At 32.5% G+C, this 57671-nt stretch carries 53 protein-coding genes (2 of these 53 cut by a window edge); 22 read left to right on the top strand and 31 right to left on the bottom strand.

Annotated elements, in window-relative coordinates; all coding sequences use genetic code 11:
* The 3 genes in view from IEV77_RS16880 to IEV77_RS16870 are tightly spaced (at most 3 nt apart) and all read right to left on the bottom strand, a layout consistent with a single transcriptional unit that may run on beyond the window.
* Positions 1-1429, bottom strand: the 5' portion of a protein-coding gene (locus IEV77_RS16880) for a peptidylprolyl isomerase (protein WP_188466961.1). Its footprint begins 17 nt before the window's first position; the window shows 1429 of its 1446 coding nt (coding positions 1-1429); the start codon lies at positions 1427-1429; its stop codon lies off the left edge, out of view.
* On the bottom strand, positions 1392-2252 hold the full coding sequence (locus IEV77_RS16875) for a peptidyl-prolyl cis-trans isomerase (protein WP_188466959.1): 861 nt from the start codon (positions 2250-2252) through the stop codon (positions 1392-1394). The genes IEV77_RS16880 and IEV77_RS16875 overlap by 38 nt, the downstream gene beginning before the upstream one ends.
* Before the next feature lie 3 nt (positions 2253-2255).
* Positions 2256-4205 (bottom strand): peptidylprolyl isomerase, encoded by a 1950-nt coding sequence (locus IEV77_RS16870; protein ID WP_188466957.1) that lies wholly within the window; start codon positions 4203-4205, stop codon positions 2256-2258.
* A 159-nt stretch (positions 4206-4364) separates the two neighbouring features.
* Here IEV77_RS16870 and IEV77_RS16865 point away from each other — a divergent pair, with 159 nt between their 5' ends.
* Positions 4365-4820, top strand: coding sequence for an SRPBCC family protein (locus tag IEV77_RS16865; RefSeq protein WP_188466955.1), 456 nt, complete (start codon positions 4365-4367; stop codon positions 4818-4820).
* Positions 4813-5073 (top strand): hypothetical protein, encoded by a 261-nt coding sequence (locus IEV77_RS16860; RefSeq protein WP_188466953.1) that lies wholly within the window; start codon positions 4813-4815, stop codon positions 5071-5073. Before IEV77_RS16865 ends, IEV77_RS16860 begins: the two co-directional genes overlap by 8 nt.
* 119 nt (positions 5074-5192) lie before the next feature.
* Here IEV77_RS16860 and IEV77_RS16855 read toward each other — a convergent pair whose 3' ends face one another.
* From IEV77_RS16855 to IEV77_RS16845, 3 genes are all read right to left on the bottom strand, one after another.
* Positions 5193-6830 carry an ABC-F family ATP-binding cassette domain-containing protein gene (locus IEV77_RS16855; protein WP_188466951.1) on the bottom strand — a complete coding sequence of 546 codons (1638 nt, stop codon included), beginning with the start codon at positions 6828-6830 and terminating at the stop codon, positions 5193-5195.
* Positions 6831-6994: 164 nt separating this feature from the next.
* Positions 6995-8452 (bottom strand): cardiolipin synthase, encoded by a 1458-nt coding sequence (cls, locus tag IEV77_RS16850; RefSeq protein ID WP_188466949.1) that lies wholly within the window; start codon positions 8450-8452, stop codon positions 6995-6997.
* A 17-nt stretch (positions 8453-8469) separates the two neighbouring features.
* Positions 8470-10044: a serine hydrolase gene (locus IEV77_RS16845; protein ID WP_188466947.1), complete on the bottom strand. Its 1575-nt coding sequence runs from the start codon at positions 10042-10044 to the stop codon at positions 8470-8472.
* A 421-nt stretch (positions 10045-10465) separates the two neighbouring features.
* Here IEV77_RS16845 and IEV77_RS16840 point away from each other — a divergent pair, with 421 nt between their 5' ends.
* A complete protein-coding gene (locus IEV77_RS16840) occupies positions 10466-15787 on the top strand; it encodes a DUF8693 domain-containing protein (RefSeq protein WP_188466945.1) in 5322 nt (1773 codons plus the stop codon).
* Between the two features lie 153 nt (positions 15788-15940).
* On the opposite strand, the gene hisS is transcribed toward IEV77_RS16840, so the two are convergent.
* From hisS to rpsF, 6 genes are all read right to left on the bottom strand, one after another.
* Entirely contained in the window at positions 15941-17311 is a 1371-nt protein-coding gene (hisS, locus tag IEV77_RS16835; RefSeq protein WP_188467108.1) for a histidine--tRNA ligase, read from the bottom strand.
* Between the two features lie 264 nt (positions 17312-17575).
* Positions 17576-18043, bottom strand: a complete 468-nt coding sequence (locus IEV77_RS16830) for a DUF6495 family protein (RefSeq protein ID WP_188466943.1) — start codon at positions 18041-18043, stop codon at positions 17576-17578.
* 28 nt (positions 18044-18071) lie between these two features.
* Positions 18072-18956, bottom strand: coding sequence for a glycerophosphodiester phosphodiesterase family protein (locus tag IEV77_RS16825; protein ID WP_188466942.1), 885 nt, complete (start codon positions 18954-18956; stop codon positions 18072-18074).
* 86 nt (positions 18957-19042) lie between these two features.
* Positions 19043-19504 (bottom strand): 50S ribosomal protein L9, encoded by a 462-nt coding sequence (gene rplI / locus IEV77_RS16820; protein ID WP_188466940.1) that lies wholly within the window; start codon positions 19502-19504, stop codon positions 19043-19045.
* A gap of 13 nt (positions 19505-19517) precedes the next feature.
* The gene (rpsR, locus tag IEV77_RS16815; protein WP_188467106.1) at positions 19518-19817 is read right to left on the bottom strand and encodes a 30S ribosomal protein S18; all 300 of its coding nucleotides are present in this window, start codon (positions 19815-19817) and stop codon (positions 19518-19520) included.
* On the bottom strand, positions 19817-20155 hold the full coding sequence (rpsF, locus tag IEV77_RS16810; RefSeq protein ID WP_188466938.1) for a 30S ribosomal protein S6: 339 nt from the start codon (positions 20153-20155) through the stop codon (positions 19817-19819). The genes rpsR and rpsF overlap by 1 nt, the downstream gene beginning before the upstream one ends.
* 199 nt (positions 20156-20354) lie before the next feature.
* On the opposite strand from rpsF, the gene IEV77_RS16805 reads away from it, so the two are divergent.
* Positions 20355-21053: a LytR/AlgR family response regulator transcription factor gene (locus tag IEV77_RS16805; RefSeq protein WP_188466936.1), complete on the top strand. Its 699-nt coding sequence runs from the start codon at positions 20355-20357 to the stop codon at positions 21051-21053.
* Between the two features lie 60 nt (positions 21054-21113).
* Here IEV77_RS16805 and priA read toward each other — a convergent pair whose 3' ends face one another.
* From priA to nadC, 4 genes are read right to left on the bottom strand one after another with little or no spacing between them, the layout of a single operon-like run.
* Positions 21114-23564 (bottom strand): replication restart helicase PriA, encoded by a 2451-nt coding sequence (gene priA / locus IEV77_RS16800; RefSeq protein ID WP_188466934.1) that lies wholly within the window; start codon positions 23562-23564, stop codon positions 21114-21116.
* Between the two features lie 31 nt (positions 23565-23595).
* Positions 23596-24018 (bottom strand): DUF2147 domain-containing protein, encoded by a 423-nt coding sequence (locus IEV77_RS16795; protein WP_188466932.1) that lies wholly within the window; start codon positions 24016-24018, stop codon positions 23596-23598.
* Entirely contained in the window at positions 24011-24952 is a 942-nt protein-coding gene (locus tag IEV77_RS16790; RefSeq protein ID WP_188466930.1) for a YihY/virulence factor BrkB family protein, read from the bottom strand. The genes IEV77_RS16795 and IEV77_RS16790 overlap by 8 nt, the downstream gene beginning before the upstream one ends.
* Positions 24953-25006: 54 nt before the next feature.
* Positions 25007-25864 (bottom strand): carboxylating nicotinate-nucleotide diphosphorylase, encoded by an 858-nt coding sequence (gene nadC, locus IEV77_RS16785; RefSeq protein WP_188466928.1) that lies wholly within the window; start codon positions 25862-25864, stop codon positions 25007-25009.
* Between the two features lie 193 nt (positions 25865-26057).
* Here nadC and rlmH point away from each other — a divergent pair, with 193 nt between their 5' ends.
* The gene (rlmH, locus tag IEV77_RS16780) at positions 26058-26531 is read left to right on the top strand and encodes a 23S rRNA (pseudouridine(1915)-N(3))-methyltransferase RlmH (RefSeq protein WP_188466926.1); all 474 of its coding nucleotides are present in this window, start codon (positions 26058-26060) and stop codon (positions 26529-26531) included.
* A gap of 97 nt (positions 26532-26628) precedes the next feature.
* Here rlmH and hpf read toward each other — a convergent pair whose 3' ends face one another.
* Positions 26629-26928 (bottom strand): ribosome hibernation-promoting factor, HPF/YfiA family, encoded by a 300-nt coding sequence (hpf, locus tag IEV77_RS16775; RefSeq protein WP_188466924.1) that lies wholly within the window; start codon positions 26926-26928, stop codon positions 26629-26631.
* A gap of 467 nt (positions 26929-27395) precedes the next feature.
* Positions 27396-27785 (bottom strand): winged helix-turn-helix transcriptional regulator, encoded by a 390-nt coding sequence (locus IEV77_RS16770; protein ID WP_188466922.1) that lies wholly within the window; start codon positions 27783-27785, stop codon positions 27396-27398.
* 316 nt (positions 27786-28101) lie between these two features.
* On the opposite strand from IEV77_RS16770, the gene IEV77_RS17530 reads away from it, so the two are divergent.
* From IEV77_RS17530 to IEV77_RS16750, 5 genes are read left to right on the top strand one after another with little or no spacing between them, the layout of a single operon-like run.
* Positions 28102-28332: a hypothetical protein gene (locus IEV77_RS17530; protein ID WP_229736710.1), complete on the top strand. Its 231-nt coding sequence runs from the start codon at positions 28102-28104 to the stop codon at positions 28330-28332.
* Positions 28329-28673: a carboxymuconolactone decarboxylase family protein gene (locus IEV77_RS17525; protein ID WP_229736709.1), complete on the top strand. Its 345-nt coding sequence runs from the start codon at positions 28329-28331 to the stop codon at positions 28671-28673. Before IEV77_RS17530 ends, IEV77_RS17525 begins: the two co-directional genes overlap by 4 nt.
* A 16-nt stretch (positions 28674-28689) precedes the next feature.
* Complete coding sequence (locus tag IEV77_RS16760; RefSeq protein ID WP_188466920.1) at positions 28690-29334, top strand: DsbA family oxidoreductase; 645 nt, start codon at positions 28690-28692, stop codon at positions 29332-29334.
* A 14-nt stretch (positions 29335-29348) separates the two neighbouring features.
* Positions 29349-30314, top strand: coding sequence for an alpha/beta hydrolase (locus tag IEV77_RS16755; RefSeq protein ID WP_229736708.1), 966 nt, complete (start codon positions 29349-29351; stop codon positions 30312-30314).
* The gene (locus IEV77_RS16750) at positions 30311-30952 is read left to right on the top strand and encodes an MBL fold metallo-hydrolase (RefSeq protein WP_188466918.1); all 642 of its coding nucleotides are present in this window, start codon (positions 30311-30313) and stop codon (positions 30950-30952) included. Before IEV77_RS16755 ends, IEV77_RS16750 begins: the two co-directional genes overlap by 4 nt.
* A 212-nt stretch (positions 30953-31164) precedes the next feature.
* On the opposite strand, the gene IEV77_RS16745 is transcribed toward IEV77_RS16750, so the two are convergent.
* Positions 31165-32133: an IS110 family RNA-guided transposase gene (locus tag IEV77_RS16745; RefSeq protein ID WP_188466916.1), complete on the bottom strand. Its 969-nt coding sequence runs from the start codon at positions 32131-32133 to the stop codon at positions 31165-31167.
* A gap of 398 nt (positions 32134-32531) precedes the next feature.
* A complete protein-coding gene (locus IEV77_RS16740; RefSeq protein ID WP_188466914.1) occupies positions 32532-34079 on the bottom strand; it encodes a tetratricopeptide repeat protein in 1548 nt (515 codons plus the stop codon).
* Positions 34080-34484: 405 nt separating this feature from the next.
* Between IEV77_RS16740 and IEV77_RS16735 the strand changes: the two genes are divergently transcribed.
* A complete protein-coding gene (locus tag IEV77_RS16735; RefSeq protein WP_188466912.1) occupies positions 34485-35774 on the top strand; it encodes a DEAD/DEAH box helicase in 1290 nt (429 codons plus the stop codon).
* Positions 35775-35780: 6 nt separating this feature from the next.
* Entirely contained in the window at positions 35781-36020 is a 240-nt protein-coding gene (locus tag IEV77_RS16730) for a VF530 family protein (RefSeq protein ID WP_188466910.1), read from the top strand.
* On the opposite strand, the gene IEV77_RS16725 is transcribed toward IEV77_RS16730, so the two are convergent.
* Positions 36004-37002 carry a DUF4421 family protein gene (locus IEV77_RS16725; protein ID WP_188466908.1) on the bottom strand — a complete coding sequence of 333 codons (999 nt, stop codon included), beginning with the start codon at positions 37000-37002 and terminating at the stop codon, positions 36004-36006. The genes IEV77_RS16730 and IEV77_RS16725 overlap by 17 nt on opposite strands.
* Before the next feature lie 110 nt (positions 37003-37112).
* Between IEV77_RS16725 and IEV77_RS16720 the strand changes: the two genes are divergently transcribed.
* From IEV77_RS16720 to IEV77_RS16695, 6 genes are all read left to right on the top strand, one after another.
* Entirely contained in the window at positions 37113-37688 is a 576-nt protein-coding gene (locus tag IEV77_RS16720) for a non-canonical purine NTP diphosphatase (RefSeq protein WP_188466906.1), read from the top strand.
* A gap of 550 nt (positions 37689-38238) precedes the next feature.
* On the top strand, positions 38239-39168 hold the full coding sequence (locus IEV77_RS16715; RefSeq protein WP_188466904.1) for an alpha/beta hydrolase: 930 nt from the start codon (positions 38239-38241) through the stop codon (positions 39166-39168).
* Complete coding sequence (locus IEV77_RS16710) at positions 39168-39641, top strand: RNA polymerase sigma factor (protein WP_188467102.1); 474 nt, start codon at positions 39168-39170, stop codon at positions 39639-39641. Before IEV77_RS16715 ends, IEV77_RS16710 begins: the two co-directional genes overlap by 1 nt.
* Positions 39631-40221, top strand: a complete 591-nt coding sequence (locus IEV77_RS16705) for a hypothetical protein (RefSeq protein ID WP_188466902.1) — start codon at positions 39631-39633, stop codon at positions 40219-40221. The genes IEV77_RS16710 and IEV77_RS16705 overlap by 11 nt, the downstream gene beginning before the upstream one ends.
* A 284-nt stretch (positions 40222-40505) precedes the next feature.
* Positions 40506-42353 (top strand): DEAD/DEAH box helicase, encoded by a 1848-nt coding sequence (locus IEV77_RS16700; RefSeq protein ID WP_188466900.1) that lies wholly within the window; start codon positions 40506-40508, stop codon positions 42351-42353.
* 104 nt (positions 42354-42457) lie between these two features.
* Positions 42458-43237 (top strand): carboxypeptidase-like regulatory domain-containing protein, encoded by a 780-nt coding sequence (locus IEV77_RS16695; RefSeq protein WP_188466898.1) that lies wholly within the window; start codon positions 42458-42460, stop codon positions 43235-43237.
* Positions 43238-43351: 114 nt separating this feature from the next.
* Here IEV77_RS16695 and IEV77_RS16690 read toward each other — a convergent pair whose 3' ends face one another.
* A complete protein-coding gene (locus IEV77_RS16690; RefSeq protein ID WP_188466896.1) occupies positions 43352-44008 on the bottom strand; it encodes a TrmH family RNA methyltransferase in 657 nt (218 codons plus the stop codon).
* Positions 44009-44069: 61 nt separating this feature from the next.
* Positions 44070-45266, bottom strand: a complete 1197-nt coding sequence (locus IEV77_RS16685; RefSeq protein WP_188466894.1) for a hypothetical protein — start codon at positions 45264-45266, stop codon at positions 44070-44072.
* A gap of 109 nt (positions 45267-45375) precedes the next feature.
* On the opposite strand from IEV77_RS16685, the gene IEV77_RS16680 reads away from it, so the two are divergent.
* Positions 45376-46059 carry an SIR2 family NAD-dependent protein deacylase gene (locus tag IEV77_RS16680; RefSeq protein WP_188466892.1) on the top strand — a complete coding sequence of 228 codons (684 nt, stop codon included), beginning with the start codon at positions 45376-45378 and terminating at the stop codon, positions 46057-46059.
* A gap of 6 nt (positions 46060-46065) precedes the next feature.
* On the opposite strand, the gene IEV77_RS16675 is transcribed toward IEV77_RS16680, so the two are convergent.
* The 5 genes from IEV77_RS16675 to IEV77_RS16655 all read right to left on the bottom strand — a co-directional run bounded on the left by IEV77_RS16675 (position 46066) and on the right by IEV77_RS16655 (position 50566).
* Positions 46066-46716: a sterol desaturase family protein gene (locus IEV77_RS16675; protein ID WP_188466890.1), complete on the bottom strand. Its 651-nt coding sequence runs from the start codon at positions 46714-46716 to the stop codon at positions 46066-46068.
* Between the two features lie 59 nt (positions 46717-46775).
* Positions 46776-48248, bottom strand: a complete 1473-nt coding sequence (gene guaB / locus IEV77_RS16670; RefSeq protein ID WP_188466888.1) for an IMP dehydrogenase — start codon at positions 48246-48248, stop codon at positions 46776-46778.
* A 71-nt stretch (positions 48249-48319) separates the two neighbouring features.
* On the bottom strand, positions 48320-49024 hold the full coding sequence (locus IEV77_RS16665) for an Insecticidal toxin complex protein (protein ID WP_188466886.1): 705 nt from the start codon (positions 49022-49024) through the stop codon (positions 48320-48322).
* 21 nt (positions 49025-49045) lie between these two features.
* Entirely contained in the window at positions 49046-49909 is an 864-nt protein-coding gene (locus IEV77_RS16660) for a hydroxymethylglutaryl-CoA lyase (protein ID WP_188466884.1), read from the bottom strand.
* A 30-nt stretch (positions 49910-49939) separates the two neighbouring features.
* Positions 49940-50566 carry a LysE family translocator gene (locus tag IEV77_RS16655; RefSeq protein ID WP_188467100.1) on the bottom strand — a complete coding sequence of 209 codons (627 nt, stop codon included), beginning with the start codon at positions 50564-50566 and terminating at the stop codon, positions 49940-49942.
* A 116-nt stretch (positions 50567-50682) separates the two neighbouring features.
* Between IEV77_RS16655 and IEV77_RS16650 the strand changes: the two genes are divergently transcribed.
* Positions 50683-52584 (top strand): T9SS type A sorting domain-containing protein, encoded by a 1902-nt coding sequence (locus tag IEV77_RS16650; protein ID WP_188466882.1) that lies wholly within the window; start codon positions 50683-50685, stop codon positions 52582-52584.
* Positions 52585-52636: 52 nt separating this feature from the next.
* Here the strand turns inward: IEV77_RS16650 and IEV77_RS16645 are convergent, their stop codons facing one another.
* Together IEV77_RS16645 and IEV77_RS16640 are read right to left on the bottom strand one after the other, a co-directional pair.
* Entirely contained in the window at positions 52637-53668 is a 1032-nt protein-coding gene (locus IEV77_RS16645; RefSeq protein WP_188466880.1) for a quinone-dependent dihydroorotate dehydrogenase, read from the bottom strand.
* 61 nt (positions 53669-53729) lie between these two features.
* A complete protein-coding gene (locus tag IEV77_RS16640; RefSeq protein ID WP_188466878.1) occupies positions 53730-54401 on the bottom strand; it encodes an ion channel in 672 nt (223 codons plus the stop codon).
* Positions 54402-54751: 350 nt separating this feature from the next.
* On the opposite strand from IEV77_RS16640, the gene pepT reads away from it, so the two are divergent.
* On the top strand, positions 54752-55990 hold the full coding sequence (gene pepT, locus IEV77_RS16635) for a peptidase T (RefSeq protein ID WP_188466876.1): 1239 nt from the start codon (positions 54752-54754) through the stop codon (positions 55988-55990).
* Positions 55991-56018: 28 nt separating this feature from the next.
* A complete protein-coding gene (locus IEV77_RS16630) occupies positions 56019-56576 on the top strand; it encodes a hypothetical protein (protein ID WP_188466874.1) in 558 nt (185 codons plus the stop codon).
* 70 nt (positions 56577-56646) lie between these two features.
* Here IEV77_RS16630 and IEV77_RS16625 read toward each other — a convergent pair whose 3' ends face one another.
* Positions 56647-57671, bottom strand: partial view of a TonB-dependent receptor gene (locus IEV77_RS16625; protein WP_188466873.1) — the end only. The gene runs 1354 nt beyond the window's last position; the window shows 1025 of its 2379 coding nt (coding positions 1355-2379); its start codon lies off the right edge, out of view — the gene reads right to left on this strand; it ends in the stop codon at positions 56647-56649.

The following is a 57671-nucleotide window of genomic DNA, read 5'->3' as shown; positions in this document are numbered from 1 at the left end:
TGCTAGAATACTCACAATCTCTATGTTCCCCATTAACTTTAATATAGGTTTCCATAATTTTTTCGTCTTGCCAATCTTCAATGATTTTAAATTTCTTTTCATTTAAAGCCAACTCCTTTATTTTCAAGTAATCTTTAGAATAATCTGCTACGTGCTCATCTACACGATCGCTAACTTTCATGATTTTGAATTTAACGTTTCCTGTTCTACCTCTTTCAGTAAGTACCAAACTTATTTCATCGTCTTTTAAACCCTCAATTTGTCCATAAAGTTCTGGATCCATTCTGGTTAATTCGAAATTATAATCTTGTGTTGCAGGGTTAATGAAATGCCCCCCTTCGCTTCTAGTTTCCTTTTCGTCGCTAGACTCTCTTGCTGCATCTTCAAAGGTTATATCTCCAGCTACAATACTTTCTCTAATCTTATCAATCTCCGCTTTTGATTCAGTAACGGCATCTTGCGATACTTCTGGGATTAATAATATGTGACGCACATCGTATTCTTGTCCTCTAATTTTTTCTAAGTAAATAATATGATAACCAAACTCAGATTTGAAAGGTTCTGAAATTTCACCTTCTTGCATGGCAAAGGCAACATCTCTAAATTCCTTTACCATTCTAGGTTTTTTTCTGTATAAGGTATATAGTCCACCAGTTTTAATAGACTCTTTATCGTCTGTATATAATACTACTTTTGAACGAAAACTTGCTCCATTATCTAAAACATCTGCTCTAAATTGATTTAATTGATCAATTACTTTTTGAATATTTTCAGCTGATGCTTCTGGCTCAATAACAATTTGTGATACTTTTAATTCGGTTCCAAAAGTTGGTCTTTCGTCCACAGGGATTTTATTAAAAAACTGTCTTACCTCTTCTGGAGTTACTTCAACATCACTAATAATTTTCTGCTGCATTTCGCTAGCTAGCTTATTGCTTTTATTGATTTCGAACATTTCTGCTTTAAAGCTCTTTTCATCTTCTTTATTATAAAAAGCTATTAGTTCTTCCATAGTCTTTCCAGATTGCTCCAAAAATTGGTTCAATTGGTAATCGACTGATGCATGAATTTCGGCATCAGAAACAATAACACTATCCTGAATAGCATGATGTGCATATAATTTATCTTCCAGTAATTTACCAAACAATTGACATCTAGTAACACCTTCCATAGAAGCACCTTGTGCTTTAAGCTGAAGAATGGTATTGTCTATATCTGAATCAAGAATGATATAATCTCCAACAACTGCGGCAACTCCATCAATTTTTCTGGAATTTGAAGTATCCACGGCAACCGTTTTTACTTCTACTACTTCGTCTTCAATAATAATTTGTGCGGAAACAACTTCTGTTACTAAGCAGGTGAAACAGATAAGTAGGTACTGATTTAATTTAATTATAGATTTCAAATTTTTTATTTTTAATTGCATCTTGTTTAATATCCTTTTCTAATTCTCTAATGAGCTCCAATTTTCGTTTGTTTATGACAATTTTGTCTATGGTAGGCTTCACATATTCTAATGGCGCCGTGCTACTTCTAAGTAGAACATCGTTAATAAGCACCAAATATAATCCTAATGAATCTTTGAGTTGTATAAAATTAGATTTTTTTAACAATTCATTTCGATTTTCATTTGTAATAGGTGGTATTTTATCAATAACCTGATTTACTTTAACCCAAACGGAATCATTCAATGAAAAAGTCTTAAATTGAATTGAAATAGAATCGAGTTCCTTTTTATCTGCTTCGTTAAAACGTTTGAATTTGGTTTCCAGACCATTTAAATCCAACCTGTTTTCGTCTACATTAACATAGCGAAGTTTTATTAGATCTTCATTTAGAACAAAAACCTGCTTATAATCGTTATAATAGGATTCCACTTCGGCCAAACTAACAACGGTATCAATATTTTTTGCAACAAGAGCTTCTAAATAGGCTTTGGAATATAAATCGCTTTTGTACTCCATAACCAGCTTATTAAAGGACTCCTGTTTGGTTTCAGTTAAATTTCGCTTGGCACCATCCACTAATAATTGTTGTGTAGCCCAATGGTTTATATAATTGTTAACCACCATAGCACTATCTTGGCTAGACATACCTTCTTTGATTAGGCTTTGAATATCCTCTTCGTATAAATAAGTGTCATTGACTCTGGCAACGGCTTTTCTATCGTCTGTTTCTTTAAAAAAATCGCAAGAAACAAACAACCATAAAAAAGATAAAAGGTATATTATGTTTTTAGGTTGTTTCAAGGATTATTTATTTAATTGCTTTTTTACTTTTTCAAGAACAGCTGGATAAATAGTGACTTTATATTTGCTCTCTAAACTTAAAATCCAATTGGCTTCTTTATAATTTTGAAAATCGCTTATAACAGATCCTTTGGCTTCCTCAAAGGTTTTTAATTCTTTAGTTAAAACAGTTAAAACGTTAGCTACAATATAACCATCGTTGAATTTATAAATCTCTGAAATTCCAGTTTTAAACTGAAAAGATTCTGGCAAAGATTGGTGCTGTGCATCCATAATACCCGATGTAAAAATAACATCTATAGTCTTTTCTGAGTTTATAGTTTCCTTAATTTGTTCTGGTGTTTTTTTATCAAGTAATAAACCTTGAACCTTTTTTATTGTTGCTTTTTTAGCTGAAGACGCAACTACGGCATCTACTCTTTGGTTCCAGAAATAATTTTCTTTATTGTCTTTATAATACTTTTGAAGTCCAACAGAATCTGTTTTAGCAGCATTCCATATTTCGGTTTCCATTAAATCGAATAACAACAAACCATCTCTGTATTCTTCAACAATATTCGCGTAATCTTGATTCTCCACTTCTAAGTTCTCCTCTTTATACAGAATCAATTGTTTTTCTAAAAACGCATCATAACTAGTATCTACTAAATTTTTTATAGACGTTTTAGGCATTTGTCTCTTTTGATTTTTCTCTAAAAAAGAACCGAAGTCACCATTTGTAATTTTCTTATCTTGTATTTTTAAAAGCGTCTCGTTTGCCTTAAAATCTGCAGGAAGCTTCCAACTTCCAACAAAATAGCCATCATTCACAATAGTAACAAAATAATTTAGATCGGGTCTTTTATCGCTAATCTTATATTGTTTCTTTAAGGTACTAATTAGTGATTCATTAATCAATTGAGAACGAGAATCGCGCTTTACCTTTTCTTGAAGAACACCTTTCATAGTCTCAAAAGACTCTACAGATTTTTTATCGTATAGTTTTATGATGTGCCACCCGAATTCCGATTCAAAAGGTTTTGAAATATCTCCTACTTTTTCCAGAGCAAATGCTTCATTTTCAAATTTCAAAGAACTTAACTGGCCTCCGGTAAACGGAGATAACATACCACCTTTACTTGCTGAACTTTGGTCTTCAGAAAATTGTTTTGCCAAAGATTCAAAATCCTCACCTTGTTGTAACTTTAAATAAATATCATTAATCCTAGATTCTGGATTATCTTGAGATTGATCCTTTTTTTGATTATCAATCATAATATGTGCTACGGTACGTTCACCACGTGAGGTTCTAAAATCTGTAACCACAACAATATGGTAGCCAAATTTAGTTTTAAAAGGCATAGAAACCTCCCCAACAGCTGTACTGTAAGCTGCGGTTTCAAAATCATATACCATTTTAAAACTAGAAAAATATCCTAGATCTTCGGCATACACGTTTTTACCATCATGTACTTCATTTTTAACGGCTTCAAAACCTTCATTAAAAACTCTGTTTCGTAATTTTAATAATTGATTGTAGGCTTGTAATGTATCTTGTGGCGTAGCGTTTTCTGACAAACGAATTAAAATATGGCTAGCTTGTACTTCATTTATAGATCTACTGTAAGCTTCTTCAATTAGCTCGTCTGTAACTTTAGAATCTGTTAAATAGTTACTTGCTAATTGCGTTTTGTAGCTAGATAATTCATTGATGTATGACTTTTTTTCATTCAACCCTAAAGTCTTGGCTTCTTTTAGTTTTAATTTGTAGTTAACAAAAAGCTTCAAATATTCGTCAACATCTTTTTGAGATTCGTCTTTAACTAATTCAATATTCTTATTGAAAACTCTTGTGAATTCTGAAACATAAACAGGATCATTTTCTACTGTAAATAAAATTTCATCATTAGAATTTTGAGCTTTTATTGTGAAAAAACACAAAGTAAAAACGAGAATTAAAAAATATTTATTCATGTTTGGTTTTTATTTTTGATACAGATGCAAAAGTAATAATATTAAGCTATATAACAAGATGCATTAACAAACGGTTATGAAAGTTTTTTAGTATGTTTTAAATTGCATGTTTTAAATGCCATTTAATATGTATATTTAAAATTAATAAATGAAATTGCTATGAAATATACTTCGGAAATATTAATACATATTCCTTTGCGCGATTTTATTAAAAAACTGAATAATCCCGAACTTCTAAAATTTTGGCAACGCGGATTTGAGGGTTATGACTATATTTCTGGTACTCCCGGTGATATAGGTGCTAAAATGAAATTGAATTATATATTAGGAAAACAGCACATAGAACTTATTGAAACCGTAACACACAAAAAGTTACCTTACGAGTTCCATGTTATGTATGACACAAACAACATGCAAAATATTCAAGAAAATTATTTTGAAGAAACAGATAAAGGTTTTACTAAATGGCATGCTCATTTTGAATTTTTTCCTAGCAGTTTTAAGTTAAGAATGATGTTAATACTCATGCCAAGCACTTTTAAAAAACAAACAAAACAATACATGCAAGATTTTAAGAATTTTGCAGAAAAAGGAACTTCCGTTACAGATGCGTAAACTAAAATTAATTTGGGATTTTAAAGGTCCAGACTCAGCTAAAACAGCCGAACATCACGAAATACATTTAAAAGAATATATTGTTGCACAACAATTACCATTAAATATAACTGGTTTTGAAATATTAAGCGAGATGCACACTATTGCATTTATGGTTGTTGAAGAAGCAGACATGAAACCTATTCGAGATGCTTTAAAACCACATCGCGGACAGGTTTATCTTGAAGAAAATAGAGAAGAGAAAAAAGAATAAAGATTGTAGTTTCAGTTTTCGTGTTCAGTGTTCAGTGTTCAGTGTTCAGTGTTCAATGGCTTAAATAAAATTCTTATTTTGGAATTTAGTTTTTTTGGGAATTGGGATTTGATAAATTTTTATTTATTCAAATCCATTTGTTTTAAACTTTCTATTCTATTTCTAACTAAAAAGGCATCAATACTTTCAAAATGCTCAATGACACGTTGGTCTTTAAATTCGAACACTTTTTCAGATAAACCTTGTAGAAAGTCTCTATCATGAGACACTAAAATTAAGGTACCATCGAAATCCAATAAAGCTTCCTTTAAAACATCTTTAGATTTTAAATCAAGATGGTTAGTTGGTTCATCTAAAATAAGTAAGTTAACAGGTTCTAAAAGCAATTTCACCATGGCCAATCTGGTTTTTTCACCTCCTGATAAAATACTTACTTTTTTATCTATATCTTCTCCTCCAAACATAAAACGCCCTAGAATGTTTTTAACTTGGGTTCTAACATCTCCTTTAGCAACCTCGTCCACCGTTTGAAAAATGGTTAAACTATCATCCAGTAATGACGCTTGATTCTGAGCAAAATATCCTACTTTCACATTATGTCCTAAACTACATTTTCCTTGAAAATCTATTTCCCCTAATATGGCTTTAATCATGGTAGACTTGCCTTCCCCATTCCTTCCTACAAAAGATACTTTTTCTCCTCTAGAAATTGACATGTTCGCATTTTTAAAAACCACATGATCTCCATAGGTTTTTGTTAGATCTTGAACGGTAACAGGATAATCTCCAGAACGAATAGAGGCAGGAAAACGTAATTTTAAAGATGAAGTATCCATTTCATCAATCTTAATAATTTCCAATTTTTCAAGCATACGCTCTCGTGAAGTTACTTGATTTGTTTTAGAAAAGGTTCCTTTAAAGCGTTCAATAAAAAGCATGTTGTCCGCAATAAATTTTTGCTGTTCTTGATAGGCTTTTATCTGATTGGCACGTCTTTCTTCACGTAATTGCAAGTAATGAGAGTAATTGGCTTTATAGTCGTAAATACGCCCCATGGTGACTTCTATGGTTCTGTTTGTAATATTATCAATAAAGGCTTTATCGTGAGAAATAACCACAACTGCTTTGGCTTTATTAAGCAAAAAATCTTCTAACCAAATAACAGACTCTATATCAATATGGTTTGTAGGCTCATCTAACAAAATTAAATCTGGCTTTTGAAGTAATATTTTTGCCAATTCGATTCTCATACGCCATCCGCCACTAAATTCGCTAGTTAATCGCGTTAAATCTTCACGTTTAAAACCTAGACCTCTAAGTGCTTTTTCTACTTCGGCATCATAATTTACATCTTCTAAGGCGTAGAATTTTTCGCCTAAATCTGAAACCTTTTCAATAATAGACATGTATTCATCAGACTCGTAATCTGTTCTAGTTTCTAGAGCTTTATTGAGTTGATCCATTTCGTCACGCATTTCGAAAACATGCTTGAAAGCTTTGGAAGCTTCTTCAAATACGGTACATTCATCTTCAGTTAATAAGTGTTGAGGCAAATAAGCAATAACGGCATCTTTTGGAAACCTAATATGACCTTTAGAAGGCTTTTGCTCTCCAGCAATAATCTTCATCATGGTCGATTTTCCTGCGCCATTTTTACCCATTAAGGCAATTTTGTCGTTTTCATTTATAACAAAAGAAACGTCTTTAAATAACGAATGTCCACCAAATTCTACTGCTAATCCATCTACTGAAATCATGACTATTTTTTAGGTGCGCAAAATTATGGAAAAGAAATGTTATTTAATTACGAATGAAAAATTAATAATGACGAAATAAGAAAATAGATTAAAGAACAAAGATAAAAGACAGAATAGTAAGCCTCAATTTGCAGTTGTAGTGTTCATTTGAATTTGATTCTTTTTTAAAGAACAGGAGAAAATAACCTTGCTAATTTGTCTAAAAACCTATAAGGTGCTGGTCTGCTTTGCCATTGTTTTAAATCTATTCGCGTGGAGTCCTCTAAATCTTCATAGAAAGAAGCTTTTAATTGATCTGCTATTTCTTCATCATAAACAATCGCGCTAACTTCAAAATTCAAATCAAAACTCCTAACATCCATATTTGCAGTTCCTACAACAGCAATTTCATTATCGATAACCAACGTTTTAGCATGAACAAAGCCTTTGCAATAACGGTAAATTTCTACTCCAGATTTGAGTAAATCTGAATAATATGAACAGGCCGCCGCATTTACCAACTTAGAATCTGAATTTTTAGGCACTATAAGTTTTACCTTCACTCCACTTTTTGCAGCAATCATCAAGGCATCCATAATGCTATTACTTGGAATAAAATATGGGGTGGTGATTAGTATTTCCTTTTCCGCTAGATTAATCGCCTGAAGCAATGCAAATTTAATAGTTGGCACATCAGAATCTGGACCACTGGCCGTAATTTGTACATGTTTGTCATTCTTGGATTCAAAAGATCCTTTTACAGGAAACAACTGATTCGTGATAGTTACGTCATCTTCAGCACAAAAATTCCAATCGCATAAAAACAGATATTGCAAATACCAGCTTGCTGGCCCAACTATTTTTAAATGGGTATCTCTCCAAAAAACCTTATTCTTATTAGGCACTGTATTAATATATCTATCACTAACATTTATGCCACCTACAAAGGATGTATGACCATCTATAACTATAATTTTTCTGTGGTTTCGATAATTAATTCTATTGGCAAAAGCAATGAGTTTAATTTTATAAAATGGGAAAACTTTTACGCCACCTTCCTGTAACCTTTTTACTTGCTTTTTTCTAATAGAACGACTCCCAAAATCATCATAAATGAATCTGACCATGACACCTTGAGATACTTTTTCAATAAGGAGATCAATAATTTGAGTTCCTATATTATCGTCTTCGAAAATATAATACTCTATATGAATATGGTGTTTAGCTTGATTTATACATTCTATAACTTCCGGAAACTTAGTCTCTCCGTTTAATAATAATTTAACATCGTTATTATTGGTTAAGGGACTTAAATTATCCTTTAGAATCAGATTTATTAATTTTTTGTTTTCTTGAACACTTTCATCACCTTTTTTTAAAACATCTTTGGAATATGAAATAAGTTCCCTTTCAAGGTTAAGTTGTAAATCTTCATTTGTCATTAATTTTTTACCATACATTTTCCGTATCCGATAATTGACACCGAATGAAAAATAGAAAATCATTCCAATTATGGGAAGAAAAATTACCAATAATAAATAGGCTAATGCTTTTGTGGTGTTTTGAGTATCGAGAATTACGCGATAACATACCAGCATCAAACCAATAACATAAACAATTTCTAGAATTAAAATGTAGTTCATTAAAAGTAGGTGGTTTTTTAGTCTTTAGAAACTCGTTGCAAATCTAAATCGTGAAAATCGAAACTGAAATCAATGTTTGGAGAAATTCCTTTCATTTTAATGCTTTGAGCCATCCCGTTTTCATCTAAAGAAAACATGACAAATGCATCGGCATTCATGTCTTGATATTCCCATTTAATAGCAAAAGTATTGGCTTTGTAAAATTGTAATTGCCCATTTAATTTGGGTGATTTATAGGATTTTAACCAAAGTTTCCCGTCTTTTTTAAAGACTTCCATTTTTCCAAACCAGTTATCTTTATAAACGCCTAGGTAATCTGATTCATTAATTTTGACCTTTTTATTAAGGTTTACCGTCTCCCAGACTTGCTTAATTACGGCATCGCCTTCTGCTTCATTTTGACTAAAATAATCATAGAACTTGTCTGTCCAATGGAAATCATCCAAACCTAAATAACCATCTACAATGGTTCTAGAAACTGCCATGAAAACGCCTGCTCCTCCAGGTTCTGTATTGGTAAGCACCACAATACCTACATTTAAATCAGGAATTAAAACGGTTCTGCTTAACATTCCAGGAAGTCCACCTGTGTGAGAAACAATCATGTTTCCTTTTTTATCGGTTAAATCCCAACCCAAACCATAGCCTGCAAAATGAGAATTGTATCTCGGATTTCTATTCACTTCTGTAGTGGTGTGGATGGTCCACATTTCATGCTGACTTTCAAGGGTGAATAATTGATTTTCTAGGTTTTCGCCATATTTTCCTTGATTAAGTTGCACGAGCATCCATTGAGAAATATCGTTTACATTGGCATAAATCCCTCCAGCAGATCCATTCATCATTTCTTTAAAGCTTGGTAGCACTACAAAATCGCCACTTGCCGTACTATGAGGTAAAGCTAAATTACTTGTATCTGGAATTAAATTTAATCCGGCATAAGAGCTATCCATATTTAGAGGCTCAAAAATTCTAGTCGTAATAAATTCCTCCCAAGTAACACCACTTTTTCTTGCTATTAGTTCTCCTGCTACCAAATATAATAAGTTATCGTAATCAAATTGTGTTCTAAAAGCAGACACCGGTTTAAAATATTGGAAACTTGAAAGTAAGTCGGCCATAGTAAAATCTGAACCATCTGGAAAAAACATTAAATCTCCAACTCCAAGTCCTAGTCCGCTTCTATGTGTTAATAAATCTTGAATATTGAAATTTTCAGTAACATAAGCATTGTACATTTTAAATTCTGGAATATGATCTACCACTTTATCAGTCCATTTAATTTTTCCATCTTCAACTAAAAGCGCCAAAGCGGTAGTTGTAAAAGCTTTACTGTTTGAAGCAATTGCAAAATTGGTGTGTTCATTTACCTTGACATGAGTTGTTTTTGAAATAACGCCGAAGCCTTTTTCATAGATTATTTTACCGTCTTTTACAATGGCTACTGCTGTTCCTGCTACTTTAAATTTATCCATGGCATCTACAACCAAACTATCAATTTGACTTGATGATAATTGGGCAAAAGCAGATACATTTAAAATTAAAAAGAAGCTAAAAGCTAAAATTAAGTGGTTACTTTTTAGTGGTTTCATAAGACTGTTTAATTAATACTGAAGTAGATTTTAAAGGTAATTATTTAATATTTAGTATCCTATTATACTGACGTAGCCAAAATAACCACATTCAGAAAACTTCGGGTTTTAATTTAGTTTGGGTACAAATGTTAACAAATATCTTTTAAAGCATCATTTCAAACCACTTTATGTAGTATCTTTTTTACAAATATACATTTTATCGGATTTTTTTGCGTTTAATAGATTTTTTGTCAAGTATTTTAATATATTAGCAGTCTTAACTACCTCTAAACAAATCGAATTGTGTACTAATTAGAATTTTTTGGTATTTAAGATAATCAACAAAACCAATTATATTAAGTAATTATAGCTGTTGATTTAAAAAACATTATAACACATCATTAATTAAGGTTTAGCCCCAAACTCAAACTTAACCAAAATGAAAAACTTAAGGTATACCATCAGGTACACTATTCTTATTGTTGGATTAATATTCTGTATTAACACCTTTTCCCGATCTGAAACGATCTCGGCTGTCGCTTTAGAAAAAGTATTTACACTTAAAAATAACTCAAGAAAAACGAATAGGATTCTATCAGATAATAATCACGCTTTCATCCTAGGGAGTTCTTTATCCATTGATATCGATCCATTTCATAAACGTGGATGGAAAAAATCCACAACGCAAGTTACCTATTGGAGTGGAACTTCTGGTGACACCTTAAATCCAGACAACCAAATTATGGATTTAAGTTCTTTTGCTACAAATGACTGCACTACGACCATAAACTCTTTTCCATACACGCAATCTTTTGAATCAGGTTTTGGAGGTTGGACACAAGATAATTCCGATGAATTTGATTGGGATAGAAATATGAATAGTACAACTTCATATTTTACAGGACCAGAATTAGCTAAAAGTGGCTCTTGGTATGTTTACGCAGAAGCATCAGGGAACATCAATCAAACATCAAATTTAGAGAGCCCTTGTATTGACTTGAGCACCGTTTCTTTTCCAGAGATTTCATTTTCTTACCATATGTACGGAGTAAACATGGGAATACTTAATGTAGATATCAGTACTAATAATGGGACAAGCTACACAAATATCTGGACTCAATCTGGTCAAGTTCAAACAGCAAATGATGATCCATGGGAAGATGCAAACTTAAGTTTAGTTGCATATTCAGGGCAAATCATTAAATTAAGATTTAGAGGTCTTATAGGTTCTGATTTTAAAAGTGATATGGCCATAGATGATATTCATATTCAAAGCATGGCTACAGCCCCTGAAATTAAGATTTTAGGACATGATAACACTTTAATAGTGAATGGAGATCTTACACCAGATTTTATAGATGCTACTAATTTTGGATTAGTAGACTTAGGAAGCACAAAAGAACATACCTTCTCTATAGACAATTCAGAAGGTACGGCCGATTTAATTATCTCAGAAATTACAGTTTCCAATTCCGAAAATTTCACAATAACAGGACCTCCTTCTAACACCCCCATTTCAGGAGGTGATTCTAGTGCGTTTAGCGTTGCATATAATTCCTTAGAATTTGGAAAAAAAACATCATTAGTGAGTGTTTTTAGTAATGACTCAGACGAACCTACCTACACATTCCTAATTCAAGGAACTACCATTCAATATTTCTATGATAGTGATGGAGATGGCATTCTCGATCATGTGGATATAGATGATGACAATGATGGTATTATGGATTCTGCTGAACAACAAAATTGTGGTAATGCAGGAGGAAACAGTGTTAATTATAAATTTCTAAATGAAACTTTTGGTGTTGGTACAGGTAGAGCAACAATAAACAATAATACTGCAAATACGAGTTACTGCTATGAAGATGGTCTTATTGGCACGAATACACCAGAATGCCCAAATCAATCTTCATGGATTTTAGATCATGGCGAGTATACAGTGGTTTCAAAAATTACAGGAACCCAAGCCAGTGATCCAGAAAACATACATGGGGATTTGGCTTGGTACAATGGGGAAGATCATACTCCTAATGACATCAATGGAAGAATGGCCGTTTTTAGCGCGAGTGATACTCCAGGAGTTTTCTATGAAGCAACCATAACTGGCATTTTATCAAATTTTCCAATTTCCTACAGCTTCTATGCATTAAACATTATGTCTCAATCTAGTTTCTCGGGTTCCGATTTACCAGATATTACCGTTCAATTTTTAGATTTAAATGAAAATATCTTATCAACTTATAATACCACTCCCTTAGGAAGATGCTCTGTTAGCACAACAGATAACACATGTATTCAAGGAGAATGGCAAGAATTTAGTACAAACGTTAATTTAGGTGATGTAAACTCATTTATTGTTAGATTTATTAATAATACTCCTGGAGGTATTGGAAACAACTTGGCTATAGACGACATAACCATTATTCAAACATTATGTGACACAGATAGTGATGGCATTGCTGATATATTTGATTTAGATTCTGACAATGACGGAATTCCTGATGTTGTTGAAGCTGGATTAGGCAATTTAAGTGAAGGAACTGCAACCTTAACAAATACGTCTGGCTGGATTGACTTGAATGCTAATGGGATGCATGACTTGGCTGAAGGTTTTACAATTTTGAATTCAGATAACGACAGTACTCCTAATTACTTAGATCTTGATAGTGATAATGATACTATTTTTGACGTTGATGAATCCAAAGCTGGAAATTCTGCAGATTTGAATTTTGAAAATGGAGATGGTGATATAAATGGAGATGGTGTTGGTGATGGCTTAGATACAGATTATGCACGTAAAAAAGATGTTGATTCTGATGGTATCCATGAACTATTCGCTGATGGAATCCTTGATATTTACGATTATAACACAGGATCCACATTTGAAACCGCATTTGGTAATTCAAATCAAGGCTTAGGATCTACTTATTTTGTGGTGGATTCCGATTCTGATGGTATCCCAGACTATATGGATACCACATCAAATGGAAACACTTATGATATCAGTCAAACTCTTTATGCTAGTTTAGACACAAACGCTAACGGATCTATTGGAGGCGAAAATTATAATACCGATACAGATAAAGATGGTATTTTAGATTTGTTCGACACCGATGATGAACGTTTTGGGTCTCCACGTGATTTAGACAGAAAATTAAATTTATATTTCGATGGTCGAAATGATTATATTGAAGATTCAGAATTACTGAGTGGCAGAACGAATGCCACAATCATGGGATGGATAAAAATTGACCCATCATTTCTAAATGGAAGTGCGGTTATTTTTGGACAAGAAAATCTAAAGATTATGATTGAGCCATCTGCTGGCAACTATTATATTCGTGCAATAGCCAACAATATTGGTGCACAAAATGATTTGAATAGTCATCCAATAAACTCCAACCAATGGTACCACGTTGTTGCTTCTTTTAATGGAGAAGATGAAGAAATCACTTTATATGTCAATGGAGAGAAACTATCTAGCACTTTCGGTGCTGGAAGCTTTTTAGAATCTAATCCTTTTAATTTTAGAATCGGGAAGCAAGCTGATAACAACACTGACAAATACTTTAAAGGATTTATAGATGAAGTTCGTGTTTTCAACAAAACATTATCTGAGAATGAAATTCAGAAAATGGTGTATCAGGAAATTGAAAATAATTATGGCGTTGTTCGTGGTAGTGTTGTACCAAAAGATATAGCAAACTTTATCAGTACGTCCTATATAGACCCAATTCTCTGGCCTTCCTTAATGCGTTATTACCGTATGGACGTCTTTAAAGGTGATATAGTTGATGACTTAACAACTCCAGACTACGACTCTGGTACAGGTGCTAAATTGTATAATGCAAAACTTATAGATAACCAGACTGCACCAATGCCTTTTATAACACATTCAAGTGGAAATTTACCAGACGCTGTAGATTCCTTTGCAGATGGAGTTCATGGACAAGATGTTGTGACCTATGATTGGTCCATTGTAAAAGTAAAACACAATGATGTTTCCTTTAGTGGACATCAAGGCCATTTAGCCTTATTTATAGATGAACTAGATGCTACTTCTGCTCCTATTGAATACCACGTAAATGATGATTCTGAACTTAACGTTAGTTGGTACTTGGAATTAAATGGCTTTATAGATCTTGAAGGCGAATCTCAACTTGTTCAAGGTTCTGAAAGTAGTTTATTAGTTGGAAGTGCAGGTAAAATTGAAAAAGATCAACAAGGAACAAAAGACCTTTTTACTTACAATTACTGGTCTTCTCCAGTAGGTTTTACAACCACTGAATATCCTAATAATTACAGTTATAAGTTAAATAATAACATCGTTAAAGATGGAACAGATTCTGATAGTCCAACTAACATTTCCTTTGTAGGAGGTTATGATGGCAACTCTGGCTCTCCAATTGGGATTGCACATTACTGGATATGGAAATTTGGTAATTTACCAAGTAGTGATTATTCGGCATGGCAACATATAAGAAATACGGGAACCATTAAAGCTGGAGAAGGTTTTACTATGAAAGGCATAGAAAATACTGAAGGCGATTTAACTCTTGAGCAAAACTATGTATTTCAAGGAAAGCCAAATAATGGCGATATTTTAACTTTAAACCTGAACGCTGGTAACGACTATTTAATTGGTAACCCTTATGCTTCGGCAATAGATGCAGACCAGTTTATTTTGGATAATGGTCCAGAAGTTGACAATATTACAGGTATAGAAAGAAATTCAGAATCGAGTCCGTTAATTAATGGTACATTATATTTCTGGGAACATTGGGGAGGAAGCTCTCACTCATCATCCGAATATCAAGGTGGTTATGCTACTTATAATTTTTCAGGAGGTGTTTGTGCTGCTGCTTGGGGAACCATTAATCCTGACGTGGCAGAAGTAGGAACAGGAACCAAAACTCCCGGACGTTTTATTCCTGTTGGTCAAGGCTTCTTTGTTAGTGGTAAAAGAACAGGAACTATTAATTTTAATAATGGACAAAGAAGATTTGTAAAAGAAGAAGGCACTTTATCGAATTATATTAGACAAGAGCAAAACGAAGAAACAACTGAAGAAGAATTCGAAGATAACAGGATGAAAATACGTCTTGGTTATAATTCTGTCAACACCATTCATAGACAGTTATTGCTAACTGAAGACACTAGAGCATCTTTAGAATACGATTGGGGATTTGATGGTTTGTTATATCAAAACCAAATGGATGATATGTATTGGATGCTTGACAATGAAAAATACATTATTCAAGGCATTGATAATATTTCTGAAAACACCGTATTACCTATTGGAATACACACATCAGATCCTGGTTTAAATAATATTACTATTGATATTTTAGAAAATGTTCCAAGCACTTTAAACATTTATATCCATGATAAGGAATTAGGTCTTATTCATGATTTAAGAGTTGAAAATTATTCAATTTATTTACAGGCTGGAAGTTATTTGGATCGATTTGAAATTACATTTACAAACCAATCTTTGGGAGTTGAAGCCATAGAATTAGCAAATTCTCTACAAGTATCATATGTCAATACGAATGAAAGCATCACCATCCAAAATCCAGAATTGAAGACTATTAAATCTGTAGAAATGTTCAATATTATCGGACAATCTATTTTCAAAATAGAAGACTCTAAAACGGAAGCAAACTTGGTAATCAAAACAAAAACTCTAAGTGTTGGATCTTATATTATAAAGCTGCAAACAGAATTTGGAGTGGTGAGTAAAAAGGTCTTAGTCAATTAAAACAAATGAGGAATCAATTATAGAACGAAATATATTCTCACAAAAAAGAGTCCTGAATAATTTTCAGGACTCTTTTTTGTATAAATCATTAACAATGTACATTTAAAACATAGTCACTCAAGCTTTCAAAAACTCAGTGGGAGAAGAAATAACTTACTTAAATTTAGAAATTAGAACTTCAAGAGATACTTTGTCTTGTTCCCCAGAAATCATATTCTTTAAAGTATAACTATCTGTTTCCATTTCCTCATCTCCTACTAAAACTACAAAAGGAATGTTACGTTTGTTGGCATGATTCATTTGCTTTTTCATTTTGGCAGTATCAGGATATAATTCCGCATTTATATGATTTAAACGCAACTGTTTAATCGCTTTTAAACTAAATAAAGCCTCCGTTTCTCCAAAATTTATAAAGAGTAAATCGACATTCTTTGAAACTGTTTCCGGAAATAAATTTAGTTCTTCAAGAACCAAGTAAATTCTATCTAAACCAAAACTAATTCCAACACCACTTACATCTTTCATACCAAAGATACCAGTAAGATCATCGTATCTTCCACCACCGCCAATGGAACCCATTTGAACAGTTTCTGGAGCAGATACCTCAAAAATAGCTCCTGTATAATAATTTAAGCCTCGAGCTAAAGTAACATCTAATTGTAAAGTTGCTGTTTGCAAACCAAGTTGTGTAATAGCTTTATCTATAAACTCTAATTCTTCTATTCCTTTTTTGCCTTCTTCGGACGTACTTAAAATAGATTTTAATTGTTCTACTTGAGAACTAAAAGATCCTGAAAGTGTAAATAAAGGTTGAAGTTTTTCAATACCTTCCATAGAAATTCCTTTTCCAAGCATTTCTTCTTTTACTTTCTCTTCTCCTATTTTATCCAGTTTATCCAGAGCAACGGTAAAATCTATTAATTTATCGCTTGCTCCAATAACTTCAGCAATTCCAGATAATATTTTTCGGTTGTTTATTTTTATGGTAACACCTTCTAATTTTAAGGCTGAAAAAACAGCGTCGTATAATTGCACAAACTCTACTTCTTGCCATAAAGATGTAGAACCAACCACATCCGCATCACATTGATAAAACTCTCTAAAACGTCCTTTTTGAGGTCTATCTGCACGCCAAACTGGTTGCATTTGGTAGCGCTTAAAAGGAAATTCTATTTCGTTTTGATGTTGCACGACGTACCTAGCAAAAGGCACTGTTAAATCGTAGCGAAGTGCTTTTTCTGAGATTTTAGGAGTCGTTGCATTAGAATCCTTTGAAGCATAAAGTGTATCATCCACCTTATTCAAATAATCTCCAGAATTTAAAATTTTAAAAATTAGCCTATCCCCTTCTTCTCCATATTTCCCCATTAGGGTATCTGAATTCTCAAAACTAGGCGTTTCTATAGGTTGAAAACCGTATAATTCAAATTGTGATTGAATGGTATTAAATATATAATTGCGTTTTGCTACTTGCTCTGGAGTAAAATCTCTAGTTCCTTTTGGAATGCTTGGTTTTTGTGCCATGTTTACTTCCCACGAAAGTGGGAATCTCATTTAATGAATATTAATTATACTATACTCCACATCACACTAACACTAATGAGGTTGTATGATGAGGAAAACAAAAATAAAGAATTAATTACGTCAGTTCACGTTTTTTCTGAAAGAAAAAACAGATCTACTTAATTAAAATATGAATATTTCTGTTTTACAGGGATTCGATTATATCAAGAAAACAACCTGAAAAAGTCTTTAAATTAAAGGGATTTCTGCATTCGCAGGAATTTATTAATTAATCAACTTATCTAAATAGCTAAATAAATCGCCTTTGGTTATAACACCTCCTTGTTGAATTAATTTAAACTTATCAGAATTTTTATCGTCTGTATAATCTTTTTTAGCTTGAGAGAATTCAACATCCTCATCCATTAAGTTTTCTCGCAACCAATTAAAACCATCTGTAGAGGTTAAATCGATTGGGTTTTTTATTTTAATAACTATTAAATGCATGTTCTCTTCATTTAACTGAAATAAATGTATTTGTTGTGGCGAAATATGTTCTATAAATTCCACTTTACTTAAAACACCTTCCCAAACCAAATCACTGAACACGTCTAATTCTTGTTCGGCAACTTCAGGTTTATTCACTTTAATATCATCCCATTCTTTAGCAGTAATGGTTTGTGTAGCAAGAAAATTTATAAATTCTTTATGCAGTTCGTCAAATTGTTCTTTTGTTAATCTAGCGTATTTCATTGGTAATAAATCTATTTTCAATTAAAGTTTACTTATTGATTTCTAAAGCAGTTGCTGCTTGAAATGGTCTATCTGTTGCAAAGATATCAATTCCTAATTGATCCCATTTCAAATAAAGTGAATCTGTTTTGGAAGCGGCTTGTTTGTCTAAGTTGCCAAGAGTGCCTAACATGGTTTTTATACCCAATTTATGAATGTTGTTATACAAACTAGTATCCGAAAGTTTGGTACCCGTAAAAGCCAACATGTTAGTTAAAGGTATCTGAGTTTCTAGCAACCAATCCAATTCTTTTTGGTTTCTAGCAGACACAGACATGAGTAAATCCGGAGCTAATTGATAAGCCTTTTTAAGCTGGGCGATATCGTAAGTTATGATGATAGAAATGTCTTCTGCTTGTTGCATCCTAATGGCATCGATGACTTCAGCAACATCCACACTTGGCTTTATATCAATAGTAACGATGGCATTATTTGTTTTAGCCCAAGCTAAAACGTTCAAGAATTTAGGGATTTTAAAGGCTGTTTCATTTCCAAAATCGTCCACCAAATTAAAACTCTGTAATTCCTCAAAATTATAGTTTGTTAATTTATCCGTTCCTGTAGTGGTTCTTTCTAAAGTATTATCGTGCATTAAAACTAAAACACCATCTTTTGTTTTAGCAATATCTATTTCAAAAACAGCTTGAATACTATCGTTAACATAAGCTATGGTTTCCAAACAGTTTTCTGGATAATTTACTAAGCCTACGCCTCCACGATGTACACTTATTAAAGGAGAGGCATCCTTTTTATATTGAAAGGTTTCAATTAAAATAGAAGATGTTCTAGAATCTTTTTTAAGTTCTTGTGTTTGGTTAGCTTTGTCTTTACAAGAAAATAAAACCAACAATACCAATATAAAAGTAAAGCGCATGAGATAGGTTTCTAAAATAATTAAAATTAAAAAACCGTCTAGAATGCTCTAAACGGTTTTATTTTATAATGCAGAAATGCTAAAATTTAAGATTGAGCAATAACTTCAAAAGGAATTTCGAAAGTTACTTCTCTGTGCAAACGAATAACAGCGTTGTACTGTCCTAAACGTTTAATATTTCCACCTGTAATGTTGATGAATTTTTTATCGATTTCATGTCCTGCTTTTTCGAAAGCTTCAACTAAATCGGTTTTGGTAATTGAACCAAATAATTTATCACCTGCAGAAGCACCTTCAGTAGCTTTAGCTGGTATTTTAATTTCTAATGCTTTAATTGCATCAGCAATTACATTAGCATCATCAATTACTTTTTTGTCTTTAAATGCACGTTGCTTTACATTTTCTGCTAATACTTTTTTAGCAGAAACAGTTGCTAAAATAGCTTGCTTTTGAGGAATTAAAAAATTTCTACCATAACCGTTCTTTACCGTTACAACATCGTCTTTAAATCCTAAATTTTCAACGTCTTGTTTTAATATAAGTTCCATTGTTATGAGTATTTTATTTTAATAAATCTGCCACATATGGCATTAATGCTAAATGACGTGCTCTTTTTACAGCAACAGATACTTTTCTTTGGTATTTTAAAGAAGTTCCTGTTAAACGTCTTGGTAAAATTTTACCTTGTTCGTTTACAAAACCTAATAACCAGTCTGGATTTTTATAATCCACATACTTGATTCCAGATTTTTTGAAACGACAGTACTTTTTATTCTTGTTCGTTTCAATATTTAAAGGCGTTAAATATCTAATTTCTCCGTCTTTCTTTCCTTTTGCTTGTTGTTCTATAGATGACATAATTACGCTTTTTGTTTAAGTTTAACTCTTCTTCTCTCTGCCCAAGATATAGCATGTTTGTCTAAAGCAACAGTTAAGTAACGCATAAAACGCTCATCACGTCTAAACTCTACTTCTAATGGAGTAATAACTTCTCCATCTACTTGATACTCGAATAAGTGGTAAAATCCACTTTTTTTGTTTTGAATTGGGTAAGCTAATTTTTTTAGGCCCCAATCTTCTTTAGATACCATCTTTGCTCCACGAGAAGTAAGAAATTCTTCATATTTCTGTACTGTCTCCTTTATCTGTGTTTCAGATAAAACGGGATTTAAGATGAAAACAGTTTCGTAATGATTCATATTAAATTGTATTTATTGTTAAAAATGGGTGCAAAAATAAGTATTATATTTATATATTGCAACATTAAAAAGAACATATTTTATGGTTAATTTTGAAACGTTAAAAAAGGTTAAAATAAACGTTTTATCGATGTTTTTTGGTTTTTAACCGAATTATTTGTACTATTGTCGATATCTTAACCGAAATAAATTAAATGTTATGACTTTAAACTGTGTAGTAGTTGATGACTCAGCAATTCAGCGCCTCTCCATTGTTAAGTTAATTGAAAACCATCCTTCTCTTAACTTAATAGCGGAATACAATAGCGCTCTAGAGACAAAAAATGGACTAAACACCCATAAAGTTGACTTAATATTTTTAGATATTGAAATGCCTGTTTTAAATGGCTTCGAACTTTTAGACGTATTAAACAACAAACCCCAAATTATTTTTGTTACTGGAAAAACAGAATATGCATTTAAAGCATTTAATTATGATGCTACAGATTACTTGCATAAACCTATAACAAGAGAACGTTTTAATACTGCAGTCGATAAAGCTGTAGAACATCACAAATTAAAACTAGACTTTAATGAAACAGAAGGTGAACACATTTTTGTAAAAAGTAACCTTAAAAAACGTAAAGTTTATATTAAAGACATTAAATGGATTGAAGCTCTTGGAGATTACGTAAAACTTGTTACTGAAGAAACAAGCTTAGTTGTACTTTCTACCATGAAAGCTTTTGAAAGCGAACTTCCTGAAGGAAAGTTCTTAAGAATCCATAAATCGTATATTGTTAATTTAGATAAAATTGACAGATTTAACAGTAAGAATGTTGAAGTTGGTGCTTATGAAATTCCTTTAAGTAGAAATAAAAAGACCCAATTAGTTGATGCTTTAAATAACATTACCTAATACCCTGAACTTCGTCAGGATTAGTTTAATAACGGAATTTGTTTACAAATTTCTATTTTACTAATAATTATCAACATTTAGAATTACTCTTACAGCCCTAAAATCTTTTACAGCGAAGAAGCTATTATTAATTTTAATAATGGCTTCTTTTGTTTTTGACACCGATTGCTTGGGTGGGATTTTAACAATAATGTGTTTAATAAATTGATTTCTAATTCTAGACACCGCTGGAAACTCTGGGCCTAAAATATCAGTTTTAAAAACTATTCTTAACGATTTAGCATACCAATCTGATGCCACGTTTACCATATTGTAATTACGATGTTTTATGGTAATTTTAATCAGCCTATAAAGAGGCGGATATTTAAAATTACGTCGTTCCTCCATTTGTTCTTCATACATTTTCTGATAGGCATTTGTAGATACCTGTTGTAAAATGTTATGATATGGATTATACGTTTGAATTATTACTTTCCCTCTTTCTTCTGTTCTTCCAGCTCTTCCTGAAACCTGTAACATAAGCTGAAAGCTACGCTCATGCGCTCTAAAATCTGGAAAATTAAGCATGTTATCCGCATTCATGATCCCAACCAATTTTACATGTCTAAAATCCAATCCTTTGGTAAGCATTTGAGTGCCAACCAAAATATCTACTTCTTTTTGTTCGAAAGAGGTAATGATTTTCTCATAACCATATTTACCTCTAGTGGTATCCAAATCCATTCTAGCAACTTTGTACTCTGGAAATAACGTACTAACTTCCTCTTGTACTTGTTCCGTTCCAAAACCTTTATTATCTAAGTCGACACTACCACAAGCTTCACACGTTTTTATCATAACAGAATGATAACCACAATAATGACAACGTAGTTCATCTTTGTATTGATGATAGGTTAAACTAACATCACAATTTGGACATTGAGGAGAATGACCACAGGTTTGACATTCCACAATAGGCGAAAACCCTCTCCTATTCTGAAACAAAATAATTTGATGTCCTTCTTTGAGTGTCTCTGTCATTTCTTCAATTAGCCTATCGCTAAAATGACCAGTCATACGTTTACGTTTTTGCTTGTCTTTTATATCTACAAGCTCAATATCTGGCATTAACACATCGTTATATCTAGTAGTTAACTCTACCAAACCGTACTTTTTTAGTTTGGTATTGTAATAACTCTCAATACTTGGTGTGGCAGATCCTAAAAGTGTTTTACAGTTAAAAAGATGCGCTAAAACAATAGCAGTATCTCTGGCATGATATCTTGGAGCTGGATCGAACTGCTTGTATGAAGATTCGTGTTCTTCATCTACAATTACCAACCCTAAATTATTAAATGGCAAAAACACAGACGATCGTGCTCCTAAAACAATTTGAGCTTTGGGAGAATTATTTAAAACATGATTCCAGACCTCTACGCGTTCGTGAGACGAATACTTTGAATGAAAAACGGCTACTTTTTCACCAAAATAATCCTGTAACCTATTAACCAATTGCGTTGTTAAAGCAATTTCTGGTAAGAGATAAAGAACCTGTTTTCCTTGAGCTATAACTTCTTCAATTAATTTGACATAAATCTCTGTTTTTCCAGAGGAAGTAACACCATGTAACAACGTAATATTATAGGTTTCAAACGATGACTTTATTTCTTGAAATGCTATTTTTTGAGGCTCGTTTAACTGTTTTAATGGATTGTTTTCATCACCAGAGTATTGGACTCTATCCGTTTGAACAAAATATTCTTCTAGAATATTTTTATCAATTAAAGATTTAATAATAGCAGAAGACGTGTTGCTTTTCTCTGTTAATTCTGAAACCTTAATAGGCTTTTTAATTTGAGCTGAAAGTGAGAATAAAGTTAAAACAACTTCTCTTTGTTTTGGAGCTCTACTTAAATCTTCCAAAAGATCTTGTAAGTTTTTCTCAGAAGAAAATTTAGAATGAAGTTTTACATAACGCACCAGTTTAGGCTTGTACTTTTCATAAATTTCTTCTTCGACCAAAATAACCTGTTTGTCCAACAAGCTTTTTATTAGAGGAAGAACATTCTTTTTATTTAGAATACTTACAATATCATGTATTTTAAGAGAAGTTTGATGAAGTAAGGCCTCATAAATTAAAAACTCATCGTCTTTTAAATCCGCTTCATCAATAGTAACATCATAATTCTTACTAATTACGGTTTCACTTTCCAATAAAAAAGCATTTGGTAAAGAGGCACGCATCACATCACCCAAAGTGCACATGTAATATTCTGAAATCCATTGCCAATGTTCCAGTTGCTTTTCGGTAACGACAACTTCATCATCTAAAATTTGATGAATCTCTTTTGCATCGTAAACCAAAGGCTCGTTACCATGAATATTAAAAACTAAAGCCGTGTAGATTTTTGCTTTCCCAAAAGGTACAGACACACGCATCCCTGGCTTCAAAAAACCAGCTTCCGCTTCCGTTATACTATAAGTAAATAGTTTTGGAAGTGGAATAGGAAGAATAACGTCTATAAAGTGCAAGGGTTTTAGTTATTAAGTTAAGAATGCGATTTTAACTTTCTATGCGTTCCCAATATTGAGTTGCGTAAAAAAATGCAATATAACCTCTGACCATTAATTTATTTGGATTATCCTCATCTATAGACAATCTACATTTATAAGTTTTTCCTGATTCTGGATCGAAAATGGTGCCGTTTTCAAAATACTCGCCATCCTGGGTTAGGTTTTTTATAATAACTAGGCCTAAAACTGGTTTATTATATTCGTTCCCTTCACAAGTATCACAAAGAAGATCCCGCTTTGAGCTATCATAAATTTCAATGATCTTTCCAAAAATCTCTCCGTTCTTTTCATAAATATCTACGGTAGATTTGGCTTTGCCCGTTTTATCATCAATTGTTTTCCATTTGCCTAAAATGTTTTGAGAATTCATTGTTAAGGGCATTAAAAGTAGAAGTAGGAGTATTTTATACATAGGTTTTATTTATTTTTTTTAATCTGTTTAATGAAGCATTCAATTCGTATCCCAAAAGTAATATATTAGAGTTTAACCACAAATAAAATAGTAGAATTAACAATGCTCCAATAGAGCCATAAAGTTCATTATACTGTGAAAAATTTTCAATATAAATTCCGAATAAATAGGAGCTCAAAATAATTAAAATAGTTGTAAACATAGCCCCTACTGAGAAAAATTTCGATGTTTTACCTTCTCTAGTTCCAAAATAATACAACACGGCAGTTGCTAAATATACCATAATAACAAAAAATACATATTTAGCCACAGTAATCCAGAATTGGTTGTTACTTTTTTCTAAAACACCATAACTTTCTAGGTTTCCAAGTACATAAATTTCAAAGTAACCAAGAACCACAACTGTAAGAATTAATAAAAAGGCCAGAATTAAAGCTACTCCCATGGCGAATAAATACTGTTTAATGATATTACGAGTTAATTGTTCGTGAAATGAACTTTCAAATCCAACAAACACAGCGCTAATGCCATTGGCCATTAAAAAAATAGAAACTAAAAATACTGAAGAAAGAAGCCCTCCACGTTCGGAAGCTTCGATATTATCGAAAATACTATCGAAGAAAAAATCTGAAGTAGTTGGTGGCAAGAACGAGTTCAAAAAATTTAAAAACTCTATTTTAAAATCATCTATTGGAATAAGTGGAATAATAATTAATATAAAAAGCAAAAAGGGAAACAAAGCTGTAAAAAAGCTAAAAGCTATTGCACTTGCTCTGGTTGTTAAAGCACCTTTCCCTATTCCAATGATGTATAACTCTATTAAATCGTATAAAGAAAGCCCTTCCAAACCTGGAAGTTTAATTTGTTTTAAAAATTTGACTACCAAATTTAAAACAGGGATTTTACTTAATTTATCTTCTATAGGTTTGGTCATTAACTAATATATCGTGTTTGGTGTTTGGTTGTATAATAAAAAATAAATCCTGAATTAAACAGCTTTCAAACTTAAATCCATATTATAAACTGAGTGTGTTAAAGCGCCCGAAGAAATATAATCTACACCACATTCAGCGTATTTCCTAATCGTTTTTTCGTTGATGCCTCCAGAAGATTCTGTTAAACAAGTGTCACCAATTAAAGCAACAGCTTTTCTAGTATCTTCGTAATTAAAGTTATCAATTAGTATTCTATAAACACCTTTATTTTCTATAATTTCTTTAATTTCATCTAAATTTCTTGCTTCAACAATAATTTTTAAATCTCTATCAGTGTTTTTTAAATAATCTTTGGTCTTAGTAATGGCTTTCGTAATACCACCTGCAAAATCTATGTGATTGTCCTTTAACATAATCATGTCGTACAAAGCAAATCTATGGTTTTCTCCTCCTCCAATTTTCACAGCCCATTTTTCTAAAGCGCGAATACCTGGAGTGGTTTTTCTGGTATCCAATATTTTGGTTCCAGTTCCCTCTAACAAATCAACAAACTGTTTCGTTTTTGTAGCAATAGCACTCATGCGTTGCATGGCATTTAAAACCAACCTTTCTGCCTTTAAAATGGATTGAGAGGATCCTTCAACATAAAATACAATATCACCATACTTCACCTTAGAACCATCTTCAATAAGTGTTTCCACCTTTAAATCTTTATCAATATAGGCAAAAACAATTTTCGCAAATTCCACTCCTGCAATAATACCTTCATCTTTAACCAAAAGCTTGGCTTTTCCTATAGTTTTTTCGGGAATACAAGCTAAAGAACTATGATCTCCATCTCCTACATCTTCACGAATAGCATTTGCTACTATTAATTCTATCTCTTTGTTGAATTGCTCTTGCGAAATCATAAATGTTAATTTGACGTAAAAATACTAATTGAAAAGCAAATTATTTACATTCTAAATTCTTAATTCTAATTAAAATGTAAATTTGTATTTTATTCATAAAATGAAAATGTTGGTTTCATTCAAACCTTCCAGTAGTATTTACAAGTTTAATCTTCGCGATAGACCTCGAAGTAGTGACCCAACTAGAAAGAATATGCAAATAAAGCTATTAGCCATTGGCAAGACAGACAACAAACAACTTCAAGCTTTAATAGACGATTACCAAAAACGTTTGGGGTTTTATATAAAATTTGATTTTGAAATTATTCCTGACTTAAAAAAAGTTAAAAATTTAAGTGAAGAGCAACAAAAGCAAAAAGAAGGCGAATTGATTTTGAACAAACTTCAACCCACTGATATTTTGATCTTACTAGATGAAAATGGAAAACAATTTAGTTCGGTTGGTTTTTCGGAATATTTACAGAAACATATGAATTCCGGTATCAAACAATTGGTATTTGTTATTGGGGGGCCTTATGGTTTTTCCAACGATGTTTATAACAAAGCACAAGGCAAAATCTCCTTATCTAAAATGACTTTTTCCCATCAAATGATTCGTTTATTTATTGTGGAACAACTATATAGAGGTTTTACTATTTTAAGAAATGAACCTTATCACCATCAATAAGTTAACAGGTGTGAGGTGTGAGGTGTGAGAAAATAAAAAGCCACAGATTCAAAATGTTTTGAATTTGTGGCTTTCTACTTAAAACTCTTTTAAAAATCTAGTGTGTAGAAAAAGTTTGTTTTCTCTTTTCTAGTTGAATATCTAGATCGTTTATAGTTTCTTTTACTGCCGCTTCAAAATTCTTTTCAGTTGAAGTAGCAAAAATTCTTGGCCCAGGCAAACTCAATTCCATATTACAAATTTTACCTTGTTCTTTTTGATTGTTATCTTGTTTAAAAAAGACATCGCAAGCAATTAGCCAATCATATTTTTTAGCAAGCTTTTCAAGTTTTTCGGTTGTGTATTTAGATAGAGATTCGCTAGAATCCATGTTTACGTATTGAATGATGATGTTCATAATGTTATTGTTTTAGAATTTATAATCTATTGCAATAATATAAGAAATCAAAATGAAATAAAATGATAAATATCAAAATTATAACGAAACTTTAAGAAGCACTTTACATCCATCCTGCAAGGAGAAAACGGTAATCGATCTTATAGAAATAATCGATTAAAGGTAAAATTATTTGAACCAAATGGTAAATCGATAATCCTAAGAAAGTGATTTCCAGAATAATCAATCGGCCACTTTTTGCCTCAAATAAATTATTAGTATAAATTAATTAACACTGTTATCACATGTTGTATGCAAGTGTGGAGGAACATCTGTCAAATAATCGGATTGTTAAATGAATAAAGCCTTCACTAGCTCATTTTAAAATGATAGAACTATCAACTTGAAATAAAATTTGTAAAAGAGCAAGTTTGACCAATACAAATTAGCATTATTTAATTCTCCCGAATTTCTAATTCCTCTACAGTTTATTTAATAAATTCTTCTCTGTTTTTTACAATGGTAGGTACGTGAGGTACTATCCAATCAGCTAGATCGACTAATTTTTTCAAAAAGATAGAGCCTTGATCAGTTAAGTTATACTCTACCCTAATAGGTACTTCTGGATAAACAGTTCTTTTTACATGACCATCTCTTTCTAGAGTTCGCAACGATTTAGTCAGCATTTTAGGAGATATGCCTACCACACTTCTTTTTACATCTGCAAAACGGAGCACTTTGTGTTTTCCAAGAACTAATACTATCATCATAGTCCATTTATCCAACATTGTAGCTAATACATCTTTTATTGGACATACTTCTGATGGATTTTCTACATCCAAATTAGCCAACATCTCTTGCATTCTTTTGTCATTCATACTACTATATTTCTATTTAACTTTTATAAAAAATAGGATATATCAATCATAACTAACTGATTTACATAAGTACCTAATATATACTAAGACTACAAAGGTAACTTAAAATCCCTTAATCGCTATAATTTACAAGTCACTAAATTTTTCTTGAAAAAAAGTTCATTTATTTTTACCGATAAAGTCTTCACATCAACAACACTATCCTTTTGTATACTTGCTAACCTAAACGTAACGTATTGTACAACAGTAGTATCTTTTGTATACTTGCGTCATATTAGAAACTAAAACTTCATCACTGAAGAAAAAAATAGAAATTATGAATACAATAAAGAAAGTAAGCTTAGCACCGAAAACAATAGAAACTGCAAACACGTTATCAAGCTCCATTTTAGAAACCTCTAAAAAAAGAGCTGGAATGATTGCCAATATGTATGGCACCATGGCAAATAACGATGCGTTACTTGATGCCTACACCTACGCTTATGATTCGTTTAGAAAAATGCAGGTTTTACTCCACAAGAACAGGAAGTTATATTTTTATCTATGAATTATGAAAATGGATGTGAATACTGTATGGCTGCACATAGTGTTATTGCAGACCGTATGTCAAAAGTCCCTAAAGAAGTAACTGATGCAATACGAAATAATACAGAAATTCCTGATGAGAAATTGAAGGCATTAAGTTTATTTTCTAAAATAATGATAGAGAAACGAGGCTATCCTTCAGAATTAGATATTGAAAACTTTTTGAATGTAGGCTATACAAAAAGTCATATTCTTGGTGTTGTTACAGGGGCAGCTGTTAAAACAATGAGTAACTACACAAATCACATCTTTGATATCCCTGTAGACAAAGCATTTGAAAGCAGAGCTTGGACTAAAAACTAATTTTAAACTAGAAAAAATGTCAGATAAGATAAAAATAAACATCGTTTCAGATGTGGTTTGTCCTTGGTGTCTTATTGGATACAAAAGACTTCAGCAAGCAATTACCGAAATGGAATTACAAGATAAAGTAGAAATCATATGGGAACCTTTTGAATTAAACCCAGGTTTGCCTGCAGAAGGCATAGACCAATATCTATACAGGTCGCAAAAATATGGAGCAAGCAAAGAAGAAACAGATGTACATAAATTACGCTTAGCTGCTATGGCTGAGGCTGAAGGCTTTAAATTTGATCTTTTTGATGGCATGAAAGTGATGAATACAAAAAATGTACATATTTTACTAGACTATGCCAAAGGTTATGGCTTGCAGACCGAATTAAATTCGCGTTTAGTAGCATCTTTTTTCAGCGAACGAAAGGATATATCTGACAAAGATGTTCTATATAAGGAATTACTGGCTGTTGGACTGAACGCTGATGAAGGGATTAAAAAATTAGATGATACAGAAGCTCGTAAGCACGTTGAACAACAATTACAATATTGGAAAAACCAAGGAGTATCAGGTGTGCCAACCATGTATTTTAATGACTCAGAACCTGTTGGTGGAGCACAATCTGTTGCAAGTTATAAGCAAGTGTTAGCCGAGGTTTTAGCAAATTAAAATATATAAAAATTATGAAAAACAAAATAGACAAAGGACTTCAGTCTATGTACACGCCATTAAAATCCTTTACTTATTTGGCAAGTAGAAATTGGGGTATTAAGATGATGAATTTCTCAGCTCGTATGTTTAATGGAAAAAAAATAAAAGGACTACATAATGAAGAGCGCTTTATTCCAAGTAAAAATGGTGGACCAGATATTAGAGTACGTATTTTTAAACCGTTAAATGCCAAAGGAAAATTACCTTTATTACAATATATACATGGTGGAGGTTATATTTTAGGAAGTCCAGAAATGATGCCGAATCTTGATATTATTAAACAATTTATTGAAAAAAGACCATGTATAGTTATCGCTCCTGCTTATAGAAAAGCTTTAGACGCTCCATATCCAGCTGCTTTTAATGATTGCTATGACACGTTGTTGTGGGCAAAAGAAAATGCTGATGAACTCGGCATTTATGATGATAATTTTATGGTAGCTGGTCATAGTGGTGGTGGTGGATTAACAGCAGCTGTTACTCTAAAAGCAAGAGATACAGGTGATTTTAACATAGCTTTTCAAATGCCATTCTATCCAATGATAGATGACCTTCAGAATACTAATTCGGCTAAAGAGATGACATCGGTTCCTGTTTGGAATACAAAATCAAATAAAAAAGGGTGGGATTCTTATTTAAAAGATATTCGAGTTAACAATAAAAATGTTCCTGCCTACGCAGCAGCAGCAAGAAATAAAGATTACACCAACTTCCCTCCAACCATCTCATTTGTGGGTGATATGGAACCATTTAAGGATGAAACAATTGCTTACATTGATGCTTTGAAACAGGAAGATATTGATGTGAAATTCAAATTATATAAAGGTGCATATCACGGTTTTGATGCTTACGTTCCTAATGCTCAAATCTCTAAAGATGCGGTAAAATTTACGTACGATTCGTTTGGCGAATTCTATGATAAATATATGAAATTATGATTCAGATACAAGTATTTCCATTTAATCCTGTACAAGTAAACACTTATGTGCTTTGGGACTCTGAAACCAAAGATTGCATTCTTATAGATCCAGGTTGTTGGAATACAGAAGAAGAACAAATACTAGTTTCTTTTATAGAAAAAGAGCAATTAAATGTTACTAAAATCGTGCTGACACATGCACATTTTGACCACGTAGCAGGCGTTAATTTTGCATTAAAGCAATGGAAAGTTCCTTTAATAGGTCATAAAGAAACTAATTTACTTATGCCAAGAATTCCAGAGATGGCTGGCTGGTTTAATCTTCATATGGAACCCGTATCTCCATTAACCAATTATGTCAAAGAAGGAGATACGTTAACCTTAGGAACATCAACGTTTGTGATTATTCATGTACCAGGTCATTCACCAGGAAGTATAGTCCTTTACTGTGAACAGCAAGATTTTATGATTGGGGGAGATGTTCTTTTCAAGGGGAATATTGGTCATACGGAAGTACCATATGGCAACTTAAATACTTTAGTAGATGGTATTAAAAAGAAATTATTAATTAAGCCCGATGCAACTATTGTTTATACTGGTCATGGGCCTTCAACCACAATAGCTTATGAAAAGAAAAATAACTCTTATGTATTATAAACGCATACCTTAATATTTTAAAGGGTTATAAGAAAACAAAAAGGTTAGATTTGTTGAGGAATAAACTTACTGTTAAATATAAACACCAGCATACAACAAAGAACTGAGTTGAAAAACAAGCAGTTTCTTCATTAATTTTATTCACTATTATTCCATGCTCAAAATTCTATGATTTAGTATTTTAAGCTCTCTATTTTACTATTTCAGGCTATTTATTTAGACAGAACTGAGACGTAAGTTTCATCATATGGTAAACCAGATTTTGCAATAGCAAAACTTTGTTTTAGTAATTTATTAGAGACTGCAATTAGCGCTAACTTCTTACTTTTTCCTTTATTTACAATTCGTTCATAAATATTTTTACAAGCCTTATTTTGCTTACAGGCACTAAATGAACATAGGAATAATAGGTTCCTCAATTTTCTGTTTCCAACTTTACTTATTTTACTTCTGCCTCTGACACTGCTTCCAGATTCTCTAATTGTTGGTGTTATGCCTACATAACTACATAATTGGGAGGCTGTTTCAAACTTCTTAAATCCATCAGTTATTACAATTAAGAATAAAGCAGTTTTAAGCCCTATTCCTGGTATGCTTTGTAATAAAGTTAATTGTATTTGCTGGTCTTGTTTTACTAATGACAGAAGTTGCTTCTCTATTCCTAAAAGCTCTTTATCTAAATGTTTAAGATCTCTTTTTAATGAACGATACACCCACTTAGATGGAATCCCTAAGACCTCTTCTCCATGGATCTTGTTTTTGGTCGCTGTTCTTTTCTTTAAAAAACTATCCATCAATCTAAATAACTGTAAGCATTCACTTTGAACTTCTGTAAGTGCATTATACAATGGAACTTCATTAATAATCCCATATTCACAGATTGCCTTTGCATCACTTTTATCCGTTTTTACTTTTGCTAATTTCATTTGAATGAAACGCTTTACAGACAATGGATTGACCACAGATACCACTTGCTTTTTCTTGTGTAGAAACTGAGCCAATCTGTAATGATAATAACCAGTTGCTTCCATAACAATCAAAGTATTATCGTCTAATAATTGTAGAAACTTAATAAAACCATGTTCTGTGTTCTTAAACTGCAAATGACCTTGTTTACTGCCATAACAATCAAAGACATCTTTACTAATGTCAATTCCAAAAGTTTCTGTATATTTATTCATAAGAAATGATTTATGAAAGAATAACCTACTTGACTCACAACAACTTGAAAACGAGATCTAGGTCTCACAGAACTGAACGTGATTTTTAGTAGAAAAGAGAGAGGATTATCAATGTTGTCGAAGTCAAAGCTTCACTGTATATACTAACCTTAATTCTCTCTTTTATTCTTTCTAATTTATATGCCTTAATTTAGTGTTTTTATTAAAATGCTAACTTAAGCAGTATATAATTTATTGCTTAAGTTCTAGCTTACATACGAAAATTCCGCTGAAATTTTCTATCTGTGATTTGTTTACTAAATTAGTTGCTTAAACACGCAACAAACCATTTACCAAACGTTAAAAACAATATTTATTTTTACGAACTACATAAAAGCACACCTACTAAAACCGTAATATTAGATTTCCATTTTGCCTTGTACAGATAATTTTGTTGCTTTTTCGATACCCTCAAGAGCCAATCTTCTATTTGTTGCCCTTTCTAAAGTTGCGGTATACTGATAGATAGCTTCAGAATATCTTTTTTGAGTTATTAGCCAATCGGCATACAATTCGCTCGTTGGCTTTTGAATTACTGGTGGGCCATAACTATAACTTAGGTTTTGTTCTTGAAGAATCGTTTCCTTTAACAAGTTTTCTGTATTAAGAACATCATTTTCTAACCATCCATTTAAAGCTTTTAATTGGTTTAACATAATCAAGGATTGATCGATGTTTGATTGTGTTGGAGCACTTCTACTAAGCGAAGAACAGACTGTAAAACCATCGCTAATATTTTCCACTAATAAAGATTCTTTATCTATTTCGGCTGAAAGAATTTCAATTAAAGTTTCTATTTTTTCTGCATTTTTTTCTACAAAGGCTTCATAACCTTCTATAAAATAATATTGAGCTTGCGCTGTTAGATGTAAATTCGAAACATCGATATCCATATCAGCAATTGAAGAATCCCATTGATTGGATTCCACCAAATAAGTACCTTTTAAGAACGCTAAATACATATTTGTTCTATCTGAAGGCGTTTCTTTTGCATAAGATTCCATATCTAAAACCATTTGTTTAGCCTTTTCAAATTCACCTATTTGCAAATAACCATATTCTAACCAATGATAGGCATGATAGCCACGAGCATTGTTGTCTAATTCCTTACGCTTCATTCTATTTAAACTTGCCTGATAAGAATCTATGTTGGAATTAATAACTTCGTCCCACATTCCCAATGCCACATAGATATGAGAAGGCATGTGCAAGGCATGACTGGCATCTGGGGCCACTTTAGAATAGCTATTTGCAGCATCAATTGCCAAAGCCGCATGGTAAGGATCGTCGTATGAATGTATTAAATAATGAAGCGCTCCTGGATGATTAGGGTTTTTCTCAAGCACTTTTTTCGCTATTTCCGCTCCTTGTCCATAAATAGCATCGTCTCGACCTTCTGGAACCGAACCTAAAAGTGAAATGGCATAAAACGCTGCTATTTCCTGATTTTCCGGATAGGTTTTATAAAGCGATTTCATATAATTTTTATAGGCTACATCTCTTTCAAGCTTTGCCGTTTTTGGTGTGTAAAGAACTATAACTGCTCCAATTAATCCTTGTTCAACTGGAGAATACAAGTCAGAATCTTGAAAATGACTTATTTTTTCAACAGCCAAAAATCCAGCATCATAATCTTGTTCTCCCCAAATAGTATGATTATATGTCATGGCTTCTCCCCAATAAGCCATAGCCATGTTGGGATCTTTTTTTTGAGCTTCTAAAAACGCTTCTCTAGCGTCATCGTATTCAAAACTATGAAGTAATAAAAGCCCTTTTTCAAAAGAGGCTTGAGCCTCATTATTTCCGGTTACCTGAAATTCTACAACCCCAAGTGCATCGGTTTTTTTGACTTCATTTTTACATGAAATAATTAAAATACAAACTAAAAAATATACTAAGTTTTTCATTTTAAAAGTTGTTATGAATCCATATTAAACACCTGATTCAAAGATACATAAAAACAATGTCATTTAAATTAAGGTTACCATCTTATTGAACAACCTAATAATTAATGACTTAACTCTATTGCTCACCAAGGAAGAGATTTTCTTTTTGATTCTATAAAAAATATTCTTTGAGATTTTGATTGCTCACGCTATTGGCTTCAAAAGAAGTTTGAAAATTCAGCTTTTAATTGGCTGGTTTATTTTCTAAAAGAAACTAAAAGTGACATATTCTATATCTAAAAAACAAGAATCCCAAGTCTAAATCGTCATTATATCTAATAAAAACCACAACATCGAAAAAAATAGCTGTAACTTTGCACCCAAAATAAAAATGACATATTCAGTGTCATTCATCAAAAATCACATATGTCATTTAAAACATTAGGCCTTTCTGAAGCCATTCTTAAAGCTGTCAGCAAAAAAGGATATAATGAACCATCTCCTATTCAACTAAAAGCCATTCCTCCTATTTTACAAGGAAAAGATGTTTTGGCATCTGCCCAAACTGGGACTGGAAAAACAGCAGGATTTACATTACCTCTACTTCATATACTTTCGGAAACCGAAAAGACAAAATTTAGACCTATTCGTGCATTAATTTTAACACCAACTCGTGAGTTGGCTGCTCAAGTTTATGCGAATGTAAAAGAGTACAGCGAATTTTTAAATTTAAGAAGTGCCGTAATTTTTGGAGGTGTAAACCAGAAACCACAAGCTGCGACTATTCGTCAAGGAATAGATGTTTTAGTAGCAACTCCTGGACGTTTAATCGATTTAGAAAACCAAGGTCTTCTTTCTTTAAAAAGAGTTGAAATATTGGTTTTAGATGAAGCCGACAGAATGCTTGACATGGGCTTTTTACGTGATATTGAACGTATTATGAAAATGATGCCGGCAAAACGTCAGAATTTGATGTTTTCTGCTACCTTTTCAAAAGACATCCGAAAACTAGCGAATGGGATCTTGCATCATCCAGTTTATGTGGAAGCAACACCTGAGAACTCTACAGTAGATGCTATTGCTCAAAAAGTATATCGTGTAGCAAGTGGTAAGAAAACCGATTTAATTATCAAATTGATCTCTGAAGGAAACTGGAAACAAGTTTTAGTTTTTACAAGAACCAAACATGGTGCTAATAAGCTGTGTAAAAAGATGGATAGCTCAGGAATTTCAGCTGCAGCCATTCATGGTAATAAAAGTCAAGGAGCCAGAACTAAAGCATTAGCCGGTTTTAAAAATGGAAGTGTTCGTGTGTTGGTAGCAACAGATATTGCTGCTCGTGGATTAGACATTCCTTTATTGCCACATGTTGTTAATTTTGAACTTCCTAATATTTCTGAAGATTACGTACACAGAATTGGTAGAACAGGTCGTGCTGGAGCAAGTGGGGAAGCCATTTCTTTGGTAAGCGCTGATGAAACTACTTATTTAAGAGATATTGAGAAATTAGTAGGAATGAAAATTCCTGTAGACATTTTAGAAGGTTTTGAACCTGACCCGAATGCTTCTACCGAACCTAAAAAACAAGGTGGTGGACGAACTCAACGTTCAAACAATCCGAGCAAACGCTCTCAAAGTTCAAGCAAATCTAATAAAGCCACTAGTAATAAACCTAGTAATTCCAGACGTTCTAATAGAGGTAGCAATAGATCTTAATTTTTAATGGAAACACAACCAAACAACCCTTTACATGGTGTAAAACTGGAACAGATAGTTACAGACCTTGAAGCACATTATGGTTGGGAATACATGGGACATACTATAAACATTCGATGTTTTAAGGATAATCCTACCGTTAAATCGAGTTTGAAGTTTTTAAGACGTACACCCTGGGCAAGAACCAAGGTTGAAAATATGTACTTAAAAATGTTGAAGAAAAATCCAATTAAAAAGGAGTCTTAAGTTTTTTATTGGTTCTAATTTTATAACCTATTGCCAGTTTAGCTTTTGTATTACTAAAAAGATAATTCATGCCATTATTTAGATTGGTTGTATAAATACCACTTCCGTAGGATAAAGTCGAATAAAATCGATCCCAGTTATATCCGATTCCGGCATCAAAATCCAATCGGTATAACATAGGATTTGATACTTTATTATCGGTCAAACTTGAAGACACACTCTTACTCATCACACCAATTCCGGGAATGGCATTTAAAGAAGCGAAAAAGTTTTTAGGCAATATAAAAAGCGACATAAACCCGCAAGAAACCCCTAGCCCATAGCCTCTAAATTCATCTATAGGTTGCCCATTATTAAAAGTAGAATCTTCAGGAATCACAGAACTATTAGCAGAAAAATCATCATAAATTAAAAAACCACCAAACCCTACAGTCATAAAATGTTTCTTGTTTAGTTTTTCAAGTCTCGTTTCTACTACATTTGCTGAGAATGAAATATCATTTAAAGTGTATAAATAGCTAAGGCCAACAGATACGGACAAAATATCATCTCTAAAGGCTTCAGGTTCATTAAAATTATTGTACACATTAAATCCTTTATACCTTTGAACTAATATACCAATCAAGTTATTATCTCCAAGAATCAAAGACCCTTGCATATCAAATCGTTTCGTTTGATCTTCTTTGCTTCCCTTTAAATTAACAGCGATATCCACAATTAATTTACTGGTTCCTAAACCAACTCCAACCCCAAATTTATTATTAGGAACAAAAGACAATTTATCTGAGCCGTCTTTTAATGTGAATTTTTGTCCTTTATAATTCGCAAAAACCCTAATAGACCAATTATTCATGTCACGATCAATAAGTAACGTATCTATAGTCTCCTTAACATTTAAAGAGTCTGATTTTCTTATTTTTTGCGCATGTAAAGAAACGGATAAACAAAGAAAACAAACAAATATTATAAACCGCTTAAACATAAATGATTGGGTGTTTTTAAAATTTAATTATTAAATATTCAATGAATTTAATATTATTTTACGTTGTTTTGAAATTAAATCACATCTCTTTTTAAAAAAACTTTATTTCTATGAAACTTGTCTTTGCTACAAACAATCTTAACAAACTAAAAGAAGTCCAATTATTAATTCCAGAATATGTTCAATTACTTAATTTAAAAGACATACAATGTTTGGAAGATGTGCCAGAAACGCAGGAAACTATTGAAGGCAATGCCATTCAAAAAGCCACATACATTAAAGAAAATTATGGTTATGATTGTTTTGCAGACGACACAGGTTTAGAAGTTGTGGCGTTAAATAACGAACCAGGAGTTTATTCAGCCAGATATGCTGGAGAACAACGCGATTCGAACGACAATATGAATTTATTACTCGAAAACCTAAAGGATAAACCCAACCGGGAAGCCCAATTTAAAACTGTTATCGCGCTTGTTTTAAACGGCCAATTAAAAACATTTACAGGTATTTGTGAAGGTGAAATCACCCATCAAAAACAAGGAGAACATGGTTTTGGTTACGACCCGATTTTTAAAGCAAAAGGCTACACAAAAACCTTTGCTGAAATTTCTCTAGATGAAAAAAATGTGATAGGTCATAGAGGGAAAGCTGTAAAACAACTGGTTGATTTCCTGAATAACATTTAGGTTTTCACAATCCATAAAAAAATAAAAAAACAGATTAAATTTAGATGACTTTAACCGAATATATCAAGAAAAGGAATGGTGTATCTCTTGGAAGTCCAAAATCATTGAGAAATAATCTATACCGTTCTTTAGGCGCGAAAAACTTCACTACATTTTGGAATTATTGGAATCCCATATTCGGTTATTATTTAGGATATTTTATTTTTAAACCTCTCAAGAAAATTTTCCCTATTAGCATTGCCCTATTATTCACGTTTATTTTTTGTGGTCTGATTCACGATACTATAACTTTACTATTTCGTGAAAGCACCTCGTTATTCTTTACTATCTGGTTTTCAATAATGGGATTAGTTGTTTTAATAACTCAATTTCTTGATCACAATTTCTCAAGCCAGGCATGGGTTATTCGGGCAATTATCAATATTGTGATTATAGGTTGTAGTTTTCTGTTAACTTATTTCGTTTTGAAATTCTAGATACTATTTTATGCGATTTAAAAATAATTTGTAACATTTTGACATTCCTGGTATCTAAAGAATAAATAAAGGAAATGAAAAAAAGACTCATATTATTCGCATTTATAATATCTACAATGGTAGTTAACTCTCAAACCATTTTTTCAACTTCTTATGGTAATCCAAATGATAAGCCATTAATTTACCTTCATGGTGGACCAGGATATAATTCTGTGGGTTTCGAAGTGACAACAGCTCAAAAACTTTCAGAAAATGGTTTTTATGTTATTGTTTACGACAGACGTGGTGAAGGCAGGTCTCCAGACAAAAATGCCTCATTCACTTTTAATGAAACTTTTGAAGATCTCAATTCAATTTATGCAACATATTATTTAAAATCAGCAACCCTAATTGGACATAGTTTTGGAGGCGTAATCGCTACCTTATATGCCGAAAAATATCCAAACAAAGTAAAATCTATAATACTTGTTGGAGCGCCAATATCTATGCAAGAAACACTTAGCACCATATTAGAATCTTCAAAATCAATTTACATCAGGAAAAAAGATTCCGTTAATCTAAACTATATAAGTATGCTTGAGAAAATGGATAAAAGCTCCATTGAGTATAGTTCGTATTGTTTTAGTCACGCCATGCAAAATGGTTTCTATTATCCAAAAGAACCCACACAAGAAGCCGTAAATATTTACTCGAAGTTTGCAACAGATTCATTGCTTATAAAATACAGTTCTAAAATGACTTATGAAGCTCCAAGAGGGTTCTGGAAAAACGAAAATTATACAACCTTAGATTTAAAAGAAAACATAAAACACGTTCTAAAGAACAGCACTCTTGTTTACGGACTCTATGGTAAAGATGATGGTCTGTTCTCTAAACATCAAGTTAAAAACATTGAAAATTTAATAGGTTCAGAGCATTTGGAGTACATAAACAATTGTTCTCATAACGTTTTTATAGACCAACAAACTCAATTTATTAACGCCTTAAAAAAATGGACGGAATAATGAATTTTGAAACCATCTATAATACATATTGGCAAAAGGTTTTCAGGCTATGTATGGGTTATGTAAATGATACAGATTCTGCGAAAGATTTAACTCAAGAAACATTTATAAAAATATGGCAACAATTACCGAAGTTTAGAAATGAATCTTCCATTGGTACTTGGATCTTTAGAATTGCCTCTAATACGTGTTTACGTCAAATTCAGAAGGAAAATAAAATGCCTAAATCTGAATTGCCAATAGAGATTAACGCAGACACTTCTGAAGTAAATATAGAGAACGATTTACAATTTTTATATCAATGTATTTCTGAACTACAAGAATTGGATCGAATCATCATATCCTTGGAGTTGGAAGATATTAATCAAAAAGAAATAGCTAAAATAGTTGGTATTTCAGAAGGTAACGTTAGAGTTAAAATTCACAGAATAAAAGAAAAATTAACACTAAAATTTAAAAATAATGGACACTAATATAGATTTTAAAAACATATGGAACAAACAGGAAAGTGAGATTCCAGAAGTTAAAACACTTTACAATATGGCCAATAGATTTAAACGAAACAATCTATACAAACTAATAGCGGTTAATCTTATGCTCCTTTTAACCTCCATATTCATTGGCTTTATTTGGTATTATTTTCAACCTGAATTAGTAACAACTAAAATTGGAATTATATTTACTATTTCTGCCATGATCATTTTTTTATTACCTTATAATAGACAGTTGTCTTTATTATTCAAGAATAAGTCGGAACCTAATAGCAAGGAATTCCTTCAACAATTTATAGAATTAAAAGAAAAACAAATATTCCAACAAACAACCATGTTAAGTGTCTATTTCATTATTCTTTCTTTAGGCATTGGACTATACCTTTTTGAGTATGTTTTAAAAATGACAATAACCTGGGGCATAATTACTTATGAAATAACGACACTCTGGATTCTTATCAATTGGTTTTATTTAAGACCACATGCCATAAAAAAACAAAATGCTAAGCTAAATAAGCTGTTAGCTGAATTTAAGAAATTAAATCACCAAATGATGGATTAATAAGACAGCATATAGCAATATGCTGTGTTAAAAAAACAATTTATTCACCAGCATCAACTTAACAATTAGACCCTAAAACCCTAACACAAAGTTTTTTAACTTAACAAACCATTCTATTAAATAAAATCGTATATTTGCACCTTGAAAAAAATTCCAATTGCAGTTTTGCAAATATGGATAAATTCCTCAGAGTGAGGATGTGTTACTAGAAGTTTAGGTTTAAGTATGTCGATTCGCTTCTTTTTGTAACACTACAGAACAAAATCGAATACTTATATAAACGAATGAGCACATTCCAAGAATTAGGTCTTAATGAAGATCTTCTAAAAGCAATTACAGATTTAGGTTTTGAAAAACCTAGTGATGTACAAACCAAAGCAATCCCAATTTTATTAGAGCAAGACACAGATTTAGTGGCTTTAGCACAAACTGGAACTGGTAAAACAGCCGCTTTTGGTTTCCCAATGCTACAAAAAATTGATGTTGATAGCAGAACTACCCAAGGATTAATATTATCTCCTACTCGTGAACTTTGTTTGCAAATTGCAAACGAAATGAAGCAATATGGTAAATATTGTAAAGGCCTAAATGTTGTTGCCATTTATGGTGGAGCAAGCATAACAGACCAAGCAAGAGAAGTAAAAAGAGGTGCACAAATTATTGTAGCAACTCCTGGAAGAATGAAAGATATGATTAGCCGTAGAATGGTTGATATTTCTAAAATCCAGTATTCAGTTTTAGATGAAGCTGATGAAATGTTAAACATGGGTTTCAAGGAAGATATTACTGATATCTTATCTCATACTCCTGAAGACAAAAACACGTGGTTATTTTCTGCAACCATGCCTAAAGAGGTATCGAATATTGCAAAAAGATTCATGAAAAGTCCTATAGAAATTACTGTAGGTAATAAAAATGAAAGTACCAATCAAGTATCTCACGAGTACTATTTAGTAAACGCTAGAGATCGTTATGATGCTTTAAAACGTTTATCAGATGCGAATCCAGATATCTTTTCTGTCATTTTCTGTAGAACAAAACGCGATACTCAAAAAGTAGCCGAAAACTTAATTGAAGATGGTTATAGCGCTGGAGCTTTACACGGAGATTTAAGTCAGAATCAACGTGATTTAGTGATGAAATCTTTCAGAAACAAACAAATTCAAATGTTAGTTGCAACAGATGTTGCTGCTCGTGGAATTGATGTGGACGATATTACACACGTCATTAATTACCAATTACCTGATGAACCTGAAATTTACACACACCGTTCTGGAAGAACTGGTCGTGCTGGAAAAACAGGAATCTCAATGGTTATTGTTTCTAAAAGTGAAGTGCGTAAAATTAAAAGTATTGAACGCATTATCAATCAGAAATTTGAATTGAAACAAATTCCTGATGGGATGCAAATTTGCGAAGTGCAATTAATGTCACTTGCTAATAAAATTCATTCTACAGAAATTAATCATGAAATTGATAAGTATTTAGTTAGTATCAACGAACTCCTTGAAGACACAACCAAAGAAGAGTTAATTAAAAAATTCTTCTCAGTAGAATTTACTAGATTCTTTAATTACTATAGAAAAACTAAAAACCTGAATGTTGAAGGCTCTTCTCGCGATTCTGATCGTGGTGATGACAGACGCGACAGCGGACGTGATTATGGTGGTAGTTCTAACGATTCTCGTTACTTTATAAATGTTGGAAGTAAAGATGGATACGATTGGATGAAATTAAAAGATTTCTTAAAAGAAGTTCTAGATTTAGGAAGAGATGATGTCTTTAAAGTAGATGTAAAAGAAAGTTTTTCTTTCTTCAACACTGAAAAAGGACTTCAAGAAAAAGTATTAGCTTTCTTTACGGATTATAAACATGATGGTCGTTTTGTTAATGTTGAAGTTAGTGAAGACAAAGGTAGAGGAACCAGCAGAAACAAAAGACGTAGTGATGGCGGTGGATTTAGCAGACGTAGCAACAGCGACAAACCAAGAGGTGAAAGACGTTCTGGTTCTAAAAGCGATAGCAGCAGAAGCGACAGACGCTCTAGTCCTAAAAGTGAAGGTAACAGAAGCGATAGAAGAAGTTCATCTTCAGATTCAAATTCTGATAGACCAAGACGTTCAAGACGCTAAGCTTTTGTGCAATAACATAGAAAGTTGTTAATTTTAAGTCAAATTATAACATACTTTAATGTTTTAGCGTTTAGTTTAGTACTTTTATGCTCAATATATCTTAAATGAAGAAACTACTTTTGCTTTTTACTTTTATTATTGGAACCTCCTTTATGTTTGGTCAGGAAATGACGACTGTAAAAGGTGTTGTTATAAATGCAACTGAAGGTGTTCCTCTTGAGAGCGTTAATATTGTAAATTTAAATCAAGTAAAAGGTACTATTACCAATTCTAGAGGAGAATTTGAAATTAAAGCTAAAGCAACAGACACGTTACATTTTTCTTATTTAGGATTCAAGTCCATTCGTGTTCGAGTAACAAACGACTGGATTAAATATGGAAGCTCAACTATTGAATTAACCGAGTTGGCTTTTGCTTTAGAAGAAATTGTAGTAACAGAATTTAAGTTAACTGGTTTCCTTGAAGTGGATATTAAGCAAGTGCCTATTAATACTAATTATCGTTATAATATTTCAGGATTACAAACTGGTTATGAAGCTGGAGGTTCATCTTCCAATGCCGTAACTAGAGTTCTTGGAGCTGTTTTTAATCCAGCAGATTTTTTGTATAGCATGTTTGGAAAACAACCCAATGAAATGCGAAAGCTAAAACAAATGAAGCAGGATGACGAAATTAGAACCCTTCTTGCAAACAGGTTTGACAGAGAGATGCTAACGGCTTTATTACAAGTAGATCGCGCTGATTTAGATGAAATTATTAGGCAATGTAACTATTCTAAAAGCTTTATAGAAACGGCTAACGATCTTCAGATTTTAGATGCTATTAGTGAGTGTTATGAAGAATATCGCATTCTTAGTAGAAGTAAAAATAAAGGAAGACTTTAAATAAAGGAAACTTTAAAAATAGAAAAAAGCAGAAAGATATCTTTCTGCTTTTTTTATGCTTTATAATGGTATTAACACAAACCTGGCAGGTTTTTAAAACCTACCAGGTTTTTTTTAAGACTTCTCATAAAACCGAGCCACGATCTCATCATAGCTTTTAATCGTTTTCTTTATCCAGTCCAAACGCTTCTCAAGTTGCTCTTCTTCTGAAAGTTTCCAATCGATATCAGATAATTTTAATTTCGTAGTGACATGCTGTAAAATAATGGCTGCAGAAACAGAAATATTTAAACTTTCGGTAAAACCAGACATGGGAATTTTTAAATAACAATCTGCCTGATCGATCACTTCTTGCGAAAGACCTTCCGTTTCTCTTCCGAAGAAAAAACATGATTTTTTAGTGACATCGAATTCATGAAGCAAACAATCGTTAGTATGAGGTGTTGTTGCCACAATCTGATAGCCTTTATCCTTTATATCCTGAATACACTCCTTAACAGAATGAAACCTGTTTAAATCGACCCATTTTTGGGCTCCCATAGCAATTTCTCTATCAATTCGTTTGGAGTTTCGTTCTTCAACAATATTAACTTCTTGAATTCCAAAAACATCGCAACTTCTTATAACGGCACTTGTATTATGCAGTTGGTAAACATCTTCGGTAGCAACCGTAAAATGCTTTGTCCGTCCCCTAATTACTTTATCAAATCGTTGAATGCGATTTTCAGTTAAATAAGTTTCCAAATGTGCTATAAGTTCTAAATCTACCATCTTTTCAAAAATAATAAAACCTGACTGTTACATCAGGTTTTAAAAACTAAATTATTATGTATTAGTCGTTAGACCCAATATTTCCTTGAGAAATAACTGTTGCTTGCACGTCGCTTAACAACACTTTAATATGACCATTAACACCTAAAACATCGGCATAACCAAATAAGGAGTTATCATTCAAAACAGCCACATTGGTTTGACTCACGCCTGTATTTCCATTGACAGGATTAAAGGTAAAGATAATATCTCCTCCTAATGCAATATCATTCGAATAGATAGCTGCAGGATGCATGACGTCTATGGTTGTGTTTAGTAATAGAATAACTGCAAGAGCTTCGCCATTATTTCTTGCATAAAATGTGGCTGTGCCATTTGCACTAGAGCCATCAACTTCATCTAAAACATAACTCGTTGCAACACCAGTAAGTTGATTCTGTCCAATATCTCCTTCGGCGACAATTATTTCGGGAGTTGCTTGATTCTGTTGAATTTCAATATATCCATCAAAATCAACAATATCTATATACAAAAAGGACACATCGTTATCTAAGGCGACTACGTTGGTAGCACTAATTCCAGTGTCTCCATCTACCGGATTAAACGTTAAGGCTATAGAACCGCCTTCCACAGCTGTATTATTGTTCATATATGCAGGATACATGTTGCCTGAAGTAGGATTGATAAGCTGAAGAACAGCAAGTGATTCTCCATTTTCACGTTGAGAAAAAATAACCGAGCCAGAGATTCCTGGCACATCTTTTTCTCCCAAATTATAGGTGGTAGAAACTCCTGTTAATTCGTTTTCTCCAATATCCCCTTGGGCAATATTATTATCAGGTTCATCTACGCTATAAAGGACGTTCACATAACCATCAAAACCTAAAAGGTCATCGTAAGTAATAGGCGTTCCATCGTCTAGTGTAGAAAAACTAATGGTACTAAAACCAGTATCTCCATTAACAGTTCCCAAGGTTATAGCCACTGCTCCACCTTCGGCAGCTGTGTTATAATTAATAGAAGCAGGATGTGGAATACCCGTTGGAATTCCGGTAAGCTTCAACTCAACGGTGGTAGAGTTATCGTCATTCTTAATAAATTTAGCCGTTCCATTAACACTGTTGTCGTAAATGGAAGAAACGTCATAACTTTTAGAAATTTGTGTCGACGGTATTGGGGTAATATTATCGTCGCTACTACAACCCATTAAAATAACTAAGGGTAGAACTAAAAATAACGTTTTAAATAGTCTCTTCATAATCTGAAATTAATTATCTGTAATATTACACATAATATATAAATTTTTAAAGTGAAGTTCCTTTCCTTTTTAATTTTATTTTAAGAACGAAATTTTATAGATTCACAAAATGAAACATTTAGTTGTACTTACAGGAGCAGGAATAAGTGCTGAAAGCGGTATTAAAACCTTTAGAGATGCTGATGGTTTATGGGAAGGACATGACGTTATGGAAGTAGCATCGCCAGAAGGTTTTTCTAAAAACCCTGAATTGGTTTTAAATTTTTATAACGAAAGACGAAACCAATTACTAACCGTACTACCAAACGAAGCCCACAAAGCCTTAGCCGATTTAGAATCGAATTTTAAGGTAACCATTGTAACCCAAAATGTAGACGATTTACATGAACGTGCAGGAAGTACTGAAATTATTCATTTACATGGCGAATTATTAAAAGAAAGAAGCAGTTATAATGAAGATGATATTAAACCTTGTGAAAAGGATATTTTTCTGGGTGATCTATGTGAAAATGGATACCAAATGAGACCACATATTGTATGGTTTGGAGAAGCTGTTCCTATGATAGATAAAGCGATAACAATTTGTGAAACAGCCGATATCTTAGTAATTATAGGCACATCTATGCAAGTATATCCTGCCGCTAGTCTGATGAACTTTGTTCCTCAACATGTTCCAATTTATTATATAGACCCAAAACCGGCAATGGTAAACAACCAACGAATTACTATAATTCCTGAAACAGCCACTAAAGGTGTCGAGCAACTTAAGTTGCTTTTAAATAAGATTAATTAGAAGATTTTAATTAGGTTTCCTTTTCTCCTTTTTTGGAGGCATGGTTCCAAATACTTTATCCCAAAACGTATTAGATACTCCAAACGCTTTATTAGGATACTTGTAATGATGTAAACTATGATGATGCCATAAATCTCTGAAACGTTTTGGAGGACGCATTATATGAGTGGCTCTGTGCACAAACGAATACATCAGGTAGCCTATAAAGAAGCCTGGAAAAAATCCATAAACCAATTGTGTATAACCTGTAATCCAAAAGACAATAAAAAAGACACTAAATAGAAGAGATGCTAAAATAATACCCGGAACAGGAGGCATTAATAATCGATCCTTATCTGTTGGATAATTATGATGAGCACCATGCATAACAAAATGAAATCTTTGTGACCATTTGGCTTCTGTAACCCAATGAAACACATAACGATGAAGCATATATTCCGCAAAAGTCCAAAAGAACAATCCAAAAGCGAACAAGCCTATAAATTCGACAACAGATAACCCTTTAATACCAATAGCTACATATACCAAAAAGGCATTAAGCAAACCATAAACAATAATATTCGAAATTGGATCTGTTTTTGTTAAACGCTCCAATATTGGATTCTTAAATATCTCTGCTTGACCGGTTTGAAAATCTGTCGTAACTTCAGGTTTCATAATTATGCAATTTTTTAATGGTACAAAATTATAAAAAATATAAGAAAACTAAAAATTATCTATCTGGAATAATTAGGTGATTCTTTGGTTATTGTAACATCGTGAGGATGACTTTCATTAATTCCAGAAGCAGTAATCTTAATAAATTGTCCTGTTTCCTGTAAGGTAGCAACATCTTTTGCTCCACAATACCCCATTCCAGCTCTTAGACCTCCAACAAATTGATGGATGCTTTCGTACAATTCACCTTTATAAGGCACACGTCCAACAATACCCTCTGGAACCAACTTTTTAATATCGTCTTCAACATCTTGAAAATATCTGTCTTTACTTCCTTGTTTCATGGCCTCTACGGATCCCATGCCTCGGTAAGATTTATATTTTCTTCCTTCGTAAATAATAGTTTCTCCTGGGCTTTCTTTAGTTCCTGCCAATAACGAACCTAACATCACACAATCTGCTCCGGCTGCAATAGCCTTAGGAATATCTCCAGTGTAACGAATACCACCATCTGCAATTACGGGAACACCAGAACCTTTAATAGCATTAGCAACCTCTAAAACTGCTGAAAATTGCGGATAACCAACACCTGCAACAACTCGCGTGGTGCAAATTGATCCTGGGCCAATCCCTACTTTTACAGCGTCGGCTCCTGCTTCAACTAAATATTTAGCAGCCGCAGCCGTGGCAATATTACCAACAATAACTTCTAATTTTGGGAATTTAGCTTTTACAGCTTTCAAAACAGCCACCACACCTTTAGTATGTCCATGAGCTGTATCGATAATAACTGCATCAACACCAGATTTCACTAAAGCTTCTGTACGTTCTACAGCATCTGCCGTTACTCCAAGAGCTGCAGCAACACGTAAACGACCATACACATCTTTATTTGAAATAGGTTTTTGCGTTAGTTTCGTAATATCTCTAAAAGTAATTAAACCAGCTAGTTTATTATTTTCATCAACAATCAATAATTTCTCGATCTTATGCTCTTGTAAAATTACTTCAGCTTGTTGTAAAGATGTTCCAACTGGAGCAGTAACTAATCTCCCACTTGTCATAACTTCAACAATTGGTCTTTCTCCAACTTTTTCAAAACGTAAATCTCTATTGGTGACGATGCCTTTTAAGAAACCTTGGCCATCTACAATTGGAATACCTCCAATACTATGTTCCGCCATATTTTGTTTGGCATCAAGTACTGTCGCTTCTGTGGTTAGGGTCACTGGATCCGTTATCATGCCACTTTCTGCACGTTTCACTTTGCGCACTTCGTTTGCCTGTTGCGCTATTGTCATGTTTTTATGTAGAACTCCAATACCACCTTCTCTAGCAATAGCAATAGCCATAGCGCTTTCAGTAACTGTATCCATAGCTGCGGAAACTATAGGTATGTTAATGGTAATGTTTCTAGTAAATTTTGTTTGAATATTGACTTCTCGAGGTAGTACTTCTGAGAAAGCTGGAATTAATAGGACGTCGTCGTAAGTTAAACCTTCTCCTACAATTTTGTTTGAATGTGATGTCATGTTGCAATTACATTTAATTGCGTGCAAATGTACAATATTTATAGGGATTTAAGTTTTAAGTTTTTATTAAATTATTGTGAAGCTGTTTGAAAATAAACCCTTAAGGTGTTCAATGCATAGTTATATCTGTTTTCTTCATTGGATAAATCGCCTGAAAAAACAATTTCCTTAGGAACTATTAATCGATAGACACCTTTCCCTTTTGCCATTTTATCTATGGTTTTTAACGTTTTTTCATCAATTTCACTATAAATTCCTTGTAACCAAACGTATTGTTCTTCATAGATAATAGCTTTGTCCCAGTTTAAAGCTTCATCAGATTTTAAAACCGAATCTAAAAAGTAAATTGTATTTATTCTATCGAATGCTTTAGTAAAAACAGTCTCACTTCCTTTGGTTGCATAGATTTTCACTTCTTTACGTGTAAAAATATTAAAAGGAAAGGACTTGATTTTTTCTAATTTGTTTGAAATGAAATGAGCCATCTTTGGCCAAACCACTTCAGATTTTTTTAATTCCAAAGATGTTAATAGCCAGAGATAAAAATCCGTTCGTTGTTGAATGGTTTCGTATTCTAACGAAAGATTATTTTCTAGGTTATAGCTATTAGCTTGTTGCCAATTTAATGAATTGCTTTTTCTATCAGAATGAAGCCAATCTGAAGCTAGCAATTTTACTTTCCCGGTTTCATCTTGAAATTCCTTTAAGTTTTTCCATTCTTTGGCTGTTGAAAGATTAAAGAAGAAGAACAAAATCAAAAGAAAGAAATACTTCATAATAGAATAGTATAACTTGGATTAATGATAAGCTGTAAAAACTTTGGTTGCTTCGTTATAAGCACTTTCAAAACTAAGTGCATTGAGGTTAGATACCTTTTTTTGAGTAAAATAAGAAAGTAGTTTTTCAGTAGGCATATTACCAGTTAATTCGTCCTTAGCCATCGGGCAACCTCCAAATCCTTGAATGGCTCCATCGAATCTTTTACAACCGGCTTTATAGGCCGCATCCACTTTCTCAAACCAAGAAGTTGGGGTAGTGTGTAAATGTGCTCCAAATTCTATATCTGGATAATTAGGAATTAAATTAGAAAACAAATAGTTAATATTCTCAGGATTCGAGCTACCAATTGTATCACTTAATGAAAGAATTTTAACGCCCATATTTGAGAGTCTTTCGGTCCACTCTCCCACTATATCCACATTCCATGGATCTCCATAAGGGTTTCCAAAGCCCATGGAAATATAAACTACCACTTCTTTATTAGTCCTATCGGCAATTTCTAGAATCTCCTTTAAGGTAACGACAGATTGTGCAATGGTTTTATGGGTGTTACGCATCTGAAAGTTTTCAGAAATAGAAAACGGATAACCCAAATAATCAATTTGTGGATGTACGGAAGCCTCTTGAGCACCTCTTGTATTAGCGATAATGGATAAGAGTTTACTTTTTGTTTTACTTAAATCTAATTGCTCTAGAAGTTCTGCAGTATCCACCATTTGTGGAATGGCTTTAGGCGACACAAAACTTCCAAAATCTATAGTATCAAACCCAACACGTAACAACGACTGAATGTATTGTACTTTTTTTTCTGTTGGAATAAAAGCCTTGATCCCTTGCATGGCATCTCTTGGGCATTCAATAACTTTAACGTATTCTGACATTCTATTCTTGTTGGAACTGTAAAAATAGTACTATTTTTTTGAAAACAAGATGAAAACAGCAATTCCAACAAAGACAATTATTTGTAACCATTTTAAATAGTTCCCTATATGTTTATGTTGCTTGATATAACTTGAAATAGAACCCGCTAAAATAGCAATTGAAGAAAAAATGATAAAAGAAACAGCCATAAACAAGAAACCTAAGACGTAGAATTGAGTCACTTCATTTATCGTATTGCTAAACAAAAACCCTGGAAATAAAGCTAAAAAAAACAAGGACACTTTCGGGTTTAAAACATTCATTAAAAAACCTTGTTTAAACAATTGCTTTCCAGATTTTTTTGGAATGCTTTCTGAATTCAAATGTAAGGAACCATCACTCCTAAATACTTTATAAGCTAGATAAAGTAGGTACGTAGCACCTAATATTTTTATCATTAAATACAGGCTTTCGTTTTCTTTAATAAGGACAGAAACACCAAAGGCAACCAAAGTTGTATGTACCAAACATCCCGAAATCAAACCAGAAACAGTTGCTAAACCAGCCTTTTTTCCGTGACTAATACTTTGCATTAATACATAAATATTATCTGGACCTGGAGAAATTGCTAAGGCAGAGGTAGCAAAAGTGAACGATATGAGGATGTCGTAATTCAGTTTTAAATTTCTGTAAAAATAAGATTATAATACTATTTTAAGTCTCTTTTTACTCGCTTAAAAAGTTCATTAAATCTTAATTCTATATTTTAGCCAAAATATCATATAATACAAGCATGCTAAAAATTACCAAATTTACCCTTACTATTTGTTTCATCTTTCTACTGCAAAGCAGTTTGTTTTCGCAAGAGATATCTGAATGTGGCATAGTGGAAACACCTGAATCTTTAGAATTTTATGAGAACAACAAAGAGCAAATTATCCAGTATGAACAAGAATATTTAAATAATTTAACGTCACGTCGAGCCGTAACTTCAATTCCTATTAAAGCACATATTATAAGAACTACTAGTGGTACTGGAGGTTTAACAGTTTCTGAACTAAATGACGCTATGGATGTTATGAATGCTTTTTATGCCAATGCAAACATGCAATTTTATGTTTGCGATGGTATTAATTATATTGACGACAGCACCTATTATAATTTTATAGATTCAGATGAAATTGCGTTAACTAGTGCTAACGGTGTTTCAGGATTAATTAATATCTATTTTGCAAATAGTGCCACTAGAGCGGCATCAGACTCTTCGGTTTGTGGTTACGCTTATTATCCAGGAGGTCCAGATACGATTGTGATGGTTAATTCTTGTGCATTAAACGGAAGTACTTTGGCACATGAAATGGGACACTTTTTCAGCTTAAGACATACTCATAATGGAGGTACAGAATTGGTCGATGGATCTAATTGTACTTCAGATGGCGATTACATTTGCGATACTCCTGCAGACCCAACCTTATCTTATTCTAATGTAACTTCATCTTGTAATTATGTTGGTACGGATACAGATGCAAATGGAGACACCTACGTGCCAGACCCTAACAATGTCATGTCTTATTCGAGAAAAGAATGTAGAACATTATTTTCACCTGAACAATATGCTAGATTGTATGCTACTTTTCAAACTACAAGAAACAACTTTAATTGTTCTAGTTTTAACATCGATTTTATTGCAGACAATACCCAAACATGTGAAAACTCTCTAACAGTAGCTTTTACAGATAATAGTTATGGTGCAACTTCTTGGGAATGGGATATAGATGGAGATAATGTTATAGATTATACAACACAAAACCCTAATCATACCTATAGCTCTGCTGGCCTATATGATGTTACATTAACGGTTTATAATGCAACATCTTCTATTACAAAAAGTGAACTTGAATATATTCAAATAGGAACTTTAGAAAACTTGCCATTGGTTAGAGATTTTAATGCCTTAACTAATTTACAAACTGAAGGTTGGAAAGCAACTTCAAACTCTAGTTTTAGCTGGACTTTAAACGCTGGAGCAACTTTATCGCCTTCAACAGGACCAACGGGAGATAATTCGCCTTCAGGTGATGGTTTATACATTTATACCGAGGCTTCTAATTCAAACCTTGGTGACGTTGCAGAGTATACATCACCTTGTATCGACATCAACTATTCAGATGCCATGCTATCTTTTTATTATCACATGTTTGGAAATACCATGGGCGAATTACATGTAGATATTGATTCTGGTTCTGGCTTTGTAAACGATGTTACAGCCGCTTTAATTGGAGAGGAACAAACTGCTAGTGGTAATTCTTATATAGAAAGACAAGTTGACTTATCTGCTTATTCAGGTCAATCGATACGAATTCGCTTTAGAGCCTTAAGAGGAATTAATTTTAATAGTGATATAGCTATTGATGATATTAACATTAATGGTTCCATGCCTTTAACTGTTAATGATCATTTTGAGGATACCGTCAGAATTTATCCAAATCCTGTAAATAAGAATACGTTACATGTAAAACTTACTAACTCACCAACTGAAGTATCCTATAGAATATTAAATATACTCGGGCAAGAAATAATGAGTGGTAATTTAGATAACGAAAGAATTGAAGTTTCAAACATTACTGCAGGTACTTACTTTTTATCTATAGAATCTGATGGATCTACATTTATTAAAAAGTTTATCAAACTTTAAAAACACATTATTTTCAATAAAAAAAAACACTCCAAATTGGAGTGTTTTTTTTTTATCTTTTTAAAAGTGCTTTATTAATATCCTTAATCAGTTTAGGGCCTTCATAAATAAACCCAGTATAAAGCTGAATTAAATCTGCACCAGCATCCAACTTCTCTAAAGCGTCAGTAGCCGAATGAATCCCTCCAACTCCTATAATCGGGAAGGCTTTGTTGCTTTTTTCAGAAAGGTATTTAATTACTTGCGTACTTTTCGCTTTAATTGGTTGCCCACTTAAACCGCCATTTCCTATAGATTCTAATTGACTTTCAGATGTTTTTAATCCGGTTCTATCCATCGATGTGTTGCTAGCAATAACTCCATCTAGTTTTGTAATTGCTATAAGCTCTATAATCTCATCTAATTGATTGGTGTTTAAATCTGGAGCTATTTTTAGTAAAATAGGTTTTTGTAGCTCAAAGTTTTTATTGGCTTTTTGAACTGTTCCAATTAACTCTTCCAAATAATCTTTATCATTTAATTTAGCGTGACTCCCAACATTTGGACAACTTACATTTAGCACAAAATAATCGACATATGGATGCAGTCCATTAAAACAAGTTAGGTAATCTGCTGTATAATCTTCAGGTTTTGTTTGTGTGTTTTTACCGATATTCCCACCAATAAGCAGCTTTCCTTTATTTTGTTTAAGTTGCTTTATGGCTGTTTCTAATCCTTCATTATTAAAACCCATTCGGTTAATTATACCTTGATCGTCTTTTAATCTAAATAAGCGCTGCTTAGGATTTCCCTCCTGCCGTTTTGGGGTTACTGTTCCTATTTCAATAAATCCAAATCCAAAATTAGCAAGCTCATTATATAAAACCGCATTTTTATCGAAACCTGCAGCTAATCCTACGGGGTTTATAAACTTTAAACCAAATAAATCTCTCTCCAAACGTGCATCTTCAACAACATAAATACTTCTTATTAAATAAGATACGAAAGGTAATTTATTTAAAAATCGCACTAAAGAAAAGGTGAAATGATGAATTTTTTCAGGGTCAAAAAGAAAAAACAATGGTCGGATTAGTAATTTGTACATAATTGAATTTTGTGAGACAAAAATACAATTCTAATCACTTAGATAATTATTTCTATTGTAATTATTCTTTTAAATTAGAATGTCTTATATATTTCTCAACCACCACGGCAGTAACAATTACTAAATAAAACTGTCCCATCATAGCAAAAAGCATCGTCGCTTTTTGGGCAACATTAGAAATTGGAGTAATATCTCCATATCCAATTGTCATTAAAGTTATATAGCTAAAATACATCAAGCTATCTATATTTTCAGCGATGGTTGCTCCTTTTGTTAATCCGTAAAACGAATTAGGAGAAGCCAATTCAATACTAAAAAACACAAAAAATCCTAATAGACCAATACAGACATAACCACTCATTAAGCCAAAAATAACACTTTTAGTTACTTCTTTAGAGCGCCACACTTGTCTTATAATCTCGAAAGTTATTAAGGTGTAAAAAACAAAATAAATAGAGACTTTAATATAATCTGTTGTATTACTTATACTATTATCTATAAACCTATATATAATAACTATTAAAGCTAATATTAACAAGGATATACTAATTTTTGACTGTTCAGGTTTTTTGGAGAAAATGATATATCCTGAAGAAATATTAGTCAAAAATAATACATGCGAAATAACCTCAGAATACAAAATTTCAGAAAAGAATAGCGAACCAAATAAAATAGTTGTCAGACTAAAAAAGAATAATTCGAAACGATAAGTATAAAGTTTTTTAAATGTCATAAATTATTCATCCAAAAGAGTTTCATAAAACTTAAAACCATTATAATCAACTTATTTCGCTAACTACAAATATGTCCTTAAAGTTCCAACGTGAACACCTATAATATTTATAGAATACTATAAAGCAAAAGGCTTGAAATAAAACACTTTTCTTAGTTGTTTTGGTTTTTAATGTATAAAATTAATTTTATTATGAATAGAAACAAACTATATGTTCCTTTTTTTATTTCTTAATAGATTTACATGGTAATAACTTATTTATAAGAAACCGACCTATTACAATATTTAGAAATTAAATGGTATTTTTGAATACTTTAATAGACATAAATCACCATTTTAAATATATAGAAATGTTAAACAAACAACACATCATCGACCGTTTTATAAGTTACGTGATAATTGATACGGAATCAGACCCAAAAAGTGAAACCACTCCTAGCACAAAAAAGCAATGGGATTTAGCTAACAAACTAGTGGAAGAATTAAAATCAATTGGTTTACAAGATGTTACAATAGACGACAATGCATACATTATGGCCACCTTACCAAGCAATGTAGATCATGACGTTCCAACCATTGGTTTTATCTCGCATTTTGATACGACTCCAGATTTTACCGGAGCTAATGTAAAACCTCAAATTATTGAAAGCTACGATGGTAAGGACATTATTTTAAATGCTGAAGAAGACATTGTATTATCTCCAGATTATTTTGATGATTTATTACTTTATGTTGGTCAGACCTTAATTACCACAGATGGAACAACGCTTTTAGGAGCCGATGATAAAGCAGGAATCACTGAAATAGTGTCTGCTATGGAATATTTAGTTCAACATCCTGAAATTAAACATGGACGGATACGTGTTGGATTTACTCCAGATGAAGAAATTGGTCGTGGAGCACATAAATTCGATGTTGAAAAATTTGGAGCATCTTGGGCTTACACTATGGATGGCAGTCAAATTGGCGAGTTAGAATATGAAAACTTCAATGCCGCTGGAGCTGTTGTAAAAGTGAAGGGCAAAATTGTGCACCCTGGTTATGCCAAAGGAAAAATGGTTAATTCTATGTATATCGCAACGGAATTTATGAACTCTTTACCTAGATTAGAAACCCCTGAGCATACGGAAGGTTATGAAGGATTTTTTCACTTATATTCCATAGAAGGTGAAGTTGAAGAAACAGTTTTAGAATATATTATTAGAGATCACGACAGACAGCATTTTGAAGCTAGAAAAGAAGTGATGGTTAAATTAACCAATGATATCAATGAACAATACGAAAGAGAGGTTGTAACTATTGAAATAAAAGATCAGTATTTTAATATGAAAGAAAAAGTGGAACCTGTAATGCATATTGTTGACATTGCCGAAGAAGCTATGAAACAAGTAGGTATAAAACCTTTAATTAAAGCTATTCGCGGAGGAACAGATGGCTCTCAACTTAGTTATATGGGTTTACCTTGTCCGAATATCTTTGCCGGAGGACATAACTTTCATGGACGTTATGAATATGTTCCTGTGGAAAGTATGTTAAAAGCCACTGAAGTTATATGTAAAATAGCAGAATTGACTGCTCAAAAAAAATAATAACACCCCCAAATCACTACTTATCACCATGAAAAAAACCTTATTAACCGTAATAATTTGCGCTTTTACATTACTAGCAAAAGCACAAGATGCCAGTGTAGAAAAATCTGTATTTGGAATCCAAACGGGTCCCATTGGCCTTTGGGTTCATAATGAATCTAGATTATCAAATAAAATAGCTTTACGAAGTGAAGTAGGTTTAGATGCTAGTTTTTGGTCAGGATATAATTCTACAGATTTTATTTTAGGAATGGTAATTTCCATAGAACCTAAATGGTATTACAATTTGAACAAAAGAAAAGACAAATCTAAAAGAATAGATGGAAATAGTGGAAATTTCATTTCCTTAAAAACAAGCTTTCATCCAGATATATTGCTTGCTTCTAGTAATGATAATATAAATTTGGTTAGCGACTTAACTATTATTCCAACTTGGGGTATTAGAAGAAATATTGGAAATCATTTCAATTATGAAGCCGGATTTGGAATTGGATATATTCATTACTTTAATTATGAAAATTTAAATATTATAGGAGAATCTGATGTTGGTGTGAATTTACATTTAAGAATTGGTTATAAATTCTAAAAATGACCCATAAAAAAAATAGCTTGAATTAAAATTCAAGCTATTTTTATTTTGATATATCATGTTATGCTTAAAACGAATAAGTTAAAACTCCTGCGAAATTTCTAGGATCCGTTTGGTTTATATAAGTTGTTCTATAAGTGTTATAGCCAATTTGGTTAAAGACATTGTTTAGTAACACTCTAAAGTTCCAGTGCTCATTAAAATTATAAGCGGCTTGCATGTTTACTTGCGTATAAGCATCAACTATAAAAGGTTGTTGGTTAGGCACAATTCCTTCGTGAGTAATTGCTCCAGAACTCCAATCGTTTACAGGTCTTTCTCCAGTATAATAAGCTCCAGCTCCTACTGATAGACCGTCTAAATTATTTTTGAACCAATAATTTACATAGGCATTAAAGGTGTTTTTAGGTGTGTTTAAAGGGGCTGAACCATAAACATAAGATGTATGTTCCTTATATTGTGCATTAATATAAGAATACCCTGTAATAACTTCTAGGTTTTCTAGAATTCTACCACTAAGTTCTACTTCTATTCCTTTTCTTTCGTCGTTTCCACCTTTTTGATAATATCCTGTTTCAATCCAGTTTTCATCGTAAACAGGAAGATTGATATCTTGGTTATTAATTTTGAAAAATGTAAAATTAAAACGCAAGCGACTATTTAACCAATTGGTTTTTATTCCAGCTTCAAGTTGATCATAGCGTTCGTTACCCAATTCATTTCCATTAACATCTAAACGGGTTCCCGTTCTTGGATACGAACTATTAGTGTATGATGCGAATACGTTGATGTTCTCAATAGGTGTTGCAATAAAACCAACCATGGGATTAAAAGCGTCACTTTGCACGGTTTCCGTTTCTCCATCCGTTTGCGTTTGACTATAACGCACCCCTAAAAATGCTTTTATCCATTTATTAAACGTCATGACATCTTGAGCAACAAATCCAATAGCACTTGTACTAGATCCTGCTAAAGTAGCATTACCATAATCTAGATCACTTGGTAACTCTCTGGTATTATTAGTAAATACATTAATAGTGTCCACTGTTGAAATACTTTGGTTTCTAGTATTGAAAGTCGAGGTTCTGTAAT

The sequence above is a fragment of the Xanthomarina arctica genome (assembly GCF_014638915.1).
In the GTDB taxonomy this organism is placed as follows: Bacteria; Bacteroidota; Bacteroidia; order Flavobacteriales; family Flavobacteriaceae; genus Xanthomarina; species Xanthomarina arctica.
The sequence above is the reverse complement of the archived record's forward strand: the minus strand, read 5'-3'. Positions and strand labels throughout refer to the sequence as shown.

What these genes read in the sequence shown, in the direction of transcription:
- IEV77_RS16870 (WP_188466957.1), bottom strand. Translation starts at nt 4,205, where the DNA reads ATGAATAAATATTTTTTAATTCTCGTTTTTACTTTGTGTTTTTTCACA.
- IEV77_RS16865 (WP_188466955.1), top strand. Translation starts at nt 4,365, where the DNA reads ATGAAATATACTTCGGAAATATTAATACATATTCCTTTGCGCGATTTT.
- IEV77_RS16860 (WP_188466953.1), top strand. Translation starts at nt 4,813, where the DNA reads ATGCGTAAACTAAAATTAATTTGGGATTTTAAAGGTCCAGACTCAGCT.
- IEV77_RS16855 (WP_188466951.1), bottom strand. Translation starts at nt 6,830, where the DNA reads ATGATTTCAGTAGATGGATTAGCAGTAGAATTTGGTGGACATTCGTTA.
- cls (WP_188466949.1), bottom strand. Translation starts at nt 8,452, where the DNA reads ATGAACTACATTTTAATTCTAGAAATTGTTTATGTTATTGGTTTGATG.
- IEV77_RS16845 (WP_188466947.1), bottom strand. Translation starts at nt 10,044, where the DNA reads ATGAAACCACTAAAAAGTAACCACTTAATTTTAGCTTTTAGCTTCTTT.
- IEV77_RS16840 (WP_188466945.1), top strand. Translation starts at nt 10,466, where the DNA reads ATGAAAAACTTAAGGTATACCATCAGGTACACTATTCTTATTGTTGGA.
- hisS (WP_188467108.1), bottom strand. Translation starts at nt 17,311, where the DNA reads ATGGCACAAAAACCAAGCATTCCAAAAGGAACTAGAGATTTTACTCCA.
- IEV77_RS16830 (WP_188466943.1), bottom strand. Translation starts at nt 18,043, where the DNA reads ATGAAATACGCTAGATTAACAAAAGAACAATTTGACGAACTGCATAAA.
- IEV77_RS16825 (WP_188466942.1), bottom strand. Translation starts at nt 18,956, where the DNA reads ATGCGCTTTACTTTTATATTGGTATTGTTGGTTTTATTTTCTTGTAAA.
- rplI (WP_188466940.1), bottom strand. Translation starts at nt 19,504, where the DNA reads ATGGAACTTATATTAAAACAAGACGTTGAAAATTTAGGATTTAAAGAC.
- rpsF (WP_188466938.1), bottom strand. Translation starts at nt 20,155, where the DNA reads ATGAATCATTACGAAACTGTTTTCATCTTAAATCCCGTTTTATCTGAA.
- IEV77_RS16805 (WP_188466936.1), top strand. Translation starts at nt 20,355, where the DNA reads ATGACTTTAAACTGTGTAGTAGTTGATGACTCAGCAATTCAGCGCCTC.
- IEV77_RS16795 (WP_188466932.1), bottom strand. Translation starts at nt 24,018, where the DNA reads ATGTATAAAATACTCCTACTTCTACTTTTAATGCCCTTAACAATGAAT.
- IEV77_RS16790 (WP_188466930.1), bottom strand. Translation starts at nt 24,952, where the DNA reads ATGACCAAACCTATAGAAGATAAATTAAGTAAAATCCCTGTTTTAAAT.
- nadC (WP_188466928.1), bottom strand. Translation starts at nt 25,864, where the DNA reads ATGATTTCGCAAGAGCAATTCAACAAAGAGATAGAATTAATAGTAGCA.
- rlmH (WP_188466926.1), top strand. Translation starts at nt 26,058, where the DNA reads ATGCAAATAAAGCTATTAGCCATTGGCAAGACAGACAACAAACAACTT.
- hpf (WP_188466924.1), bottom strand. Translation starts at nt 26,928, where the DNA reads ATGAACATCATCATTCAATACGTAAACATGGATTCTAGCGAATCTCTA.
- IEV77_RS16770 (WP_188466922.1), bottom strand. Translation starts at nt 27,785, where the DNA reads ATGAATGACAAAAGAATGCAAGAGATGTTGGCTAATTTGGATGTAGAA.
- IEV77_RS17530 (WP_229736710.1), top strand. Translation starts at nt 28,102, where the DNA reads ATGAATACAATAAAGAAAGTAAGCTTAGCACCGAAAACAATAGAAACT.
- IEV77_RS17525 (WP_229736709.1), top strand. Translation starts at nt 28,329, where the DNA reads ATGAATTATGAAAATGGATGTGAATACTGTATGGCTGCACATAGTGTT.
- IEV77_RS16760 (WP_188466920.1), top strand. Translation starts at nt 28,690, where the DNA reads ATGTCAGATAAGATAAAAATAAACATCGTTTCAGATGTGGTTTGTCCT.
- IEV77_RS16755 (WP_229736708.1), top strand. Translation starts at nt 29,349, where the DNA reads ATGAAAAACAAAATAGACAAAGGACTTCAGTCTATGTACACGCCATTA.
- IEV77_RS16750 (WP_188466918.1), top strand. Translation starts at nt 30,311, where the DNA reads ATGATTCAGATACAAGTATTTCCATTTAATCCTGTACAAGTAAACACT.
- IEV77_RS16745 (WP_188466916.1), bottom strand. Translation starts at nt 32,133, where the DNA reads ATGAATAAATATACAGAAACTTTTGGAATTGACATTAGTAAAGATGTC.
- IEV77_RS16740 (WP_188466914.1), bottom strand. Translation starts at nt 34,079, where the DNA reads ATGAAAAACTTAGTATATTTTTTAGTTTGTATTTTAATTATTTCATGT.
- IEV77_RS16735 (WP_188466912.1), top strand. Translation starts at nt 34,485, where the DNA reads ATGTCATTTAAAACATTAGGCCTTTCTGAAGCCATTCTTAAAGCTGTC.
- IEV77_RS16730 (WP_188466910.1), top strand. Translation starts at nt 35,781, where the DNA reads ATGGAAACACAACCAAACAACCCTTTACATGGTGTAAAACTGGAACAG.
- IEV77_RS16725 (WP_188466908.1), bottom strand. Translation starts at nt 37,002, where the DNA reads ATGTTTAAGCGGTTTATAATATTTGTTTGTTTTCTTTGTTTATCCGTT.
- IEV77_RS16720 (WP_188466906.1), top strand. Translation starts at nt 37,113, where the DNA reads ATGAAACTTGTCTTTGCTACAAACAATCTTAACAAACTAAAAGAAGTC.
- IEV77_RS16715 (WP_188466904.1), top strand. Translation starts at nt 38,239, where the DNA reads ATGAAAAAAAGACTCATATTATTCGCATTTATAATATCTACAATGGTA.
- IEV77_RS16710 (WP_188467102.1), top strand. Translation starts at nt 39,168, where the DNA reads ATGAATTTTGAAACCATCTATAATACATATTGGCAAAAGGTTTTCAGG.
- IEV77_RS16705 (WP_188466902.1), top strand. Translation starts at nt 39,631, where the DNA reads ATGGACACTAATATAGATTTTAAAAACATATGGAACAAACAGGAAAGT.
- IEV77_RS16700 (WP_188466900.1), top strand. Translation starts at nt 40,506, where the DNA reads ATGAGCACATTCCAAGAATTAGGTCTTAATGAAGATCTTCTAAAAGCA.
- IEV77_RS16695 (WP_188466898.1), top strand. Translation starts at nt 42,458, where the DNA reads ATGAAGAAACTACTTTTGCTTTTTACTTTTATTATTGGAACCTCCTTT.
- IEV77_RS16690 (WP_188466896.1), bottom strand. Translation starts at nt 44,008, where the DNA reads ATGGTAGATTTAGAACTTATAGCACATTTGGAAACTTATTTAACTGAA.
- IEV77_RS16685 (WP_188466894.1), bottom strand. Translation starts at nt 45,266, where the DNA reads ATGAAGAGACTATTTAAAACGTTATTTTTAGTTCTACCCTTAGTTATT.
- IEV77_RS16680 (WP_188466892.1), top strand. Translation starts at nt 45,376, where the DNA reads ATGAAACATTTAGTTGTACTTACAGGAGCAGGAATAAGTGCTGAAAGC.
- IEV77_RS16675 (WP_188466890.1), bottom strand. Translation starts at nt 46,716, where the DNA reads ATGAAACCTGAAGTTACGACAGATTTTCAAACCGGTCAAGCAGAGATA.
- guaB (WP_188466888.1), bottom strand. Translation starts at nt 48,248, where the DNA reads ATGACATCACATTCAAACAAAATTGTAGGAGAAGGTTTAACTTACGAC.
- IEV77_RS16665 (WP_188466886.1), bottom strand. Translation starts at nt 49,024, where the DNA reads ATGAAGTATTTCTTTCTTTTGATTTTGTTCTTCTTCTTTAATCTTTCA.
- IEV77_RS16660 (WP_188466884.1), bottom strand. Translation starts at nt 49,909, where the DNA reads ATGTCAGAATACGTTAAAGTTATTGAATGCCCAAGAGATGCCATGCAA.
- IEV77_RS16650 (WP_188466882.1), top strand. Translation starts at nt 50,683, where the DNA reads ATGCTAAAAATTACCAAATTTACCCTTACTATTTGTTTCATCTTTCTA.
- IEV77_RS16645 (WP_188466880.1), bottom strand. Translation starts at nt 53,668, where the DNA reads ATGTACAAATTACTAATCCGACCATTGTTTTTTCTTTTTGACCCTGAA.
- IEV77_RS16640 (WP_188466878.1), bottom strand. Translation starts at nt 54,401, where the DNA reads ATGACATTTAAAAAACTTTATACTTATCGTTTCGAATTATTCTTTTTT.
- pepT (WP_188466876.1), top strand. Translation starts at nt 54,752, where the DNA reads ATGTTAAACAAACAACACATCATCGACCGTTTTATAAGTTACGTGATA.
- IEV77_RS16630 (WP_188466874.1), top strand. Translation starts at nt 56,019, where the DNA reads ATGAAAAAAACCTTATTAACCGTAATAATTTGCGCTTTTACATTACTA.